The following is a 42377-nucleotide window of genomic DNA, read 5'->3' on the forward strand; positions in this document are numbered from 1 at the left end:
GCGATCGGCGGCGGCGCCGAGGCGGGCGGGCCCGCAACCGCTGGCGGTGAGCCGGGAGGCAGCTGCGGGATGCCTTGGCCAGACAGGGTGGCGTTCGGGTCACCTTTCCAGTTGAAGCCGTCGTTAAGCGGCGCATACTGTTCGTTGCTTTCACACATCTTGACCGTAGGTGCGCGTTTATCCGGAACCGTCTCGCAGGGCACATTGCGCACGCCACGCACGGCGAATGGCGAGTCCTGGGGGACCCGACAATACAGGTCACCTGCCGGGCGATCGGGATAATCAGTTTCGGGCACTCGGTGCTGCTGAGCCGGCAGGAAGCCGGTGGTACATATTGGTGGCAGGTTCAGGTTCAAATTGAAGTCAAGGTAATAGCCCCTGTAAGCCTGTTTGGTGCCCATATTAGGTACGTCGCCGCCGCCCTGAACCGCGGTCGCGTGCGGCAGCAGTACCAACACCTGCTCGATGTCGTTCCGGTAGGTAACTGCCACCTGACCGATGCTGACCAAGTTGGCGAGCATGATCGGCAGTGTGGGCCGCAGCCGGTCGAAAAGTCGACGTACTTCGTCGGCGGCTAGGGCGCCCTTTTCGAGGACACCCGCGACGGCTCGGTCCTGGGTTTGCAGCTGGTCGGTGATAGCGGCAAGATGCGTTGACCATGCCCGGATGGAGGGCGAGGTGCTGGCCTGCGAGTCGAGTACCGGCGGTGATTGGTCGATCAAGGCGGTGAGGGAGTCCAGGTTTTCCCTCGCGTCCATGGCCAGGGCGGTGGATCCCTTGACGATCCGGGAAAGTTCCGGGCCGAGTCCCCCGACGGCGGTGTAGCTCTCGTCGATCACCGTTTTCAGGTTGTCGCGCGGGATCGCCTCCAAGGCGTGGTTGGTCGCATCGAGCAGTGTGTTGATGTCCGGAGGCACTGACGTGCGGCTCTCCGGTATCACGTCACCGTCACGTAGTGGCCGGGAGCTGCCGTTGCGCGGCAGCAGTGAGACGTATTGTTCACCGACCGACGATTGGCTGTGGACTTGCGCATCGAGATCGGATGGGATGTCGAGCCCTGATTTGAGGAGGAGCACGGCGTCGACGCCGGTGGGGGTTACCCGTACGTCCTTGACCCGGCCAACGTAGGTGCCGCGGTAGGTGACGTTCGCCCTTTTATATAGACCCCCAGCTTGTGGGAGTTGGACGATCACCTTGTACTGCCCGAGACCGGGTATCACGTTCTCGACCTTGATGTAGCCGAAGAGTGTCACCGCGGCGGCGATGCCCGACACCACAGCAAAAATGCACAGCTTTATCCGAATTTGAAGGCCCAAACGCATGTTTATGGTCCTTGATCCAGGCGATAGGGGGCGATGAGCGGGTTGGCCTTGGTGTACGGACTGGGCTGCTGCCCGATCGTGCGGCCCCACTGCAATTCCAGTTCGGTCAGGTTCCCCTCGAACCGGGTGCCGGTAAATAGCGCCGAATCAATCCGGCTCAGCGTCAGGTCAACAATAAGCGTGAGGTTGGCGTAGTCACCCCGGAGCCAATTGGTGAGCGGCTCTTTAACCCATGGAAACACCGAAAAAAAGCTCAGCGAGCGGGTCAGGGAGGGGCCAGCGTTAGCCAGCGATTCGAGCACCGGGCCAAGGTTCTTCAACTCCTGGACGAGCGCATCTTTAGTCTGATTGACGGAGTCGGCGGTCAGCGCGCTGAACTTGCCCAGCTGCTCGGCCGCGTCGGCCAGTTTTTCCCGCTCGTCTTTGAGCACCGCCAAGGCGTTCGGAAGGCTGCTTAGCAAGCGGTCAACCACGGGTTTCTGTTCGGCGAACTGTCCCGCGAGGTTATTCACGCTGTCGGTGGCTTTGATGATGTCGTCGGTTTGCTCGTTGAGATGGCCGATGAACTGGTCCAGTTGTCGGATCAGGCTCTTCAGATCTCGCTCACGTCCCGCAAACGCCGTGCTTAACGTCTTGGTGATGTCTTGAACCTGGCCGAGGCCACCACCGTTGAGGACGAGCGACAATGCTGCCAATGTCTGCTCGGTCGTCGGATAATCGCCCGCAGCCGAGAGGGGAATTAGCGAACCTTTTTGCAGCCTACCTTCGGCCGGGACATCGGTGGGCGCTGCCAGTTCGACCTCCAGCGAGCCCAAGAGGCTGGTCTGACCGATCTTGGCGGTAGCGTTAGCGGGGAGCTTCACGTTACCGTCGAGCCGCATGGTGATTAGTGCATGCCAGCCTTCACGTTCAATGTTAGTGACAGTGCCGACCGTCACATCGCCTACCTGGACGCGGGAGTTCGGCTGGACATTTACGACGTCGGGCATTTGCGCCTTCACCTCGTAGGAGCCAGGGCCGTTGCCTGCAGTGCCGGGGAGTGGTATGGAGTTCAGGCCTCGCCAGCCGCAGCCCGACAATCCGCTGCCGGCGAGCACCACCAGCAGGCCTGCGGTGACGCCCGCCCAGCGGGACCGCCTCATGACCTCGCTCCTGGCGGGACCATCATGCCGGGTAGCCCCTGGGCGGGATTCGTCGCCACCGCCTCGGCGGGCAACTGCGGGGCGGTGTGGGCCGGTGCTGGTTGTCCGTTCGGAGCCGCCGTATTTTCCGGCGCATCCGGAATTGGCGGCACGTAGTCCGGACGCAGCCGGTCCTCGCTGTAGGTAACCTCGTTCGGACGAGCGCTTTCACCGACGAACAGGTTCTCCCCCAGCGGTGGAAAGTTGTACTGACGGTTCTTTACGATCGGCGCCAAATACTGCACGCATAGCTTCGCGGCCTGCTGACTGTTCAGCCGCGACGCCGCCTGTACGGCTCCGCATAGGAAGGAGATGGGATCGGCGAAGTTGTTGAGCGCCAGCGCTCCGGTGATCGCCCCCTGCGTGGGTTGCCAAATGTTGGTGTAGTTCACCAGCGCCGTCGGCAAGACGTGCAGGGTCTGCTTGATGTCATCGAGGCTGTCGGTGACCGCCCTGGAAAGGGACGCCAGTTTGTCTGACGTAACGCCGATAGCCTCGCGGTTTTCTGCCACAAAACCCTGGACGTCCCCGACAGCGGTATTGAGGTCCCTGACCGCCGCGGCCACTTCATTGGGATCGTTAGCCAGCAATCCGGTCACAAATGCCAGGTTCCGATTCAGCTGGCTCATCGAATCCGAACTGCTTTGAAGGGCCGACACGATTGTCGCCAGACTCTTTACGGTACCGAAGATGTCGCGGCTGTGGTCCCCGAGCACCGAGAAGGCTTGCGATAATTTGATCACCGTGTCACGGATATCGGTACCCTCGCCGCGCAGGTTGTCCGCGGCTGTATTGATTAACGATCCCAGCGGAGCTACGCCGCCTGGTTGGGTCGGCTGCAGCGTCTGCGTGAGCTTGTCGAGCTGTGTGCGCAAGTCGTCCCATTCCACGGGGACGGCGGTGCGATTCTCTGGAATCACCGCGTTGTTGGGCATCGCTGGTCCCGCCGCGTAGGTGGGTGTCAGCTGAATAGCTCGCGAAGTGACCAGCGCCGGGGACACGATCACGGCCTTGACGTCGGCGGGCACCTTGTATTTGTGGTCGTACCAGAATGTGATCTTGACCCGTTGAGGTTGCGGTTCGATTTTCTCGATTTTCCCGACCGGCACACCCAGGATGAGCACCTCGTCGCCGGCAAACACACCGTTGCTATTAGCGAAATACCCGATGACATAGGTCCGGTCGATCTGACCGGAGGCGCGCTGAACGGTCACAAGCCCGCCAATGAGCAACAGAACCAGGACGACGCCCAGACCGGTCTTAGCCTTGCGCGGTGCCCTCACCGTCCTATCTCCTCTGGCGGCCCGACGGGCACGCGCGGTGGTCCGCCTGCTAGCCCTGCGTCGGGCGGTCGCGGGACCGGCGCAGAAGGCCGATCGGGCACGGGCTCATAACCAGCTGGCGGTCCGGGCGGCGGTCCCCCAGGGGGCGGCTGGGGCAACGGCGGCCGGTACGGATAGCGAGGGTCGCCAGGTCTGCCCGTGATCGCATCGGGCAGCGTCAGCTTCGGATCCCCACCCTGGCCGGTGCGCGGGTACGGAACCGGCAAAGCAGGCGTCCCAGGCTGGCCCAGCGGTGGGTCGGTGCGCTGCGAAGGCAGCAAGACGCTGGGATCCAGACCAAGATCGGAGAATGCGGCGTCGATGAATGGTTGCACGAACTGACCCGGAAGCAGGTTGACAACGTAGCCCTTGAAGAATGGGCCCGAGGCGACCGCCTCACCCAGCGACATCACGTAGGCGTTAAGCATTCGAATCGACTTCTGCACCCGCTCTTTGCGGTTGTCGACAATCGTCAGCACGCCGTTGAGCTTGTCGAGCGCCGGACGCAACTGGGCATGGTTCTGCGCGATGAACTCGGACAGCTGCTTTGACAGTGCTGAGATGTTGTAGGAGATCGAATCCAGTGCGTTGCTCTGGTTCTTCAGCTCGATCAGCAGGGCGTTGGTGTTGGCGATTAAGGTGGCTATCTGGGCGGCGCGGTCGGCCAGCACGCTCGTCACTTTATTGGTGTTGGCCAGCAAGTTGCGCAGCTGCCCGTCGCGCATGTTCAGGGTTTGTGAGAGCCGGGCGACGCCCCGAACTGCTGCCTTGAGATCTGGCGGGGTGTCGGAGAACGTCTGCGCCAGCGTTGCCAACGAATCGGACAACTGATTGGTGTTCAAACCGCTGATTGTGTTCGCCAGATCACCAAGCGCGTCAGGCAGCTGATAGGCCGGGGTTGTCCGATCGAGGGGAATCGGTTCTGACAGCTGGCCGTCGCCGCGGGGGGTGACCTCAAAGACCTTGGTGCCCAGTACGCTTTTGGTCTTGACCGCCGCCTCGGTCCGGTCTCCGAGCCGGATGTCCTTCGCAACGGTGAACTGCACCAGCACCCGTTGTCCGTCAAGGTCGATGCGGGATACCTGACCCACCCGGGCACCGAAGACTTGTACGGCGGCCCCCGTCTTGAGGCCGCCGGCCTCGGCAAGGTACGCCGCATAATGGCTGCCGCCGGACAGGAACGGCAGCTTGTCGTACTCGGTTGCCGCCAGCACCGCCCCGGCCGTCACGGCGCAGCCGACGATACCAATGATGAACGAGTTACGTTCGGCGAAGGATTTCATTTCGGCGTGCACCTTCCCGAGGACTGGCCAGCCAGCTTGATGTAGACGGGTTGGCCACCTTTCCCGTTGACCTTGAGCAACAGATCGCACAGATAGAATGAGAAGTAGTCGCCGTAGAGCCCCTGCCTGTCCAAGGCCTGGTAGGCGTCGGGGAGCGTGTTGAGAAGGTCGTCGAAGTAATCGTGATCAGCGAGGACGATCCCGCTGACTCGGTCGGTCTGATGGATGGTGTCCTGCAGGGCCGGGCGAGCCTGATGGAGCAGATCGGCGATCGACCCAGATGCGGCGTTGATGTGGGCCACGCCGTTGCTGATATCTGATTTGCGATCCGCGAGCCCCTGCATGAGCTCTTTCAACGAATCGACTGCCTTAGCGAACTGGTCGCGCTGATCGCCGAGGGAGGCTAGCACGGTGTTGAGGTTGGTTATCACGTGTCCGATCAGTTCGTCGCGGTCGGCAAGGGTGCTGGTCAGCGTGGCAGTCTGCGCCAGAAATGAGCTGACAGTCGCGCCCTGACCCTGGAAAGTCGAGATCAACTGGCCGGTGAGCGCATTGACCTGTGCGGGGTCCAGCGCTTCGAACAACGGGTGAAAGCCCCCGATCAGCGCGTCGAGATCCAGCGCCGGAGCGGTCCTCGCCAGCGGGATAGTCTGCCCGGGTTTGAGTTGTTTGACTCCGCCAGCACCCTCTTCAAGGGCCAGGAAGCGGTCGCCGACCAAATTGCTCCAACGGATCACCGCTTTTGTGCCCTCGGTCAACACCACCGACTGATCGGCGGAGAACTCGACCACTGCGAACGCGTCTTGCTTGATTGAAATCTTTTTGACCTTGCCGACCTCGACGCCGGCGATGCGCACAAAGTCGCCGCTTTTCAAGCCAGCCACGTTGGTGAACTCGGCATGATAGGTCTCGTCCTTCTCGAATCGCAGCTGCGCGAACACCGCGAACAGCGCGAATAGGCTCAGCAGACAGACGGTCACAAAGATGGCGAGCCGCCAGATGGCGCTGCCGAGGTTGTCTCTCATGGCTGTGTTCCCGAGATGTCTGACGGACTGTGTTGCGGCCCGGGCGGCAGCGGATGGAGCGGCGTCCCATCCGGTCCGTATTGCGCTGCGCCGTACGGTGGCGCGCCGGAATACGGAATCGGCCCTGGTGCCGGACCTGGGATGCACTGGCGGATGCTGGGCGGCTGCGGCACGGCGCGCGTCACCGGGAAATAGTCGGCGTAACAGGGATGCCCGATGCCGGGATTGGGCCGGATGTCGAGTCCGGTACCCCAACCAGTGTCGGTAATTAGTTGACGGACCGGATAGTTTTTGCTGGGGTCGGGCAGTGACCCGCAACTCGGCTTGCCGCCGGGTCCGCCTTTTGCGGCCACAATTGGCAGGTTTTGCGGGTACTGGTATGGGTCGTCGCCGAGCAGCAAGGCGGCATCCACAATCATCGAGTAACCATTGGAACCACCCAGCGCGTCCCGGCCACCGTTGTCGACATACCAGGTGGCGCCGAGAAGCATGCAGGTGTACTCGGGGTTGTACTTCATCAGTAGGTTTGTCGTTGGCTCAAGCAAGTTGATTCCACGGACGAAGTTGCTCTGGTTGGGCGCGATGAGATCGGTACCGGACTGCGACAGACCAATCGCATTCAGCAGCAAGGCGTCGAGTGCCGATGTATGGCTTGTGATGGTCGCGCTCGTGGTACTCACGGCCGCGAGCGTCCTCAGGATGTCTTGTCCGGCGGCGCTGTAGGCGTCGCTGAAACCGCTCAGCGATCGGAGGTCTTGCTGCACGGTGCCCATGCGCGGATTCAGCGCCAGCAGCACCTGATTGGCGTCGGTGATGGCCTGCCCGATGGTCTGGCCCTCACCGCGCAGACCGATTGCCAACGCGGTCAGAGTCGCGTTGAGCTTGGCGGGGTCGATCTGTTTGAGCACCAGGGCGAGGTTCTGGAAAACGGTGTTGACCTCGGTGCTGACATTGCGGGATCGCAGCAGCGCTCCTGCGGCTATGTGCTTGGTGCTGGGATTCTCGGGGTAGACCAGATCGACGTACTTGGAGCCAAACAACGTTGAGGCTTTGATCTGGGCTTCGATATTTGCCGGAATATTTCTGACCTGATCGGGGTCGATCTCTAACTGCAGACTGACTGGTTCGGTGCCGCCGGATACCGAGGCGACGCGGCCTACTTGTACGCCACGCAGCATCACCTTGCTGCCGGTCTCCATGACAAGGCCGGAGCGATCAGACGTCAAGGTCAGCGGAATGAACGAACGAAATGTCCCGTTGAACAGCGCGGACGCCAAGATGATCAGCGCAACAATGATTCCACAAGAGATGGTCGCCCAGCGCCCTAGGTAAGCATCGTCTGCTGAAGACGAAGATTTCATTCCGATATCCCTTACCGATGTCAGGCAGAATCAGGACTATCCGCCCGAGAAGTGGAAGTTGCCGGTCTTCCCGTAGATGGCAAGCGAGGAGAATAGAATTACTAACACCGCGGAGACCATTGAGCTACGCACCGCTCTACCCACGGCTTCACCCACCCCGGCGGGCCCACCCGAAGCGGTATAGCCGTAGTAGGTATGCACCAGCATCACCACGAGGCCCATCAGGACTGCTTGCAGAAGAGACCAGATGATGTCGGTGGGCTGCAGAAATGTCGAAAAATAGTGATCGTAGACGCCCGTCGGTTGACCGTACACGGACGTTGTCGCGAACCGGGCGGCATAAAAGGACATCCATAGCCCTATGCAATACAGCGGAATCACCACAAGCACTCCGGCGATTACCCGGGTGGAAGCCAAATAAGCAATCGAGCGGATGCCCATCACCTCAAGGGCGTCGATTTCCTCGTTAATCCGCATTGCACCCAGTTGTGCGGTGGTACCGGCTCCGATGGTGGCCGACAAGCCAATTACCGCGGTCAGCGGCGTGACGATGCGGCCATTTACGTACGCGGAAACGAAACCAGTCAACGCCTCCACACCGATACCGCTTAATGAGCTGTAGCCCTGGATCGTGACGAGGGAACCCCCCGATAGCGTCAGAAAGCCGACGATCCCCACGGTGCCGCCGATCACCGCCAGCGCGCCGGCGCCTAAGCCCATCTCGGCGACAATGCGCAATGTCTCGTGCTGGTAGGAGGACAAGGCGTCCCGGACCGCGCCCAGAGTTCTTGTGTAAAAACGCGCTTGCGCGCCGACCCGCCGCCAGCCGGCAGCGCAGCCATCCAGCGTGTAGATCAGTCGCGGAAATAGCTGACTTGCAACGGTGCGGCTACTCATGGTGTCGCCTTCACGCCCACCGCGGTCACGATGACGTCGATGAAGAACAGCGCCATGAAGGAAAAGACCACCGTTTCGTTCACCGCATTACCGACGGCGGCCGCCCCCCTGCCCACCGAGATGCCCTTGTAACACGCGATCAGACTGGCGGTCAGCCCGAACAGCCCGGCCTTGACTAGCGCGATGACCAACTCCCGCGCGCCGGTCAACAGCGTCAACCCGGCGGCGAAGGACCCAGGTGTAACGTGCTGGACAAAGACGGAGAACGCGAACCCACCAACGAGGCCGGTTACGATTACCACGCCGGATAACAGCAACGAGATGAAGGTGGCCGCCAGCACCCGCGGCACGACCAGCGACCCGACCGGGTTGATGCCGAGGACGCGCAGCGCGTCGAGTTCCTCACGAATAGTGCGTGCGCCCAGGTCGGCACACATCGCCGTCGCGCCGGCACCGGCAACCACCAGCACAGTGACAAGCGGGCCAATCTGTGTGACCGTAGCCAGCGCTGCGCCGCTGCCAGAAAAGTCTCCGGCACCGAACTCGATCAACAGGATATTTATCGTGAACACCGTGAGCACGGTGAAAGGAATCGACAACATCATCGTCGGCGCTATCGATACCCTGGCAACGAACCAGCTTTGCAGGAGGAACTCGCGCCCAGCAAACGGGCGCCGCGGTACCTGCAACAACGTGTCAAGCGACAGGGCGAAAAAATCTCCCACGGAGCGGACGGGTTTGGCGAAGGTATTCGGCGAGATCAACACCGGCCTCCGTTCACATCACACGCCATAGTCATACCTGTACCGACGGGCGGCCATAGCGGATCTCGTCCGTCCTCTCACATGTCACCTTTTTAATTGGTCTTGGGAGGAACAACCGGAGCGGATTCGCTGTAGTCCGCTCCAGGAGCCCGCCGACTACGGATTGAGCTTTAACCGGCTGACATCCCCAAGGCTCAACCGCCATACTTGTCGTAGACCGCCGATGCTTGAACCTGGCCGCAAGGCCCCCAAGGCAACTGTTTCAACCGACTCGCCTCGCCCGCCCATGAGCGACTCATTCCAACCCGCAAACCGCGTACCAATCTGACTCCAACGGCCACGCTAGAACTTCGCGGTCTAGTGAAGCCGACGAGCTGGAATGCTTGGGGCTGACAGCAGCGTCTTCATGCCGCCGACCGACAGCCTCTGCAGTGAGCTTGGGACCACGAGAACCCCCTCCCCGATTTCGTAGACTCTGGTAACGGAACTTTATTTTCATAACAAAACTTTGTCAACACTCAGTCAGGCGGTGGAACGGTCCTCGATCAGTCTGGCGGGCTTGCCCCGTTTCAAACACTTCGTCGAAGCAAGGTGCTGGGCGCTCACGTTTGGTGTGCGGCGCCGGTCCAATTCCAATGGCGCACTGGCGAAGTCGCGTATTCTGCGCACCGTGCCGGCGAGCCAGGCGGTGCTGTCGACGTACGCGGACTACCACTCGAACGCATAGAGATCCTCGGTGACGCCGACTGCGACATGGTGTTCGTCAACCTTTACGAACCCCTGGGCGCGCCGATGACTATCGTGCGGAAGACGGTTCTTTGAGCAGCTGGCCACCGACTGCGGTATTGCGGTACGGGCGCATACGTTAACGGCGGCCACGTACTGAGTACGCGCCGGTGCGTATTCTCTTACAACGGCTTTGGATCAAGCCGCGTTCGGCTCGTCCGCTACTTGCCTGCATGCGCGAGACGTATACAAGCGGCGAGCCGTGGAGGCCGTCGCTACCCGTGAGCGCCGGTGTCGCGCCTGCTGATCGGCAGCGACGCCGGCCGGGTCGCGACCTACGCTGACTGGTTGGAATCGCTGACTCTCACATCGATGCCGCGTGGCGGCCAGGTGAGTGCGACGGGTCGCTGTGGCTGTTAACCGGGGATTTGGACAGCGACCGGACCGCGGCGTGGCGTGGCGTGGCGTTGCGTGCCAGGCTCCGGGCTGTCCCACGGCGCGGGGCTTTAACGGCCGCTGTTCGCGTTGTCGGCGGGGCGCTGGCGGTGGCCGGTGTCTGCCGAGGTGGAGTTCGACCGCGCTCCCCGGCGTCGGCCGGACCCGCCCGGTTGCCCGCAGCGGCTGCACGGTGCCCGACTGCGCGAGCGAGTTGCATTGGCGTGGCCTGTGTTTCTGGCACGGGCGGGCCCGGAGCAAGGCCGGCGACGGGCTGCTGGAGGAGTTCATCGCGCAGGCCTGGGCCACTGACCCGTACCGAGCCGTGTCTGGTCGCCGGTTGCGGTCGCGAACGGTCACCTAGCGAGGGCTGTGCCGGTTCAGGCAATCGGCTGCAGCGGCAACGAAACCTCGCCTCAATGCCCCGCAGGAGCTGGCCGCACGTGTCGTCGTCGACGAGAGGCCGCGGATCGCGGCTCAACAGTCCTCCTTGGTTGGCCTGCCGGAACTGGTGCGCTTTGAGCTGCTCTACGCGCTGCAACGCCGCGATGAGGCTCCACCTCCGCAGGACCCGCTAAGGTTGGGATCCTCGTCAGCCGCCTGGGGGGCCAGCTCGGTCCGCCGCGCCGACCCCGAAAGGGTGTTTGAAAGCGTTGGCGCGCAATACAGCTCGGCTATCAAGGGCGTGTTCCGTTACCTGCGCCGTTACTTGGAACGAGGCTAACCCCGTTACACCGACGCCGACGCATATGCCAGCGACGTGTGGCGGGTGCACCTGGTGGACCTGCAGTCCAACGGCTCGCGCCGCTGGCCGGCTACTGAGCGGACCGTCAAACTCGGCCCGATCGAGCCGCACTGGTTGCGCGATTGCTCAAGGATTGGGACCGTAACGCCCGCTCGACAAGAGTTCAAGAATTGAGCTGCGATATAATCTTTTTTAAATGTTGGGTCGGCAGCGACGGCTGCTTCATTCCTGAAAGGCTTCGCCATTGGCGTCCAGGGCAGGTACCGAGGCCCGTATCTTCGACGGTGCCCTGAAGGCGATCGCTCGGCAAGGCCCGAAGAAGCTAGCGATGAGCGATATCGCGCACGAGGCCAACGTATCGACTGGGACGTTATACCGATATTTTAAGAATAAGGACGAACTCCTTCGGTCGTTGGGCGACCATTTCGTCACGCGGCTACAGACGGTCCTAGAAGCCGCGATCGAGGCGAACCCGCGGCCAGCTGACCGCTTGCTGATAGTCATTGACGTCATGCTGCGATTTTGGTTGGAGAACCCCGCCACATTACAAATCGGTCAGCTGGAACCGGGGTTCGTTGTGGACTACATCAAGCGAGTTGCACCTCAGCTCTCCGGTGTCCTAAGCGATGCGTTGGAGCCTGCACTGGTCGACAGCCCCGCCGTACTTAATGGGTCGGCCGAACTGGAAGAGATTGCGGACTTAATCGTGCGGATGGCGTTTTCGCACTACTTCATGCCTTCGCGCGACTATAGGAGGTTCCGCGACCTTCTCGTCATGCTCGGTGAGTCAGGTGGACTTAAACCCAGAAAGTCGCGCTTCCGTTCGCAGCGAAGAGCCGTGGGCTGACATCTCAGTCTAATCTGGCGCCAACGACGTTGCGCAGTACCCCGACTCCCTGGACTTCCGCTTCAACGACGTCGCCCTCACGAAGGAATCGGCCGTCCTCGAACCCCACCCCGTGGGTGGTGCCAGTAAACACGATATCGCCGGCGGTGAGCGGCATCCTTTCGATGATGTACTCAAGGCACTCGTCGATGCTGAAGATCATCTTTCCGGTGCGGTCATGCTGGCGCTGTTCACCATTGACACGTAACGATATAGCGACATCGATCTGGCCTGACCCGCCGAACTCGTCCTTGGTGGTGATCCACGGTCCCACCGGCGTCGTCCCTCCGAGTGCCTTGATGGAAAACAGGTCCAGCCCACCACTTAGAGGCGTGGCCGCGTCACGGGCACTGACATCGTTGCCGACTGTGTAGCCAAGCACCGCGCTAGTGGGCTGCTCGCCGACGCGACTCATCGACTTCGCCATCACCGCAACGAGTTCGACCTCGAAGTCCAGTTGCTGCGTGATCGAAGGATTCGCCAGGACGTCTTCGTGGGCGATGATCGCCACTTGGGGTTTGAGGAACCCCAAGGTGGTCTTCGGACGCTCGGTGACACCCAGCTTCTCCAGGTGCGACCAGTAGTTCATGCCGACTCCGATAATCGTAGATGTAGGGGTGATCGGTGGTCGCCAGCGAACGTCGGTCATCGCCAACGAAGGACCGACCTTCTCGAAATGCGCCGTCCCTTCGGCAGCCGCTGAACCCCACTGCTCGATACCACCCCGAATCGGCTGTACGGTACCGGCGTCGACGTCTACCAGACCCCAGATGTCGGCGCCTCCTCGATGAATCCGTGCGATCTTCAGCGTCCTATCCCTTCGGTCGCGGCGGCTGACGCCACCTCGAGCCGTACCTTAACGCCCACACTCGACGAGATCGCGCGATCGAGGAAGCGGGGCCGGGCCTGGTACACCAACCCGAAGTCGCGGCGGGTGAATTCACCCGCCGCGGTGATGACCGGCTGCTGCGAGCCACCAAACGTGGAGCGCTGCAGCCGGATCCGCATCGGCACTTCCCGCGTAGCACCCAGCAATTCCAGATCTCCATGTAGTAGGAATTCGCCGGGAGACTCCCCGAGATCCAACCGCTGGGATCGGTAGGTCGCCGTGGGCCGGCGGGATACGTCGAGTAGGTGCGCCGACCGGATCGCCTTGTCCCGGCCCTTGCTTCCGGTGTTGACCGAGCCGAGGTCGATCGTCGCGTCAACCGCCGAATCGAGCGGATCTTCGGCCATGACGATCCGGCCTGACACGCTGAGCGTGCCATGCACGGTGTGCACCCCTAGGTGGCCGACCGAGAACGTGAGACCGGACTGCGCTGGATCGATTGCCCAGATGCCAGGCAGATAACCGGGCATCTCGTCTGTTGCAGAAGACAATTCACACCTTTAACGTCAGAGTGCCGGCCATGCGGGTCGACACTCAACCAACATCTCGATAGGTAGTCGGCTTTACTGAGGACTGGATACGGGTAAACCGATCTACAAATAGACGGCCAGGTTCTGCACACCCAGCGTGGCCTGGTCGAAATAGACCGTCCGCGCTGCGAGCTTCCACTCGTCACCCGTTCGGATGGTGTCGACCCGGCGAGCCGGCAGGAACTCCAATGCCGGCTCGTCATAGCGGGACCGAATGAGCACGACGGAGCTGAAGACCTCGTATTCGTCGGCCTTGTCGGTCTCGTATGACCGCACCTTGTGCACGATCCGCTGCGTCCGGGACAGCGGATTCTCCGACCAGGCGCTGTCGGTCTGGGTCAACCGCATCAGCTTCAACATCAGGGTCATGATGTTCTCGTTGAAGTGATACATCTCCGCCTCGAACACCCCCTTGGTCCGGTGATCGCGCGTGGTCCGCACCGGTGCCCGGTAGATGACGTCGGGCGCGAGCAGCGCCAGCCAACCGGTCAGGTCGTCCTCGTCGAGCAGCGTCGACTCGTCTTCTAGCCACGCGACGATCTCGAAGTGCCGCGGGTCGGTGACCTTGATCCGCGTGCCCTTAGGCCTCGGGTAGTCAACGGTGCCCATTGGTGCCCGTGCGGCGGGCACCACCTCTTCTCGAGTTGCTTCCGTGGTCACCACGCTCTCCCTTCCATGAACTCGCTGTAGCGCAGCCAGAAATTCCACTGCGTGTCATCCTTCGGGAACCCGGCGTAGACCTGCGCAGGACCCGGCCAATCACTGGGCTTGTTCTCGCCAGTGATCGCCTGGTAGCGCAGCTTCTGCTGCGCTCCAAGCGCCCCCTTGGAGGCATAAGTCTGCATGGGCCACGTGTCAGTGTCGTCGGCCTCGACGAAACCGCTAATGCCAAAGGTGGCCGCCGTCATCAGGTTCACGGTGTCGCGGAGCTCCTCAGGCGCGTCGCGTTCGACCAGGCTCCAATGGAACAGCTCGAAGTGTTCCGGTCCCCTGGGCACCCAGACCCGCCAGCTGAGGAAGGCCGACGGGGTGCCGTCGGGGAATTGGAACGGCATGCAGAGCGCAGCCGTGTTCGGCCACAGCTGACCGACCTGCGGGGTGTACCCCGCAAGGATCTTCAGTTGCCCATCGTCGAATCGATCTGGCAGCCCCTTCACCATCTCCGGTGACATTCCCGGCGGGGGAACCAGGTGCAGCCGCTCCAGCGGCGACATGTCCGCAAGATTCTTGCCCTTGAGGGCATTGACGTAGTGCTCGTTGGTCAGATCGAAGCACCGCACGAAATGGCCGTTGTGGCTGGCGCTGACGCCGGCCATTGCCGGCTCCTGTGACTCGCCCTCGGTGGAGAGCAGTTGCAGTTCCTGCATCGAACGGTGCAGCGACAGCGTGTGGAAGATGTCTCCGGCGAACTGCTCGGCGGCGCTCTTCCAGTTCGCCTTGATGATGAACCGCTGCGGGTGGCCGAGCACCGTCATGCCACCGGCCGTGCGGTCAAACATCAGGTCCCAGTACCAGGTCATCGGGCCGAGGTACTCGCGCAGAGTCGGGGCGTTCTCGTCGAAGGTGACGAAGATCATGCCGCAGTAGGTCTCTGCCCGCCCCTTGGTCAGACCTAGCTCAGACTTGGGCCGCAACAGACCGTGCATGTCCTCCCGAGCGATGGGCGCGCCGACGAAGCTGCCGTCGGATTTGTAAACCCAACCGTGGTAGGCACATTGGAATGTCTTGGCGTTGCCGGCCTCGAACCGGCACACCTTGGCGGCCCGGTGTGCGCACACGTTGAGCGCCACCGTGAAGGTGTTATCCGCCGCCCGGCTGACGATTACCTGGTCTTCGCCCACATACCGCAGTACGTAGTCGTCGACATTTGGGACTTCGTCCTCGTGCGCCACCACCGTCCACGCCTTGGCGAACAGGTGTTTCAGCTCCAGCTGGTAAAGCTCGGGGTCGGTCAGAACCCGAAGCGATACCTCCCGGAAGTCTTTATCGATCAGCTCCGACAGCGGGGTCCCGTCTGAAAGAACAGGTCCCGTCGGAGCGTGTTTCACCTCATCTATAGTCATTTTTGCTCCTATTCCTTAGTTATTGCCACTGGCGGGCGCAGCGTCGAACACCGAGGGATCCGGTGGTTTGGTGTTCACCCGAGGCACGTGCAGGCCGCCGTCGACCGGGATGGTGGCCCCGGTGATGAAGCGGGCTTCCTCGCTGGCCAGGAAAGCCACCACGGGGGCGATGTCGTCTTCTGGATCGCCCATGCGTCCCATCGGAATCATCGTTGGAATCGCCGCACCCAGTTCTGGGTTGTTGGCCACCATCTTTTCGAAGGCGGCCGATGCGGCTATCGGAGCGATGGCGTTGACACAGATGTTGTGCCGGGCCCATTGGAACCCGGCGGTACGTGTCAGCGCCTGCACGCCGCCTTTGGCGGTGTTGTAATCACCGTGCACCCAGTGGCCGTCGTCGGCGTCGATCGAATAGAAGTTGATGATGCGGCCTCCGCCGCGGTCCTTCATCAGTGGGAACGCGGTCTGCATGCCCCACCAGACACTCCACAGCCCGACTTTCATCGTCTGCTCGAGCATTTCGTCCGTCTTGCACTCCAACGGAACGTCCGGCGTCAGCGCGATGGCGTTGTTCACCAGAATGTCCAAGCCGCCGAAGGACTCCCGGGCGGCAGCGATGGCGTCCTCGATATCGGTCTTCCGAGACACATCGGTCTGTACGAACAACCCTTCGCCACCGAGCTCACCGAGGTCCCCGACCACCTGCTTGCCCGCATCCGAATCGAGTTCGGCGACCACGACTTTGGCGCCCTCGCGGGCGAACCGGCGAGCGATACCGCAGCCGATGCCCTTGCCGGCTCCCGTGACGACGGCGACCTTACCGTCCAACCGGCCCATTATGCGGTGCTCTCGGACGCGGCTTTGGCTTCGACGATTTGACGGACCCGCGCGCGGAAGTCGGGGTCGTGGGTGTGGCTGAAGTTCACGTTTCCGGTCTCGCCGTCGAATTCGTGCAAACCGGTGAGATCGCGGTCGCGATCGGCGAAGTCCGCAGCGTAGCCATTCTCGCGAACCGCCACGATCTCCCACCAGTTGCCATCAGGATCGGTGAAGTAAAAGGATGTGTCGCCGTGCATGTGACGGGGCTCGGTGATCTGCTTGATTCCCCACTGGTCTTTGATCTCGAGCAGCTTTTCGTGCGCGGCGTGGACTTCTTCCACGCTGCCGACGTCGAGCCCGTTGTGGGCCAGCATGCTCATCGTGCTCGCCTTGCCGGTCTCCACCACGGCGTAGGCGTGGTTGGTCCCGAGCCGGATCATCATCGACCTGCTGCTCGGCTGAATCACCTCCAGGCCGAGCACTTCCTCATAGAAGCGGCGCGCCCTGGCCAGATCCATGGTCTCGAGGGTGCCGTGACCCAGGCGCTGGAGCTTCAGGACAGGTTCACCGGTGAACTTGTCTGTGATTGCGGGCATCAGGAGCGTCCTTCTCGTGGTTGGGAATATCGGTCCGGTCACACCGGGGTCTGGGGGCTGGGTTGTATTGCTTGCACTGCGGCCGCGATTTGGGCCGAATCCATGTATTCGTCGATCCGCCGAATCTGGCCGTGAACCACGGAGATCCGCTGAATGGCGGGGATGGAGGCCGGCTGGCCTCCGGGCAGCGTGAGGTGGACCACGTGGCGTTGAACGCAGGCGTCGTCGACCAAGTCGCGACCTGCAATCTCGTACCGGGGCGCAAGCGCCGCCAGCCCGGCCAATGCCGCAAGCGCCTGCCTGGCGGGCTGTCCGACCTGGTCGTAGTTGTGCCAAATCACCGCGTCGTCCGTGAACAGCGCGTCGAGATTGGCGGTGTCGCCAGTCGTCAGCGCGGCGACAAACCGTTCGACGGTGGCCAACACATCATGCTGGTTCTCAGCCATGGGACTCGCTTCCGTTGTCCTGCCCGTCACGGCCATACCTCGGGAGTGAAGATGGGCCGCGCGATCCGCGACGAGATGCGCCAGCCCTCTGAGGTTTTGGCGTACGTGTCGTGAAACTCGATGACTCGTCCGTTGTCAGTGGCGTAGACCACCGGGCCGCCGTCCTTCGCGAGCGGACCGTGATAAACCATGGCGCAGACCACCGCCGCCGCGGAGTCATCGTCGGCCTTGGTCAAATAAAAGTTCGTCAACAAGTGACGAGTGGTCACCTTCGGCCGATCACGCATCCCCTGGCGCATCTCCTCATGGCCGTGATGGACGATTCCGGCTCGGTCAAACACGGCGTCTGAGGTGAAAAGCCCGATCATTGAATCGAATTCACCATTGTCCATGAAGTAGGCGAAAGCGTTGTTCAGGCGGCAGAGCTCCCAGTGGACTGTCACGGCCTGTGGCGTCATCGCGTCTGTTGTCATCGTGTCGGCTGTCCCACCGCTAGGCCAAGGCGGCCGGCGGGACGCCCTCTCCGACGAGCAGCGCCCCGACGATCGTGTAGATCTCCCCACTGGCGGCGGCGTGTTGCGCCGCTGTCCGCACGTCGCGAAGTCGTCGCTGCAACATCGACCTGTTGTACATGGCGTTGCTGCCTGCCAGTCCGAACGCCTCATTGACGATCTCGACACACTCGGTGTGGGCCCGTGCCACCATTGCGCGCTGGCGTGTGGCCTGCAGCGGCGAGATGGGTTCACCTGCCGACGCCGCGTCCCACATCAGCCGGACCTCTTTCTCGGCCAGTGCACGAACCGAAGCCAACCGGATGTCGAGTTGCCCTAGCCGGTACTGGAATACGGGGTCTTCAGCCAGCCGCATCGTAGGGTTGAACGCGGGTCGTTTCGTCTTGGCCAACTGACGAAGGTCGCTCAGAGCGCCCTCGGCGATTCCCACGACCACCGCGACATGGGTCGGGCCGAGCGCCAACCGGATGGGCAGCCGGAACAGCGTGGTGTCGACGGTGGCCGGGCCAAAGAAGTTACCGATATGCTCATCGGGAACGAAGACATCCTTGAACACAAAGTCATTGCTGCTCGTCCCGCGCAATCCAACAGAATCCCATGTCTGAACGAAATCAGCCTGCTCTGCAGGCACCATCGCGAGCACCATCTCGGGCACACCCGCGTCGGTCATGACCGGCGCGCCCTGCTGCAGCACGATGCAGCTGCCCATCATCCACTGGTGCTCATAACTACCGCTGGCAAGGGGCCACTGACCGTTGACGAGATAGCCACCGTCGGAGCGGATCGCCACGCCTTTGGGCGCGAACGCCCCGCGGGCCATGGTGTCGGGTCCTTCTGGATAAATTTCCCCGTCGAGGACGTTCTGGGGAAAACGGCCAAACACCGGCGCGAAGTCAGCACCGATCATCACGGTCCACCCAGCCGAGGCGTCGGCCTTTGCCACCTCTTCGATGACAGCCATGCCCTCGAGGAGGGTCATCTCTTCGCCGCCGTACTGGCGAGGCACGAACATCCTGAAAGCCCCTGCGTCCGTGAGCCGTTGGATTAAATCGGCTGGGATCAGCTTGGCCGCCTCGATCTCATTCGCGCGCTGGGCGATCTCGGGGACGAGTGCCCGAACGGCATCGAGCACGGTGGTGGTGTCGGCCTCGAGGGCTGTCATGTGGGGTCCTCCAATTGACCAATGGTTGGGGCTGCGCCAGCCTGCATGTTTGAGTGTCGGCCTGCTTGAATGAAAAGTTCTATTTGAACAATACTTGTATTATGTGTTCATCATCACCGTGTGGTCAAGGTCTTGGCTGAAGTTCCTTCGCTCGGGAGCCGCCGCGCACCGGTGATCTGATCGGACCATCCGAGTGGGCCCGACGCGACCTTGGTGCTCACGGCCACCTCGAACCGACGAAATTCGCTGCCGCGTAACACCAGTGGGGCCATGCCGGGCTTGAGGCGCAGCCGACGAATCTTCAACATGGCGATGGTGTGGGTCGCCGGGCAGCGACCTCATCGAACAGCCTCCATTCCACCCACACCCCAGGCACCTGGCACGAACGCGACGCCATCGCCCGCAGGCCCCCGGTCGATGTCGCTGAAGCGGTCGCCCGTGCCCGATACCGAACGCAGGCATCCTCCGGAGAAGGACGCGCTCGGCAGGCAGACTGCCACCCACGGCGGATGCAGCGACAGCGAGACGAACGAGCTCACCGCCATGCTGACCGGGTTGCCGTCTGCGCCGACGCCGCACACGGCAATCACTCCGCTGGGAAAGCGCCCAGACCCGTACGTAACAGCCGGGAGCGAATGTCGCCGAATTCATTTCCGTAGCAGGCTGTTTCGGGTCAGTCGGCCAACGCTCCTGCGGCGATCGCGCACTCCCAACTGAGAGGCAATATGCGATTAAGACACTATCTGTGTAGTATGTCTAATACTGAAAATGGCCTCAGGTAGTTTTTCACGTCCCAGCCCACCGGAGGAGCCGATCATCATGGCAGACAGCCAGCTACCCCTTCTGATCACTGTCGACCGGTCGAAGTGCTGCGGATACACCCTGTGCGCCGCCGAAGGTCCCGACGTCTACTCCATCGACGACGCCGGATACGCCGAGGCACCTGAGAGCGTGCCGGCTAACCTCGAGGCGCAGGCTTGCCGAGGTGCGGAGGCGTGCCCTGACAGCGCCATCACGGTGCGCCGCGCCAACCCGGGCGAGTGACGTTGGCGACGCTTGGGAACGCCGCAGGTTTCAGACCAGGTACTGGTCGGGAGTCCACCGGGCCAGATATGGCATTGCCAGGATCGCGCGCGGTAGGTCGGCCACGTCGCGAGTCGGAAACACGTACGCCGACATTACGATTCGAAGGATGAGTTCACAGAGCTGACCACTGGTCATACCCATGGACCGGACGGCAAAGGTCAAGCTCAGCGCCGGCGCCAGTAGCTCTTCCAGCACGCCGACGAACTCCGGGAAGATCTGCTGCAAGAAGTCCACTCCGAAGCCCGGTTCAAGGGCAATCACCTGCATGATTTCCGGATGCGCCCGACCGACGTCGATCATTGCCTCTACGACCGCCCGGACACGAACGTCGAGTTCGGGCCGCTCTTCGACGGCGTTGACTACCGCGCCTTCGAACAGCTTCACGACTCGTACGCCGACCGCATACAGTAGGTCCTGCTTCCTACCGAAATAGTGATACAGCGTTCCGCGGGAGATCCCCGCTTCAGCGCTGACGTCGGTCATCGAAAGCCCTTTGGCGCCACTGCGTGCCAACGTCGTAGTGGTCGCATCGAAGATACGCGCAAGCATGTCGCCGTTCGCCGCCATCAGGGCCCTCCTCGTCTTCACGCTTCGCAGAGTGTATTCCCACCCTGCAGAGGAAAAGGTGAGATTAGGCGTTTCTTTTTGAAACGGATCACCATCCCGATCGGTGGCCTGCCAGAAGGTACCTCGTGCATAAAGGAGTTGCACCAGAAGTATTGTTTAGACACAAATCGTACTAAGTGTCTTGTGAGTGGCTGCGGCCGGTGCTAGCGTCAGCGCTGCGTCATCATCACCGGGAGTGGTCCCGCCGACCCGAGGCATCGACACTCGAGCCCGCCGGGACCCTTCGGTTGACCAAACGACGCGGTCGAGCGCGACCTTCTCTGACAGCCACGGTTTCTTCACGAGGACAAGGGATTATGACGACTACACAGGAGCCAGCTTCAGATCTGGCACAGTTCGACAGGAAGCTTGACGAACTGCACCTCCGTGGCCAGTGGCAGTACGATGCGCAGCTGGTCCAGCTCACCGACGGTCCCATCCCGGCGGGTGTGCCGTTCCGATGGTCATGGGAACTCGCGGATCGCGCCCTGACCGAGATGTGCGCGGCGGTATCCGGCGAAACCGCCCGCAGGAACTTCACTTTCATTAACCCGGGTCCTGACGTCAACGGCACGACGCAGACCTTGGCGATGGGTATGCAGATCACCCTGCCTGGCGAGATCGCCCCGGCCCACCGGCATTCCATCAACGCCTTGCGCTTCGTCGTGGACGGTAGCCCCGACCTGTTCACCGCGGTCGACGGGGAGAAACTTGCGATGGAGGACGGTGACCTGATCATCACGCCCGCCTATTCCTGGCACGATCACCACAACGAAAGCGACAAACGCGGCGTCTGGGTCGACATCCTCGACGTGCCGCTCATCGGTTACCTGCGTCAGATATTCTTCGAACCGTTCGGTGGGCGCACACAGCCGTTGCACGAAGACGCTGCTGCCTTCGTCAGCAGTCGCGCCTCCCACATACGCCCCGCGTGGGAAGCTCGACAGAATGAGCGGATTCCGTTCCGCTACGCGTGGAGCGAGGTTCGGGCCGCCTTGAACACGCATCGTCACAGTAGCGGCAGCCCGTTCGACGGCGTCATCCTGCACTACGCCCACCCGATCAGCGGCGGCCCGACACTGCCCACTATCGACTGCTTCGCACAGCTGCTCCGTCCGGGTCTGTGCACCGAACGCCACCGCCACACTTCCAGTGCGGTCTACTACGTCGTCGAAGGCGAAGGCACCACAGTTGTCGGTGACGAGGAAATTCAATGGTCTGCCGGCGACTCGTTTGTAGTGCCCGACTGGATGTGGCACGCCCACATGAACCGGTCCTCCGAGGTCGACGCCGTGCTCTTCTCCGCAACCGACGCTCCCATGCTCGAGGCGCTCGGAATGTACCGCGAGGAGCCGCGCCACTCGTTCGGTACCCAGCAATATCCCGCTGTGCCTGGCGATCTCGCCTCCCCGGCGAAGAAAAGGGCATGACCATGACGATCACCCGTGCAGACATCAGAGGGATCGTGGGCATCGTGCCGACGCCTGCGACCGGCGACGCCGATGACTGGCGCTGCCTGAACAGCGTCAATGTCGCTGAGACCGAGAAGATGGTGGAGCAGGTCGTCGACGCCGGGATCGAGCTCGTGATGTCCACCGGAACCTTCGGCGAGTGCGCGTCGCTGACTCATCAAGAATGGCTTCAGTTCTCGGCCTGCGTCGCCGAGACGATCCGCGGCCGGGTGCCCTTCTTCGCCGGCGTGACGACGTTGAACACCCGCGACACCATCGCACGAGGTCGCGAAGCGATCGATGTGGGCGCCGACGGACTCTTCGTCGGTCGTCCGATGTGGCTGCCGCTCGACGACGTCGGCGTCGTGCGCTTCTATCGCGATATCACCGAGGCGCTGCCCGGCGTACCGGTTGTGATCTATGACAATCCCGCCGCGTTCAAGGGAAAGATTAGCGTCGAGGCCTACCGGCAACTTGCCGATGCGCCTGAGATCGTGGCGACCAAGCACGCAGGCGGACCGACACTGGAGGGCGACATCGAAGCCTTCGGCGACAAGATTGCCGTGCTGCCCCTCGACAGCGACTGGGTCCGCGTTGCCAAGCGCTTTCCCGCTCGGGCCACGGCTTGCTGGTCGGGAAACGTGGCCTGTGCACCGTCCCCGTTAGCGGCGCTTTCGCGCGCCGTGCTGTCCGAGGACTGGGCACAGGCGGATCGCATTTCCGAGCAGGTGAACTGGGCGCTGGCCCCGCAGTTCGGAGGTGACATGTCGCGCTTCATGGATTACAGCATTCCGGTCGGGCGCGGCCGGTTCCGCGGAGCGGGGTTGATCGACTGTGGGCCCAGCCGGCCGCCTTACACCGATGCTCCGCCCGACATGGTCGCTGGCGGTGAGGAGACCGGCCGCCGGTGGGCAGAACTGGAGCAGAAGCATCGCGGTTTGCGCTGAGCTGACCTAGGACGGTGCTGTTTAGTGACTGAGTTCCGGCGCGCCGGAGCCGGTTTGGTGCAGGTGGGCCAGGATGATCAGGTGCAAGGCACTGGAACGGATATCAGCAGGGTCGATTCGATGACCTGCTGCTGGTCGGCGATCACTTGCCTGCGGGCAGTATCCGTCTGCCGGCCGAGCACGGCGAGGTCATGACGGGGTGTTTCGGATCGTGTACCGGGTGCCCGAGATCCGCTGATTTCCACCATTCACACTAAGCCCGCCGTTGTCATAAGTCGCGAGCACGGACCGCCAATTCCGGCACCGCTGCAGGTCACTACATCAGCGGCGTCCTAGGCGGTGCCACCGTCACTGATAGCCATCACCACCGCCTTCGGCTCGGTGAAGAACTCGCGGCTGAATGTGCCACCCTCACGGCCGATTCCGGAATCGCCCACCCCGCCGAACGGCGCCCGCAGGTCACGAACGAAAAAGCAATTCACCCACACGGTGCCCGCGTTCAGCGCGGCTGCCACGCGATGGGCACGCGAGAGATTCTCGGTGAACAACATCGCGTTTAGCCCATACGGTGTGTCGTTGGCTGCAGCAATACCGTCTGCCTCGGTGTCGAACGGCGCGACGACCGCGACGGGGCCGAAGATCTCTTCACGGCAGAGGCGCGCGGTTGCAGGCAGGTCGGTTACGACCGTCGGATGGATGAGCCACCCCTCCCCCGGACCACCTGTGCGCATGGTGCCCCCTTCGGCGGGGATCCCCTCGACGTAGGACTGGACCTTCTTCCAGTGTTCTTGCGACGCCAGTGGACCAACCTGGGTGTCAACGGCTTTCGGATCACCGGTGATCAGCGATTCGGTGGCTCTCACAAAACGTGCCAAGAACTCGTCGTAGACCTCTCGCTGGACATACAGCCGGCTACCGGCGAGGCAGACCTGCCCGGCATTGGAGAAGATGGCCCGGATCGACCAGCTCACCGCGCTGTCGAGGTCGGCATCGGCGAAGACCAGGTTGGCACCCTTTCCGCCCAGTTCCAGGCTCACCGGGGTCAGGTGTGCCGCCGCCGCGGCGGCGATGGTTCTGCCCGTACCGGTTTCGCCGGTGAAGGTGATCCTGTCAACGCGGGAATCGCCGGTGAGCGCGGATCCCACAGAACCGGGACCATATCCGTGCACGACATTCAGAACACCATCGGGCATCCCGGCTTGCAGGGCAAGTCGCGCCAGGATGGTCGCCGACGCGGGAGTGTCCTCGGCAGGTTTGAGGACGACCGTGTTTCCCCACGCGAGGGCCGGCGCGACCTTCCAGGTCTCGAGCATCAGCGGGAAGTTCCACGGCGCGATCGCGGCGACGACACCCGCCGGCTCGAATCTGGTGTAGGCATGGTGACCGGTGTCCATCGGCAGTGCTTCACCGGCTGAGAGCCGCGCATGGTCAGCGAAGAAACGGAAGTTCTGCGCAGACCGCGGCACGTCGTTGCCTCGCGTGTCGGTGATCGGCTTTCCCATATCGGTGGTGTCCGCGAGGGCCAGCTCGTCGCCATGCTCGATGATTAGATCGGCCAGTCGGTGCAGAACTGCCCCCCGTTCAGCCAAACCCATTCGTGGCCAGGGGCCTTCGTCGAAGGCCCGGCGCGCCGCGGTTACGGCCCGTGCGGCCTCCTCAGCGCCGCCGAGCGCCACCCTGGCCCACGGCTGGCGGGTCCACGGATCGACGGTGTCGAACCACGCCAGACTGGCCGACTCGGTCTCTTCACCATCGATGACGTGCGGTATGAGCTCGGTCATGATCATGAACTCTTGTTCCGCTCGGCGATGGTCACATCACCGGCGGCCCAATGGGTATCGGGAACTTCACGCAGGACCACCCGGATGGCGGAACGTGAGACGCCCAGCGCCGTCTCGACCGCGCCGGTCAATTCGCTGATTAGCGTCCGTAACTGGTGTGGTGCGCGGCCCTGGACCAGGGTGACTTCGACTAACGGCATCGCGTTACTTCCCTTCGTGGACGACCAGTGAACCGAGGTTCGAAAAATGCATTCGCACAACGGCTTTGGGACCGAGCGCAACCGCATCGGTCATCCCGCCAGTGAGCACAATCCAACCGCGCTCGATCGCCACCCCCCGCTCGGCTAGCACGTTCGCCGCCAACGCCAGCGCCTCGGCAGGATGACCTTGAACCGCGGCTCCGGTGGCGCTGTCGACGATGACGCCGTCGACTTCGACCAAGCACGCCTCCAATGAGAGGTCCAGTTCTTCCGGCGGCAATCCGATTGGGCCCGTCAGATATCGACCCGATGAGGCGTTGTCGGCGACGACGTCGGGCAGGGTAAACCGAAAATCGCGATAGCGGGAGTCGATGATCTCCATGCCCGCGTAGACATGCCCCACCGCTGACATCGCTTGTGCCGCTGTAACACCAGGACCGCTCAACCGCTCCTTCATGACGAAGACGAGTTCCGGCTCGACACGGGGATGAATCAACGCGCCCGTCGGCAACGGCGCCCCGGCGGGCAGCGTCATCGCATCGGTCAGCCACGCAACCAGCGGCGACGAAATACCCATTCGCTGCTGCTTGGCTCGCGACGTCAGGCCCAGCTTCACCCCCACGACGCTTTCACCGCGCTCGACTCGGCGGCACAACGCCTCGTCCTGAATTGCATAGGCGGTCCTTAGGTCGAGGTCGGCCCAGTCATCGGTGATCGGGTCGCGGGCGGTTCGCGTGTCCTCTGCGTCAAGCAGCTCGGAGGCCGCCCGGTCAACGGTCCATGTACTCATGACCCTCCTGCGGCGAAACGTGCGGTGACTAGCCCGAGTTGGGCAAACTGCGCGGTCCAGACATCGCCTGGTCGCACCGGTTGTGCCGCGGTCACCGAACCCGGCAGCACGACATCACCGGCTCTCAGGCAGTCGTTCTGCTGACCCAGGGTGTTGGCCAGCCATGCCAGCGATATCACCGGCGAGCCGAGCGCCGCCCCCCCGGCACCCGTCGCGACCACCTCGCCGTTGCAGTACAGGTTGCATCCGAGGAGCCGAAGATCCGCATCTGTGGGCCGAACAGGACGCCCGCCGAGCACGACTCCCCCCGACGACGCGTTGTCGGCCACCGTGTCGGCGACGCTGATACGCCAGTCGGCGATGCGGCTGTCGATGATTTCCAGTGCCGGCAGCACGAAGTCCACCGCAGCCAGGGCCTCGGCGACTGTCACGCCGGGACCGGCAAGGTCACGCTTGATTACTAGGGCGATCTCCGGCTCGACACGAGGCTGCAGGAAGGCAGTCACCGCGATGGGATCGGACTCTGCGTGGAACATCTGGTCGTGCAAGACACCGAAATCCGGTTGATCAACCCCCATCTGACGTTGCATGGCCGCCGAGGTCAGGCCCACTTTGTGGCCCTTGATGATCCGGCCTTCGGCCATCCACCGATCGACCTGTGCTCGCTGGATGGCGAAGCCCTCCGACACGGTCAAGTCCGGGAATCGGTCAGTCAGCGGGGCGATCGGGCTGCGCGTCTGGTAGGCCGCCAGCAGGTCCTCGGCCATCTGATGGCACTCTTCGGTACGCATCTACACACTGAGCTCAGGCGCAACGACAGAAAGCGATGCTGTCGAGCGGCCGTCGAGTTGAGTCTGGGAGACGGTCCGCTGGGTTGGACCCAACCACATATCGATCGAGCCCGGCTCTCCGAGCTCGAACATGCGCGGAGTCCACGCCTCGTCGTCAATCAACTGGACCCCGAATGAGTACTCGTAGGTGAGGTTGTCGGGACCGAGGAAGTAGACGAAGATGGCCGTCGACGTCGGGTGACGGCCCGGCCCATGCAGAATCTGTACGTCGTTCTGTTGCAGGAATCGCCAATTGCGCATCACATCGTCGAGCGTCTCGACCTGGAAGTTGATGTGACAGAAGCCCGGTCCGGCGTCGCTCTGAAAGAACGCCAGCTTGTGATGGACGGGGTCGATTCGCATCAGGCAAGCGCCCTCACCGATCCAGTCGGACACCTTGGCGCTGAACACCGTAGACCAGAAGGCGTGCGCGGCCCGTACATCGGGGGCATCGAGGCACAGGTGGCCGAACTCCGCGATACCTGCGGCGGGTCGACCGGAGTTGATCGGACGTACCAGGGTGCTCTGGCCCGTGACCAGTTCGACGTGGTTGCCGAACGGGTCGTCGAAGGCGATGAAATTGCGAACATGCCGGTGTCGCGCTTCCTGTTCGGAGCCACGCGACACCGTGCAGCCGTACTGCTGCAACTCGACTTCGGCTGACTCGAGCGCGGCATCGTCTCGCAACGAGAACGCCGATGCGAGGACGCCGGGCCGGTTGCTTTCGATCAGCGCTAGGCAGTGATGACGGCCGTCGGCCCGCAAATAGGTGACACCTTGGTCCTGCGCGACCGGGTCCAGCCCCACGATGTCGACCGCGAAGCGGGTAGCACGCTGGAGATCGGTCACCCCCGATCGCACGTATGCAATGTCCTGCAGTTCGATCATCTCCGACCTTCCTGAACCTAACGAGGCAACTCAGCCCGCACCGCGGCATTACAGATGCGCCACTCGGTTTACTTATGCTCCTGAACTATATTGCGTACTGCCCTTCGGGTCAAAGCCATCCCTGTGCACCTAGGGAGGTGGCGAGCGCAATGACCCGTGTTGGGTCGGAATCGCCAGATTCATATTGCGCAACAGGCCATTACGTGACCTGCTGCGGTCGCGTGGCGGTGTGCGGTAGCGTCGGACTTAGTTATTATTATGAAATATTTGTAGATATAGCCTCAAGGGCGAGGTCAACCGCTAGAGTCGGCTTACGCCGGACGAGTGGTCCTCCAGAAAGTGGGCATAGCACGTGAAATCCTCTCTCGAAAGCAACAAGACGGACGTCGCGACGCTGCTCGATCGTGACTGGCGGATGCTGATCGGGGGCGACCGCGTCAGCGCCGCTGACGGCGCGACGATGGAGATCACCGCCCCGCACGACGGCTCCACCATCGCCCGCGTTCCTGCCGCGGGGCCCACCGACGTTGACGCAGCTGTCGCGGCCGCGGCGGCGGCGTTCCCGCAATGGCGCGACACCACATTGCTCGAGCGTGCGGAGATGATAAGGTCTTTCGCGCAGAGACTGCGTGCCCGCGCAACCGATTTCGGTCTGCTCGACGCTATCGACACGGGCAATCCCGTCACAGCCATGGTCGGCGACGTCATGATGGCTAGCCGGTGGCTCGACTACCACGCAGCGGTGGCCTTCAGCGTCACCGGCGACACCCTTCCGTCGATGACGCGCAGCTGGCTGATGACCCGCAAAGAACCGTACGGCGCGGTAGGGCGGATCATTCCCTACAACCACCCGATCCTGTTCGCCGCCGCCAAAGTAGGCGCTCCGCTGATCACCGGCAACACACTGATTCTCAAGGTGCCCGATCAGGCTCCGCTATCCTCGCTGCTGATGGCCGAAGTGGTACTCGAGTCGTTTCCGGCCGGCGTTGTCAACATCATCTCGGGAAGCGGTGCGGTGGCCGGAGACGCACTGGTCCGACACCGCGACGTCAAGCGCATCGCACTGATCGGCAGCGTGCCCACTGGCCAGAAGGTGATGGCTGCGGCAGCCGAGGCGGGCATCAAACACGTCACCCTGGAACTCGGCGGCAAGAACGCGATGATCGTCTGCCCGGACGCCGACCCGAGCGCCGTCGTCGAGGGCGCAGCTTTCGGCATGAACTGTCATTGGAGCCAGGGACAGTCCTGCGGGTCAACGACCCGGCTCTTTCTTCACGAGTCACTTCACGATCAGGTGGTTTCCGGCTTGGTCGAACGATTGAAGTCGATCAGGATCGGCCATCCGCTGGATCCGGCGACCGAGATGGGATGCCTGGTGTCCCAAGCCCAGTTCGACAAAGTGAATCACTACATCGAGATTGCGAAACGCGAAGGGGCTAACTTGGTCACCGGCGGCGGACGGCCGCCGGGCAAGGCATTCGAGGCGGGCTTCTATGTCGAGCCGACGGTCTTCGCCGACGTCGACATGTCGATGACCGTTGCGCGTGAGGAGATTTTCGGTCCGGTCTTGTCGGTGCTGCGATTCACAGACCTTGACGCCGCCATCGCTCAGGCCAATGCACTACCGTTCGGTCTTACCGGCGCGATCTGGAGCAACGACATCGCCACCGCAGTCTCGGTGGCAGACAGGCTCGACACCGGCTATGTGTGGATTAACGGCAGCGGCAGCCACTTTCTGGGTGCGCCCTTCGGTGGTCGCAAGGACAGCGGAACAGGTACCGAAGAGGGAGTCGAGGAATTGGAGAGTTACCTCCAGACGAAGACCGTCAACATTCCTCTCCGGTGAGTTATTAAACAATCCACCCGACACCGCGACAAATTTGTTGACGTCGGTACTGTACAGAACCAGAACTATCCACCATCGTGATCGATCGGGAGGCGATCCCATGCCGCGACGGCCCCGTAACCCACGCTCGATCGCCGAGGAGATCGCCAGGGCGGCCGACCGGGAGGATCCGGGATTCGACACCGCCGTCCTGGGACTGACACTGGCGCTGTTCCGTACCGCGACCGCCTTCGAGCGGGCTCACGTCAGCGAACTACTGCCGCATGACCTGAACATCAGCCAGCTCAATATCCTCACGGTGCTCGACCGCGCCTCGGAGCCGCTGACGATGGGGGCGCTTGGTCAGGCGGTCTCCGTGCTGCCGGCTAACCTGACCGGTGTCGTGGACGGGTTGGCGCGGCGAGGTTACGTCGAACGCATAACGAATCCCGACGACCGTCGGTCCTTCCTGATCCGCATCGGTAAACCCGGGCGCGCCTTTCTACGCAAGTTTCTGCCCGGACATTGGGCATACCTACAGACCCTGATGAGCGATCTGACACCCCCGCAGAAGCGTCAGTTGCAGACGTTGCTCGGCAAGTTCTTCGACTCGATCGAACAGAACTGCCAGACCGTCACCAATGGCGCCGACCTCAAGCGCCCACAGCCGAGGCTCCGTGGTCAGGTGTCGTCATGAGACTCTCGGCGTCTTATCAGGCGATATTGTGATCGATCTGCACACCCATGGCCTGCCCCGCTCCCTACCCAACTTCGGCCGACGCTTCGCGGGTTCCTGGCCTGAACTGGTGGAAACCGGTCCGTGCAGCGCCGACATCATGCTCGCCGACCGGCACTTTCGTTCGATCACGGAGCAATGCTGGAACCTGGAGCGACGACTCGCCGACATGGAGACTGATGGCGTTGCACGACAGGTTATTTCACCTATACCGATAACCTTCTCTTATAACCTAAGCGCCGATGGCGTGGCCGAGATGGCGCGGGTGCAGAACGAATGGATCGCCGATGCCGTTCGCGCATATCCGACGCGGTTCAGCGGGCTGGGCACAGTCCCGCTGCAGGACCCGGACCGGGCCGCGGAGATGGTCGTCGAAATTCGGCAGGTTCTCGGCCTCGCTGGCGTCGAGATCGGCTCGAACGTGCGCGGACTTAATCTCGACGACCGCGCCCTGGATCCCTTCTTCGCGGCCTGCGCCGATCACAGCGCTCTGGTGTTTGTACATCCGTGGCAGGTGCTGGGTTCGGATCGGCTGACAAAGTACGGACTCGCCGATTCCATCGGAATGGGCGCTGAGACAGCGGCGGCTGCAGCGTCATTGGTAATAGGCGGCGTTCTGGACCGCCATCCCAACCTCGACATTCTGCTCGCTCACGGCGGAGGTGCGTTTCTGGCGCTGCTCCCGAGAATCGAGCGATTCTGGGAGAACTCATCGACAATGACGTACTGCGGCGACCGTCCGTCGAGTTATGCCAGCCGCTTCTATTACGATTCGCTGCTCTTCGACGCGGACGCGGTTGCGGCTCTAGTCGGGCGCGTCGGGGCCGATCGGGTGGTGGTCGGCACCGATTATCCGTTCGCCATCGCCGAACGACCAGCAGGAGCGGCGCTGCTCGGCGCCGGTCTCCCCGACGCGGTCACTTCGGCGGTCAGTGTGCTGACCGCCGAGAGAATTCTCGGACTCGCCTGAGGCACAACGGGTTTCTCGGGACTACACCCGCGCTGCGCTGACCGTCGACGGTACGAACACATCCTGGAGTCGCAGCAGGCGTTCGCTGAACCCCTGCTCGTGCGCGTAGGCCAGCAATGCCTGTAGGGCGGCGACGTTCTCAGCGACGCCGCCGCGGAAGGGATCGCCGAGAACGTCTTTTTCTGCTTCCGCGTAGGAGGACTCCCATATCAGGCTGGTCGTGCACACTGCGGTGTCGATAAGCTCCCGCTGTACGGGTTTGCGGGCCCGTTCGAACGCATCGACAAGATTGTTGGCCACCCAGGGATGAGCGGTGAGCACCGAACGCTTGACGACTACCACGTGCATGATCGGAACAATCTGCGTGACGTCGAAATAGGCGCGCTCCACCGCACGGAAGTCGGGCCACAACCGTCGAATCCGCGGATCGCCTTGCAGGAACGCCCGTGGGGGACGCGCGGTGATCAGTCCGTCGAGCTCGCCACGAATCAGCTGGGCGCTGAGGGTGTCCTCGTCGCCAATATGGGAGACGTCGAAATGGTCGGGAGGTGCCACCGGCGCCTTCTCCTGACGACCCGGCTCCTCGAGACCACCTGTGCGCCAACGGACTGACGCGAGATCGACACCGTGATGCTCGCCCAGTATGCCGCGCATCCACAACGAGGCGGTCATGCTCCATTCGGGGGTCCCGATGACGCCAGCGTTGAGGTCGGCCGCCTCAGCCACATTCGTGTCGGCACGGACGTAGACACTGGAGTGCCGGAAGAGCCGAGACGGGAAGATCGGGAGGGCGACGAAAGGCCGATCGGGATCGTCGACCGTGGACAGGTATGCACCCATCGAATACTCGGCCACGTCGAACTCGCCGTACTTGCCCTGGCGCCAGAAGAGATCTTCGATCGCGGTGTGCAGGTAGCGCATCCGTATACCCTCAGGTGCGACCTCGCCCGTGTAGAGGCGACGCGTTCTGTCGTAAAGTTCGCCACCGTAGGTCAATTCGAGACGCTCTGCCCGATTCATGGCAGCAGTGCCCCGATCTCATCGGTAGCCGCAATCAGCTCACTGAGCACAGTTCGACGCAAGCTCCTAGTCATTCGGCTGACGGGCACCGAGGCGTTGAGGGCATACGATCCGCCGCGCAGCGCTACTGCGATGGAGATCACGCCCACCTCGCCTTCTTCATTACTGATGGCATACCCGCGCCTGCGCACCTCGGCGAGCTCCGCATCGAGCGCCACCCTCGACGCAATGGAATTCCGCGTCATCTGGATCAGATCGGCGTGCGGATAGAGCCGGTCGAGCTCCCCGGGCCCGAGAGCGGAAAGCAACGCCTTGCCGGTCGACGTGCAGTGTGCGGGCATCGCCACGCCCAGCCGGTTAGACACCCGCAGCGCCTGCGGACTCTCGATGGACGCGACGAAGTCGACCTCGGCGCCCTCCAGCCGCCCCAGATGCACGGTCTCCCTTAGGCCGGCGTTCAGTTTCTCCAACACCGGTCGGGCCCGGTCGCGGACATCCAGCTGGCGCAGCACGCTGAAGGCGAGCAGATCCAGACCCGGTCCTACACGGTAGGCCTTCGTTTTCGGATCCTGGCGGATCAGTCCGCGATAGGCCAGCATGGCGAGTAGCCGGTGCGCCGTCGAGCTCGCCACACCGAGGTAGGCGCTTACATCGGTGAGCCGGAGTTCATTCCGGGCCGCTAGGAGCATGACGATCTGCAAGGCGTTGTCAACCGATTCCACCGGGTACTGGGGTATCGGCCCGTATGCCCGGGCAACGATCGGTTCTGCTTCCATCGTCATCAGGTGATCACCCTCCAGCTGATTGGCCTATGTTGAGCTGCGGTAAGCGTTCCACTTCCGCCAGGCAGTCGGCGACGGTCGTTCCCGCGCCGATCATCCTGCGGCACATCATCAGTGCCTTCGGCCAATTGACGGTGACAGCCCCAGTCAGCATCCCGTCCTGATCGCCGAACACTGCTACGCCCTGCGGCGAGTCGCTGTTCAGGTCGCCGACGATCCGATCAAGCACCGCTCGGTGTGGCCGCCCGGCGATTTGTATCTTCCAGTCGTACTGGTCACTCCACACGTATTCGGTCGGCGCGTAGGAACGCAGCTCGTCGGGGTGGGTGATGTTGTGGGCCACACAGGCGGCCTGCTCAGCGGCGTTGGTCCAGTGCTCGACCCGGACATCTTCCCGATACCCACGATGACGCCAGCGCGCCACGTCGCCGACCGCGAACACGCCCGGATGCCCTACCGCACGGCAGAATTCGTCACACACCACGCCATCGTCGATCAGCAGTCCGGAAGAGGATAGCCAGGCGTCGTTGGGGATGGCGCCAATACCGACGACCACGATGGCAGCCCGCAGCGTCTCTTTGCTGGTTAGGGTGACGCGCAGATCCCCTTCGCGTCCGTCGACCGACTCGACACCGGCGCCGAACCGCGCCTGCACCCCGTGCCTCGCGTGCACGCTGGTGAGGATCGCTCCGAGTTCAGCCCCGACGACCCGGCCGATCGGTGCGGTCAACGGATCGACGATGGTCACGTTCCGCCCCGCGGCGTGCGCAGTCGCGGCGACCTCGGCACCGATGAATCCGCCGCCCACGACTACTACCGGTCCGGCAGTCGCCAGCGCGCGAGCCAGTCCACGGCTGTCGTCCAGCGTCCGCACGAGATAAACACCGGAGGCCACCGGCCACGGGCTCGGTCGCGCATCAGCGCCAGTGGCCACGACCAGGATGTCGAATTTGACCCGCGCGCCGTCGGCGAGGACCACCGCTCGATCAGCAAGGTCCAGGTGCTCAGCTGCGTTGCCGAGGCGCAGTTCGATACCGGCCTCGTCGGCTTCTTCGGCGGTGAGCATCGTCAGCCGGCTCTGATCCCACGAGCCTGCGAGAAACTGCTTGGAGAGGGGCGGCTTGTCGTAGGGCAGACTGCTCTCACGGCCGATCAACACGATCCGGCCGCCGAAGCCCTGGGATCGCAGCGCCTTTGCGGTGCGCACCCCGCCGACGGACGACCCCACGATGACGACGGTCTGTCCGGACATCAGTCGCCCTCGATGCTCAAGGCGTTCACGGGGCAACTGCCAACCGCGTCCTCGATTCGTGAGCGCTCAGGCTCTGCGAAGGTGTCACGCAACAGCACCACCACGCCGTCATCGTCGACATCGAAGGTGTCGGCAGCGCCGGTCACGCAGTTGCCATAACCCTGGCACAACTGGTAGTCAGCGTGGAGTCTGGGCATGATGTCCTCTCTGTTCCGATCGTGCGGTGCCAGTGCTCAACTGCGCTTCCTCGGCGCCGCGGCGACGCTCATGCCTCCGTCGGGGTGGATGACGTCGCCGGTGATGCCGCGGGCGCGATGCGATGCCAGGAACACATAACTCCACGCGTGGTCCTCAGCGGACAACGCGACCTGGAGGGGAACGCGCGCCGACATCTCTTCGGCACGACCGGGCACTTTCGAGATGCTGCGGTCCGCCATGCCCAGAACGGCCAGGCCGCGAAGGTCGGTACCCAGGGTGGCGCCGGGGGCAACACCGTTGACCCTGATCTGCGGCGCCAGGTCATGAGATAGCGCAGTGACCAATCCGCGGACGGCGAATTTGGAAGCCACGTAGAGCACCCCACCTCGCCCCGCGTAGTACCCGGACGTGGACTCGGTCAGCACAATGACGGGCCGCTCGGATTCGCGCAGCGCGGGAAGCGCCGCCTTGACCGAATGCAGATAGCTTCTGACGTTGATGCGAAAGATCTCATCGAATGCCTCGTCGAGGACGTCCACGTCGATCTCTTCGATGCTGCGGTAAAAGTCGAACACGCCGACGCAGTTGACGAGCACGTCCAGACCGCCGAACGCCTCGACCGCGGCGCCGACGGCCGCGTCATTGGCGCCGCGCAAGCTCCCGTCGCCACACACTACGGGGACATCGGGATGCTGGGCGCTCAGCGCCGAGCACTTCTGCTCATCGCGTTCCAAAACAGCCACGCGCGCACCCTCATCCAGAAAGGCGTCGACCACCGCCCTGCCAATCCCCGAACCGGCGCCCACGACAAGAGCCCGCCGACCGGTGAGCCAGCCGGTCACCACGACTCCGGAGCGGGCTGACCGGACCGCTCGTCGACCAGGGATCCGAAGGGGTGTCCGATCATTGCCGAGAATGTCGCGGTCGACTGCCACGTCAGGGCCTCAACTTCGAGAGGACACAACGCCACCCACTGCCCGGACTTCTGCGATTCGATCAGCAGCCGCGAGCCGTTGCGGGTGTCGACCCGGGTGAGGCGCACCTCACTGAACTCGTTACCGATCGTGATCGGTTCGCCGACAACATGTCTGAGCAGCTCACTGCGTGCCGCTCCCGTCGGGGCAGTCTGCTCATGCTCGGGGCGCGTCACAGAAACACCGCCAGATTCTGCATGCGGATGACGGATTCGTCGACCGAGATGATGCGACGGGCCAGCCGCCACTGCTCGCCCTCAAGTCGCAGCAGGTCCTCCCGGCCCGCGGATAGAAAGGCACCCTCACGCACGTCGCCTCTACTGCGGAACAGCAAGGTGGCGGACTCGACGATCAGGTGGTCCGGGTCGTCGGTAGCGAAGGTCCGCACGTTCGACAAGTGGTGGCGCAGCCGGGACGGCGGATCCTCGGTCCAGGCGTGTTCGGTGAGGAAGCGGGCTACCCGGCGAGACAACGAGTACTTGTCTTCATCGAAATGTGCCATGCCGGGCGAAGTGTCGTAGCCGGCGGCCAGCGCCGTCGTGACCCTGACCGGCATCAGATAGTGGATGTCCTCAGAGAGAACCTCGAGCCACTGCGAATACGCCTGCCCGTCCAGCAGATAGGACTCGTCCACCAGCCACTGGTGGGCGCACAGGTGCCGCTCATCGTCGAATCGCAGCGTCTTGCCTGTCCGGGTGACGCGCGATGCCGACCCTCCGAGGCGGGACCGGCTGGAATCGGTGTCGGGGGCAGTGCTCATACGCGCACCACCGTCCCGTGGTCGCCGCTGACCGTCATACCGTCGGACAGTTCGGGGCGTGCCGTTTCGGCAGAACCGGCTTGTAGATCATTTGCCCAGCGTCGCAACAGCTCTCGCTGATTGAACTCGCTGTAACCTTGACGGGCGATCCCCGGCCCGCTGAATCGGTCTGCAGACAGTGGAGGCGCCACCTCCGAGTCATCGGCGAGCAGACCCATGCGGCTGTTGAGCAGTAATCGCCGTGCCATCGAGCCGGCCGCAGTGTTGGTCAGCGACACCCAGTTCTCGACATCGTCCTGTTCGAACATGCCGGTACTACCGAAGCACATGAGATAGGCTTTGTAGGACAGCGCCTTGAACTCTTCCGGGGCGTCGGCGTCTACGGCGAACCATGACAGCACCTCGGTCTCGTCCTCGCTGATCGGCTGCCACTGCCGCAACGTGATGAACGGAAGCACATCGTCGCTGTCGGCGACCTTCGGCCAGTTGTGCACGAAGGACAGGTTGGGATACAGCGTTGCGGCACTGAACATGAAGCCGTCGGTACCGATAACGGCGATCTGATCTGGCGACCAGCTCTGCTTCATCCGCTCGATCATCTGGTCGGGATAGCCGACGTACCGAAGCCGGTCCTCCAGTGATCCGTCAGGCAGTTTGTAGGTGGTTCCGCCGCCATTGCCGGCCCAGTACAGCGCACCCTCTTTGCGCTTCTGCGCGTTGGGCTCGCGAAAGAGTCCGATCTCGACCACCGAAGTGTGCGTTTGGGGCGTGTGGTACATATCGCCGGCGAAGTTCTCCGCGCCGATCTTCCAATTCGCCTTGATCCGCCACCGTTGTGGTCCGTGCAGCTCAATTCCACTCGAGCTCTGCCGCGTGTAGAAGTCGAGGTAGAACCGGAAGTCCCCCAGATAATCCTCCAGCGGTGGCGCCTGGGCGTCCAAGCTGAGAAAGATCATGCCGTTGTAGACGGCAATGTTCGGAGCCGGCAGCAGCTGTTGTCCTTTGCGGGCAAATCCTTCCTCGCCACCGTAGGCATCCTGGTGGAAGGGTAACCCCACAAGCCTGCCATCATTGCGGTAGGACCATCCGTGATACGGACAACGGAAGTGCGAGGCGTTGCCCATCTCCGCCCGGCATACCTGCATGCCGCGGTGCAGACACATGTTGAAATGCGCACAGACCCTGCCGTTTTCGTCACGGGTGATAATGAACGAGTCATCGATAATCCGCCGCACGACATAGTCTCCTGGCTGCGCGATCTCCGATTCGTGGCCGACGAAAACCCACGCTCGAGCGAAGATGTGCCGCTTCTCCAGCTCATAGATCTCCCGGTCGTTGTAGATGTGGGCCGGGATCATGCCTCGGCGAACCTCATCGAGGACCATGGACTGGTCGGTCATGACACCTTCCTTCGGCAACGGGGCAACGCCCCCTTGGTGGCAGGACCGCTCTCTGCAGGAAGACATGAACTGCAACTGAGTTGGGTCCTATGAGCGGGAGCTACGTTGGACAACGCCTGTCCCACAACGACGGAGTCGATACCCATGCCTGGTCGCAACTCTCCGTTCGTTGGCTCCGAGGGTATGAATTACGGCAGCTCAGTTGGTGAGACGTCTACTACGGATAGTACAGATATCATAATATTTGTTCAATAGATAACCCTTGCCCGCCGGTACGGTGCTGACAGCGAACAGGCCCCAGATCGCCGACCCCTCAATCCTTCGGCGTCGACCGTCCCCAACCCGCGTTGCGCGTCATCTCCTTGAGTAGCGGCACGGCCCGAAAGGTCAGCGGAGTCGTCAGCGCCAATGTCGTCGTCGAGTGCACAACCCCCGGAATATCGACCACCTGCTCGATCAACTGTTGCAGTCCGGCCTGTGTCTCGGTAGCGACGCGGACCAGAAGATCTTCGCGCCCCGTGGTCGCGTGGATCTCCAGCACCTGAGGTATCCCGATGAGAGCCTCCACGATTGGGCCGAGGCGGCCCTGTTGCACTTCGAGTCCGATGAAAGCCTGCGTGGCGATTCCGACCCGTGCGAGGTCGAGTTCGGGGCGGTAGCCGGCGACCAGTCCGCCCTCTTCCAGTCGCTTCAGGCGCGATTGCACGGTGTTACGCGAGATGCTCAGCCTGGACGCCAGTTCCAGGACTCCGGCCCGCGCGTCGCGCGCGAGCATCTCGAGCAGATCGACGTCAAGCCGATCGATGCTGAACATTCGAGTCACCTCACTAAGTTACTTTACCCTTATAACTGAACTATTTGCTCAGTTGAAACGAGGTTAGTTGACCTGAAATCTATTCCGGACCAACCTGATAGGAACTTTCGAACCACATGCCATCCGCGCATCTCATCAATCCCTGAACGGCGCATCACCTTGACTGATCTTTGTACAGCCGGGCCTGACCCCGACCTCAAAGCGCGGTACCGGACGTCCTCCGGGCCAGTCCTGCTGACCGGAGTTCAAGCAATCGCTCGATTGATGGTCGAACAACACGAACGGGACGCCCGCGTGGGCCACCACGTCGCCACCTTCGTCTCGGGGTATCAGGGCAGTCCGCTTGGCGGACTGGACCAGCTGTTAGCCAGCCTGCCCGACCTCGAATCCGACCACCATGTCTACCTTGTGCCGGGAATGAACGAAGAACTCGCCGCCACGTCGGTGTGGGGTAGCCAGAATGACCTGCCCCGGGGTAGCCGCAGCTACGACGGGGTGATCGGTGTCTGGTACGGCAAGGGCCCTGGGCTCGACCGCGCCAGCGACGCCCTGCGCCATGGCGCGATGTACGGGGCAAACCCCGCAGGCGGTGCGCTCGCCCTGGTTGGTGACGACCCCGGCGCGAAGTCCTCGAGCCTCCCCGTCGCCAGTGAGCGATCCCTGGCGGCCCTATCGATGCCGATCCTGTTCCCCCGCAACGCCGAAGAGATCATCAGGTTCGGCATGTACGGCATCGCGTTGTCGCGCGCGTCGGGATGCTGGGCTGCCATGAAGATCGTCGCCGACGTCGCAGACGGACTCTGGACGCTGGACCGCGACTTCTCCGACTTCGACATCACCGTCCCCACCATTGAATGGGACGGCCGACCTTGGACCTACCGCCAACGCATCTGCGCCGCTCCGCCGGACAGCCTGCTCGCTGAGGCGGACCTGTACGGCCCCCGCTGGGCGATGGTGCGAGCGTTCAACGCCGCCAACGACATCGACCGTATCGAGGTTGATCCCGCGCAGGCATGGCTGGGCATCGTCGCCGTCGGCACGGCCTACGACACGGTGCGCGAGGCACTCGTCGACCTGGGGTTGACCGATCCGGACCTGACCCGATCAGGCATCCGCATCCTGCGCATCGGTATGCCCTATCCTCTTGACCCACAGATTGTCTCCCGCCTGGCCGACGGCGTCGAGCGGATACTGGTGGTTGAGGACAAATCGGCGTTCGTCGAGACGCAGATCAAGGACATCCTCTACGGCCGCCGCAAGGCGCCCGAGATTCTGGGTAAAGAAGCGCTCGACGGGAGCACGCTGATACCCCCGGATGGCGAACTCACCACCGCACGCCTTCTCGTACCGCTTCGCGCGGTGTTGAAGGAACGGGTGGCGCTCGCGCCCGCCCCGCGGCCGACGCTCGACCTGACGGTGCTGCCCTCCACCCGGACGGCGTACTTCTGCTCCGGTTGTCCACACAACCGCTCCACCACGGTGCCGGACGGATCGCTGGCCGGCGGCGGAATCGGCTGTCACACGCTAGTCACGATGTCCTCGCGAACAGATTCTGCGGTCACCGCCCTCACCCAAATGGGTGGCGAGGGTGCGCAATGGATCGGCCAGGCGATGTTCACCGATGTCCGACACATTTTCCAAAACATCGGCGACGGAACGTATTTTCATTCTGGACAGCTTGCGGTGCAGGCGTGTGTCGCCGCCGGTGTGAACATCACCTACAAGATCCTCTACAACAGCGCGGTCGCGATGACCGGAGCCCAGGACGTCGCGGCAGGACTGACGGTTCCCGAACTCACGCACAAACTCGTCGCCGATGGTGTGTCGAAAGTGATCGTCTGCGCCGACGAGCCCAAGCGACACAAAGGCGCGGTGTTCGCCGACGGAGTGCTGTTGTGGCCCCGCGATCGCCTCGACGAGGCTCAGCGTCTGTTGCGCGACACCGAAGGCGTCACGGCACTGATCTACGACCAGCAGTGCGCGGCAGAAGCGCGCCGCAAGCGTAAGCGGGGAATGCTGCCGCCGCGACGCACTCGGGTGGTGATCAACGAGGCGGTCTGTGAAGGCTGCGGCGATTGCGGCGTCAAGAGTAACTGTCTGTCGGTTCAGCCGGTCGAAACTGAACTCGGCCGCAAGACCCGAATCGACCAGAGCACCTGCAACACCGACTACTCCTGCCTGGACGGCAACTGTCCGTCCTTCGTGACCGTGGAACTGCCCCCGACAAAGAACCCATCCACGCCCGACCGACCCATCCCCCCGTACGTGCCCGACCCCGAGGTGGCACCGATCTCGGGTGTCTACAACGTCTTCCTGGCCGGCATCGGCGGAACGGGGATCGTGACCGTCAACCAGGTGCTCGCGATGGCCGCGCTTCGCACCGGCTTCTACGCCGAGGGCCTGGACCAGACCGGCCTGAGCCAGAAGGCTGGACCGGTCACCTCCCACCTACGGCTCAGTACCGAACCCGTCCCCTCATCCAACCGGATCAGCGCCGGGGCGGCCGATTGCATCTTGGCCTTCGACCTGCTCACCGCCGTCGATGCCAAGAACCTCGGCTACAGCGGCCCGGATCGCACCGTTGCGATCGCCTCGACCAGCAGGACGCCCACCGGAGACATGGTCTACGACGCCGCCGTCGGGTACCCAAGCGATGAATCGCTGTTGTCCCGGTTGGACGCCCGGAGTCGGTCGCTCGTGTCCTTCGACGCACTGGCCGCCGCCGAACGACTCTTCGGCAACACCACCACCGCGAACTTTCTCTTGGTCGGCGCCGCGTATCAGGTCGGCGGGCTCCCGTTGACCGCCGCCGCGATCGAGGACGCGATTTCGATGAACGGGGTCGCTGTGCAGATGAATCAAGCTGCCTTCCAGTGGGGTCGGGTCGCCGTCGCCAAGCCAGAGGAATTCCGGATCGCCACCGCAGACCCGGTCGACGAACGGACGCCACAGGTGCCGACCCATCTTTTCACGATGAGCACGGTCACTGGGACCGTGCGTGAACTCTTGGAACGGCGGGCGGCGGACCTGGTTGCATACCAGGATGACCACACGGCTGCTCGGCTGATCAACCTGACGCAACGTGCGTGGGATCAGGAGCGCACCATCACCGACCGCACCGACCTGTCTGAAGCCATAACCCGAAACTTCTTCAAGCTCATTGCATACAAGGACGAGTACGAGGTCGCCCGAATGCTCACCGACCCGGTGTTCCTCGCATCGGTGCGAGCACAGGTCCCCGGCGGAGAAAACCTGACCTTCAAGCTGCACCCACCGATATTGAAGGCACTCGGTCGCAAGAAGAAGATCAGCATGGGTCCGCGCACCCACGTAGCGCTTCGGCTCCTGGCGAAGGCCAAACATCTCAGGGGAACAATTCTGGACCCCTTCGGGTACACCGAGATGCGACGGATCGAACGTCAGTTGATCACCCACTACGAAGCAACCATCAACGACCTCCTGCGGTCGCTCACACTCGACTCCTACGAATGGGCACTGGCCGTCGCCTCAGCCCCCGATCTCATTCGCGGCTATGAGGAAGTCAAGGTGCGTAACCTTGGCGCCTATTTGGCGCGTCTCGGCGAACTTGGGATCGCTACTGACTCGCTGCCGCACCTGTGACGGACGACGTGCGGCTTGCCGTTGGCGGCGCAGGGGCCGCGGGCTGCAACACGACCACACCGCATGATCCGGGCGCGCCGACCGCATCCCGGTCAGCTTCGCCGACTAAACCTTGTACCCGATCCGGAACTTGCTGTGCACTCGGGTATCCCCGCGGTCCGGTGCAACGAAGCGCTAATCTGCCGGGTCTCGGCGTGAGCTGCAATGCTGGCAGCCCAATCCTGCTTGGGTCACCGTGGTTCCCGTGCTGGGCGTCCACCTGTTGCCGCCATCGGAGACGTGGCCAGGGTCGACCTCAAGCCACGGCCAACGGCGGCCGGATGAAGTTCGGGCTCAGTCGGAGATTCCAGTTGCGCTCGCTGAACAGTTCTTTTCAAACGCTGCACGCCAATATGAGGAGCACATATGCCGACTAAGGCGAGTGTGGCCATTGTCGGGTCGGGGAACATCAGCACTGACCTGCTCTACAAACTGCTGCGTTC

The 42377-nt window shown here is 62.8% G+C and carries 42 protein-coding genes (1 of these 42 cut by a window edge); 9 read left to right on the forward strand and 33 right to left on the reverse strand.

Annotated elements, in window-relative coordinates; genetic code table 11:
- The 8 genes in view from B8W69_RS15380 to B8W69_RS15415 are tightly spaced (at most 36 nt apart) and all read right to left on the reverse strand, a layout consistent with a single transcriptional unit that may run on beyond the window.
- On the reverse strand, positions 1-1322 hold the 5' portion of the coding sequence (locus B8W69_RS15380) for an MCE family protein (RefSeq protein WP_085290638.1). 133 nt of this gene lie to the left of the window's left edge; 1322 of the gene's 1455 nt are visible here — the first part of the coding sequence; the start codon lies at positions 1320-1322; its stop codon lies off the left edge, out of view.
- Positions 1323-1324: 2 nt separating this feature from the next.
- Positions 1325-2464, reverse strand: coding sequence for an MCE family protein (locus tag B8W69_RS15385; protein WP_085290639.1), 1140 nt, complete (start codon positions 2462-2464; stop codon positions 1325-1327).
- Positions 2461-3786 (reverse strand): MCE family protein, encoded by a 1326-nt coding sequence (locus B8W69_RS15390; RefSeq protein WP_110881949.1) that lies wholly within the window; start codon positions 3784-3786, stop codon positions 2461-2463. The genes B8W69_RS15385 and B8W69_RS15390 overlap by 4 nt, the downstream gene beginning before the upstream one ends.
- A complete protein-coding gene (locus B8W69_RS15395; RefSeq protein WP_085290687.1) occupies positions 3783-5108 on the reverse strand; it encodes an MCE family protein in 1326 nt (441 codons plus the stop codon). Before B8W69_RS15395 ends, B8W69_RS15390 begins: the two co-directional genes overlap by 4 nt.
- On the reverse strand, positions 5105-6133 hold the full coding sequence (locus B8W69_RS15400; protein WP_085290640.1) for a virulence factor Mce family protein: 1029 nt from the start codon (positions 6131-6133) through the stop codon (positions 5105-5107). The genes B8W69_RS15395 and B8W69_RS15400 overlap by 4 nt, the downstream gene beginning before the upstream one ends.
- Positions 6130-7494 (reverse strand): MCE family protein, encoded by a 1365-nt coding sequence (locus B8W69_RS15405; protein ID WP_085290641.1) that lies wholly within the window; start codon positions 7492-7494, stop codon positions 6130-6132. The genes B8W69_RS15400 and B8W69_RS15405 overlap by 4 nt, the downstream gene beginning before the upstream one ends.
- A 36-nt stretch (positions 7495-7530) precedes the next feature.
- A complete protein-coding gene (locus tag B8W69_RS15410) occupies positions 7531-8391 on the reverse strand; it encodes an ABC transporter permease (protein ID WP_085290642.1) in 861 nt (286 codons plus the stop codon).
- Positions 8388-9158 (reverse strand): MlaE family ABC transporter permease, encoded by a 771-nt coding sequence (locus B8W69_RS15415; RefSeq protein ID WP_085290643.1) that lies wholly within the window; start codon positions 9156-9158, stop codon positions 8388-8390. Before B8W69_RS15415 ends, B8W69_RS15410 begins: the two co-directional genes overlap by 4 nt.
- A gap of 2147 nt (positions 9159-11305) precedes the next feature.
- Between B8W69_RS15415 and B8W69_RS15425 the strand changes: the two genes are divergently transcribed.
- A complete protein-coding gene (locus tag B8W69_RS15425) occupies positions 11306-11908 on the forward strand; it encodes a TetR/AcrR family transcriptional regulator (RefSeq protein ID WP_281255230.1) in 603 nt (200 codons plus the stop codon).
- A gap of 4 nt (positions 11909-11912) precedes the next feature.
- On the opposite strand, the gene B8W69_RS15430 is transcribed toward B8W69_RS15425, so the two are convergent.
- From B8W69_RS15430 to B8W69_RS15480, 10 genes are all read right to left on the reverse strand, one after another.
- A complete protein-coding gene (locus tag B8W69_RS15430; RefSeq protein WP_245843262.1) occupies positions 11913-12596 on the reverse strand; it encodes a fumarylacetoacetate hydrolase family protein in 684 nt (227 codons plus the stop codon).
- 155 nt (positions 12597-12751) lie between these two features.
- The gene (locus tag B8W69_RS15435) at positions 12752-13327 is read right to left on the reverse strand and encodes a YceI family protein (protein WP_245843257.1); all 576 of its coding nucleotides are present in this window, start codon (positions 13325-13327) and stop codon (positions 12752-12754) included.
- 102 nt (positions 13328-13429) lie between these two features.
- Complete coding sequence (locus tag B8W69_RS15440) at positions 13430-14026, reverse strand: aromatic-ring-hydroxylating dioxygenase subunit beta (protein WP_245843258.1); 597 nt, start codon at positions 14024-14026, stop codon at positions 13430-13432.
- Positions 14023-15429 carry an aromatic ring-hydroxylating oxygenase subunit alpha gene (locus B8W69_RS15445; RefSeq protein ID WP_245843259.1) on the reverse strand — a complete coding sequence of 469 codons (1407 nt, stop codon included), beginning with the start codon at positions 15427-15429 and terminating at the stop codon, positions 14023-14025. The genes B8W69_RS15440 and B8W69_RS15445 overlap by 4 nt, the downstream gene beginning before the upstream one ends.
- A gap of 15 nt (positions 15430-15444) precedes the next feature.
- Positions 15445-16266, reverse strand: a complete 822-nt coding sequence (locus tag B8W69_RS15450; protein WP_085290649.1) for an SDR family NAD(P)-dependent oxidoreductase — start codon at positions 16264-16266, stop codon at positions 15445-15447.
- Entirely contained in the window at positions 16266-16844 is a 579-nt protein-coding gene (locus B8W69_RS15455) for a VOC family protein (RefSeq protein WP_085290650.1), read from the reverse strand. Before B8W69_RS15455 ends, B8W69_RS15450 begins: the two co-directional genes overlap by 1 nt.
- A 38-nt stretch (positions 16845-16882) precedes the next feature.
- Positions 16883-17290, reverse strand: coding sequence for a nuclear transport factor 2 family protein (locus tag B8W69_RS15460; RefSeq protein WP_085290651.1), 408 nt, complete (start codon positions 17288-17290; stop codon positions 16883-16885).
- Between the two features lie 26 nt (positions 17291-17316).
- A complete protein-coding gene (locus B8W69_RS15465) occupies positions 17317-17763 on the reverse strand; it encodes a nuclear transport factor 2 family protein (RefSeq protein WP_085290652.1) in 447 nt (148 codons plus the stop codon).
- 19 nt (positions 17764-17782) lie between these two features.
- Positions 17783-18964, reverse strand: a complete 1182-nt coding sequence (locus B8W69_RS15470; RefSeq protein ID WP_085290653.1) for an acyl-CoA dehydrogenase family protein — start codon at positions 18962-18964, stop codon at positions 17783-17785.
- Between the two features lie 338 nt (positions 18965-19302).
- Positions 19303-19545, reverse strand: coding sequence for a flavin reductase family protein (locus B8W69_RS15480; protein WP_220084555.1), 243 nt, complete (start codon positions 19543-19545; stop codon positions 19303-19305).
- 238 nt (positions 19546-19783) lie between these two features.
- On the opposite strand from B8W69_RS15480, the gene B8W69_RS15485 reads away from it, so the two are divergent.
- Positions 19784-20008, forward strand: a complete 225-nt coding sequence (locus B8W69_RS15485; protein WP_085290656.1) for a ferredoxin — start codon at positions 19784-19786, stop codon at positions 20006-20008.
- Between the two features lie 30 nt (positions 20009-20038).
- Here B8W69_RS15485 and B8W69_RS15490 read toward each other — a convergent pair whose 3' ends face one another.
- On the reverse strand, positions 20039-20617 hold the full coding sequence (locus tag B8W69_RS15490; RefSeq protein WP_085290689.1) for a TetR/AcrR family transcriptional regulator: 579 nt from the start codon (positions 20615-20617) through the stop codon (positions 20039-20041).
- Between the two features lie 287 nt (positions 20618-20904).
- On the opposite strand from B8W69_RS15490, the gene B8W69_RS15495 reads away from it, so the two are divergent.
- Entirely contained in the window at positions 20905-22086 is a 1182-nt protein-coding gene (locus B8W69_RS15495) for a cupin domain-containing protein (RefSeq protein WP_245843260.1), read from the forward strand.
- The gene (locus tag B8W69_RS15500; protein ID WP_085290658.1) at positions 22083-23054 is read left to right on the forward strand and encodes a dihydrodipicolinate synthase family protein; all 972 of its coding nucleotides are present in this window, start codon (positions 22083-22085) and stop codon (positions 23052-23054) included. The genes B8W69_RS15495 and B8W69_RS15500 overlap by 4 nt, the downstream gene beginning before the upstream one ends.
- 332 nt (positions 23055-23386) lie before the next feature.
- On the opposite strand, the gene B8W69_RS15505 is transcribed toward B8W69_RS15500, so the two are convergent.
- The 5 genes from B8W69_RS15505 to B8W69_RS15525 are packed head-to-tail and all read right to left on the reverse strand — an operon-like array spanning position 23387 to position 27543.
- Positions 23387-24841, reverse strand: a complete 1455-nt coding sequence (locus B8W69_RS15505) for an aldehyde dehydrogenase (RefSeq protein WP_085290659.1) — start codon at positions 24839-24841, stop codon at positions 23387-23389.
- The gene (locus B8W69_RS15510; RefSeq protein ID WP_085290660.1) at positions 24838-25035 is read right to left on the reverse strand and encodes a tautomerase family protein; all 198 of its coding nucleotides are present in this window, start codon (positions 25033-25035) and stop codon (positions 24838-24840) included. Before B8W69_RS15510 ends, B8W69_RS15505 begins: the two co-directional genes overlap by 4 nt.
- Before the next feature lie 4 nt (positions 25036-25039).
- A complete protein-coding gene (locus B8W69_RS15515; RefSeq protein ID WP_085290661.1) occupies positions 25040-25825 on the reverse strand; it encodes a 2-keto-4-pentenoate hydratase in 786 nt (261 codons plus the stop codon).
- Positions 25822-26616 (reverse strand): 2-keto-4-pentenoate hydratase, encoded by a 795-nt coding sequence (locus B8W69_RS15520; RefSeq protein WP_085290662.1) that lies wholly within the window; start codon positions 26614-26616, stop codon positions 25822-25824. The genes B8W69_RS15515 and B8W69_RS15520 overlap by 4 nt, the downstream gene beginning before the upstream one ends.
- On the reverse strand, positions 26617-27543 hold the full coding sequence (locus B8W69_RS15525) for a VOC family protein (RefSeq protein WP_085290663.1): 927 nt from the start codon (positions 27541-27543) through the stop codon (positions 26617-26619).
- A gap of 352 nt (positions 27544-27895) precedes the next feature.
- On the opposite strand from B8W69_RS15525, the gene B8W69_RS15530 reads away from it, so the two are divergent.
- From B8W69_RS15530 to B8W69_RS15540, 3 genes are all read left to right on the forward strand, one after another.
- Positions 27896-29389 carry an aldehyde dehydrogenase family protein gene (locus B8W69_RS15530; protein ID WP_085290664.1) on the forward strand — a complete coding sequence of 498 codons (1494 nt, stop codon included), beginning with the start codon at positions 27896-27898 and terminating at the stop codon, positions 29387-29389.
- A gap of 100 nt (positions 29390-29489) precedes the next feature.
- Positions 29490-30065, forward strand: coding sequence for a MarR family winged helix-turn-helix transcriptional regulator (locus tag B8W69_RS15535; RefSeq protein WP_085290665.1), 576 nt, complete (start codon positions 29490-29492; stop codon positions 30063-30065).
- Between the two features lie 28 nt (positions 30066-30093).
- Entirely contained in the window at positions 30094-31074 is a 981-nt protein-coding gene (locus tag B8W69_RS15540) for an amidohydrolase family protein (RefSeq protein ID WP_085290666.1), read from the forward strand.
- Positions 31075-31095: 21 nt separating this feature from the next.
- Here the strand turns inward: B8W69_RS15540 and B8W69_RS15545 are convergent, their stop codons facing one another.
- From B8W69_RS15545 to B8W69_RS15585, 9 genes are all read right to left on the reverse strand, one after another.
- Positions 31096-32094, reverse strand: coding sequence for a substrate-binding domain-containing protein (locus tag B8W69_RS15545; RefSeq protein ID WP_245843261.1), 999 nt, complete (start codon positions 32092-32094; stop codon positions 31096-31098).
- On the reverse strand, positions 32091-32876 hold the full coding sequence (locus tag B8W69_RS15550; RefSeq protein ID WP_085290667.1) for an IclR family transcriptional regulator: 786 nt from the start codon (positions 32874-32876) through the stop codon (positions 32091-32093). The genes B8W69_RS15545 and B8W69_RS15550 overlap by 4 nt, the downstream gene beginning before the upstream one ends.
- Positions 32877-32883: 7 nt before the next feature.
- Entirely contained in the window at positions 32884-34128 is a 1245-nt protein-coding gene (locus tag B8W69_RS15555; protein ID WP_085290668.1) for an NAD(P)/FAD-dependent oxidoreductase, read from the reverse strand.
- The gene (locus B8W69_RS15560; protein WP_085290669.1) at positions 34128-34325 is read right to left on the reverse strand and encodes a ferredoxin; all 198 of its coding nucleotides are present in this window, start codon (positions 34323-34325) and stop codon (positions 34128-34130) included. Before B8W69_RS15560 ends, B8W69_RS15555 begins: the two co-directional genes overlap by 1 nt.
- 36 nt (positions 34326-34361) lie before the next feature.
- On the reverse strand, positions 34362-35168 hold the full coding sequence (gene hcaB / locus B8W69_RS15565; RefSeq protein ID WP_085290691.1) for a 3-(cis-5,6-dihydroxycyclohexa-1,3-dien-1-yl)propanoate dehydrogenase: 807 nt from the start codon (positions 35166-35168) through the stop codon (positions 34362-34364).
- Complete coding sequence (locus tag B8W69_RS15570) at positions 35165-35422, reverse strand: hypothetical protein (RefSeq protein ID WP_220084558.1); 258 nt, start codon at positions 35420-35422, stop codon at positions 35165-35167. Before B8W69_RS15570 ends, hcaB begins: the two co-directional genes overlap by 4 nt.
- Before the next feature lie 50 nt (positions 35423-35472).
- Positions 35473-36060, reverse strand: coding sequence for a 3-phenylpropionate/cinnamic acid dioxygenase subunit beta (locus B8W69_RS15575; RefSeq protein ID WP_085290671.1), 588 nt, complete (start codon positions 36058-36060; stop codon positions 35473-35475).
- Entirely contained in the window at positions 36057-37460 is a 1404-nt protein-coding gene (locus B8W69_RS15580) for an aromatic ring-hydroxylating oxygenase subunit alpha (RefSeq protein ID WP_085290672.1), read from the reverse strand. Before B8W69_RS15580 ends, B8W69_RS15575 begins: the two co-directional genes overlap by 4 nt.
- A 313-nt stretch (positions 37461-37773) precedes the next feature.
- The gene (locus tag B8W69_RS15585) at positions 37774-38274 is read right to left on the reverse strand and encodes an Lrp/AsnC family transcriptional regulator (RefSeq protein WP_085290673.1); all 501 of its coding nucleotides are present in this window, start codon (positions 38272-38274) and stop codon (positions 37774-37776) included.
- 159 nt (positions 38275-38433) lie between these two features.
- Between B8W69_RS15585 and B8W69_RS15590 the strand changes: the two genes are divergently transcribed.
- Positions 38434-41895, forward strand: coding sequence for an indolepyruvate ferredoxin oxidoreductase family protein (locus B8W69_RS15590; RefSeq protein ID WP_085290674.1), 3462 nt, complete (start codon positions 38434-38436; stop codon positions 41893-41895).
- Positions 41896-42300: 405 nt separating this feature from the next.
- Positions 42301-42377: hypothetical protein (locus B8W69_RS31430; protein WP_245843264.1), on the forward strand; the 77-nt coding region annotated here is incomplete at its 3' end.

The sequence above is a fragment of the Mycolicibacterium vulneris genome (assembly GCF_002104765.1).
Classification (GTDB): Bacteria; Actinomycetota; Actinomycetes; order Mycobacteriales; family Mycobacteriaceae; genus Mycobacterium; species Mycobacterium vulneris.

Excerpts from the sequence above, each read along its gene's own strand:
- B8W69_RS15545 (WP_245843261.1), bottom strand. The coding sequence starts at position 32,094 with ATGAATCGGGCAGAGCGTCTCGAATTGACCTACGGTGGCGAACTTTAC.
- B8W69_RS15400 (WP_085290640.1), bottom strand. The coding sequence starts at position 6,133 with ATGAGAGACAACCTCGGCAGCGCCATCTGGCGGCTCGCCATCTTTGTG.
- B8W69_RS15450 (WP_085290649.1), bottom strand. The coding sequence starts at position 16,266 with ATGGGCCGGTTGGACGGTAAGGTCGCCGTCGTCACGGGAGCCGGCAAG.
- B8W69_RS15405 (WP_085290641.1), bottom strand. The coding sequence starts at position 7,494 with ATGAAATCTTCGTCTTCAGCAGACGATGCTTACCTAGGGCGCTGGGCG.
- B8W69_RS15500 (WP_085290658.1), top strand. The coding sequence starts at position 22,083 with ATGACCATGACGATCACCCGTGCAGACATCAGAGGGATCGTGGGCATC.
- B8W69_RS15395 (WP_085290687.1), bottom strand. The coding sequence starts at position 5,108 with ATGAAATCCTTCGCCGAACGTAACTCGTTCATCATTGGTATCGTCGGC.
- B8W69_RS15550 (WP_085290667.1), bottom strand. The coding sequence starts at position 32,876 with ATGACGATGGAAGCAGAACCGATCGTTGCCCGGGCATACGGGCCGATA.
- B8W69_RS15460 (WP_085290651.1), bottom strand. The coding sequence starts at position 17,290 with ATGGCTGAGAACCAGCATGATGTGTTGGCCACCGTCGAACGGTTTGTC.
- B8W69_RS15455 (WP_085290650.1), bottom strand. The coding sequence starts at position 16,844 with ATGCCCGCAATCACAGACAAGTTCACCGGTGAACCTGTCCTGAAGCTC.
- B8W69_RS15560 (WP_085290669.1), bottom strand. The coding sequence starts at position 34,325 with ATGCCCAGACTCCACGCTGACTACCAGTTGTGCCAGGGTTATGGCAAC.
- B8W69_RS15445 (WP_245843259.1), bottom strand. The coding sequence starts at position 15,429 with ATGACTATAGATGAGGTGAAACACGCTCCGACGGGACCTGTTCTTTCA.
- B8W69_RS15465 (WP_085290652.1), bottom strand. The coding sequence starts at position 17,763 with ATGACAACAGACGCGATGACGCCACAGGCCGTGACAGTCCACTGGGAG.
- B8W69_RS15555 (WP_085290668.1), bottom strand. The coding sequence starts at position 34,128 with ATGTCCGGACAGACCGTCGTCATCGTGGGGTCGTCCGTCGGCGGGGTG.
- B8W69_RS15505 (WP_085290659.1), bottom strand. The coding sequence starts at position 24,841 with ATGATCATGACCGAGCTCATACCGCACGTCATCGATGGTGAAGAGACC.
- B8W69_RS15430 (WP_245843262.1), bottom strand. The coding sequence starts at position 12,596 with ATGACCGACGTTCGCTGGCGACCACCGATCACCCCTACATCTACGATT.
- B8W69_RS15535 (WP_085290665.1), top strand. The coding sequence starts at position 29,490 with ATGCCGCGACGGCCCCGTAACCCACGCTCGATCGCCGAGGAGATCGCC.
- B8W69_RS15515 (WP_085290661.1), bottom strand. The coding sequence starts at position 25,825 with ATGAGTACATGGACCGTTGACCGGGCGGCCTCCGAGCTGCTTGACGCA.
- B8W69_RS15520 (WP_085290662.1), bottom strand. The coding sequence starts at position 26,616 with ATGCGTACCGAAGAGTGCCATCAGATGGCCGAGGACCTGCTGGCGGCC.
- B8W69_RS15410 (WP_085290642.1), bottom strand. The coding sequence starts at position 8,391 with ATGAGTAGCCGCACCGTTGCAAGTCAGCTATTTCCGCGACTGATCTAC.
- B8W69_RS15385 (WP_085290639.1), bottom strand. The coding sequence starts at position 2,464 with ATGAGGCGGTCCCGCTGGGCGGGCGTCACCGCAGGCCTGCTGGTGGTG.
- B8W69_RS15510 (WP_085290660.1), bottom strand. The coding sequence starts at position 25,035 with ATGCCGTTAGTCGAAGTCACCCTGGTCCAGGGCCGCGCACCACACCAG.
- B8W69_RS15485 (WP_085290656.1), top strand. The coding sequence starts at position 19,784 with ATGGCAGACAGCCAGCTACCCCTTCTGATCACTGTCGACCGGTCGAAG.
- B8W69_RS15490 (WP_085290689.1), bottom strand. The coding sequence starts at position 20,617 with ATGGCGGCGAACGGCGACATGCTTGCGCGTATCTTCGATGCGACCACT.
- B8W69_RS15575 (WP_085290671.1), bottom strand. The coding sequence starts at position 36,060 with ATGAGCACTGCCCCCGACACCGATTCCAGCCGGTCCCGCCTCGGAGGG.
- B8W69_RS15525 (WP_085290663.1), bottom strand. The coding sequence starts at position 27,543 with ATGATCGAACTGCAGGACATTGCATACGTGCGATCGGGGGTGACCGAT.
- B8W69_RS15585 (WP_085290673.1), bottom strand. The coding sequence starts at position 38,274 with ATGTTCAGCATCGATCGGCTTGACGTCGATCTGCTCGAGATGCTCGCG.
- B8W69_RS15580 (WP_085290672.1), bottom strand. The coding sequence starts at position 37,460 with ATGACCGACCAGTCCATGGTCCTCGATGAGGTTCGCCGAGGCATGATC.
- B8W69_RS15470 (WP_085290653.1), bottom strand. The coding sequence starts at position 18,964 with ATGACAGCCCTCGAGGCCGACACCACCACCGTGCTCGATGCCGTTCGG.